Raw genomic sequence first — 50,110 nt, forward strand, 5'->3', positions numbered from 1 at the left:
GTGTCGTCCCACGAGGTCACATAGCTTGCCTTCGGCTCACCGGGGAAGTGCTGGTGCACCCCCGTGATCCAGGCCTCCCGGAACAGTCGTGCGCCTTCGGTCTGCGACATGCCAGCCCCTCTCATCACGGTGTCCTCAGCGCGGCGATCTCCGCGCCCAGCTCCGCCACACGGTGGTCCCGGCCGAGGGGACCCAACTCGTCGCCCAGGGTTTGGAGTCTACGGACGACGTACCCGGACGAGGATGCGCGGGCCAGGTCCAGCGCTTCACGGGCGTGCGCCACCACCTGGTCCGGATCACGATGCCTGGCCCCGATCACGGCCAGGTCGACCAGCACCGCGGCCCGTCGGCGGTACGAGTGTCCGGAGGCCAGCTCACTCTGATCCAACGCCCGTTCGAGGGTCTTTTCCGCCAGGTCAAGACGGCCGAGCCGCACGTAGCGCGCACCGCGTTCCTCAGCCAGCCGTGTGCCGTCTACGCGGACGCCCACCAGCTGCTCGCCTCCGTCATCGCCGACCACCCGCAGGCCATGGTCGCGACGAAGACCGGGTTCTTCACCAGGGCGGAGGGCGAAGCGGCGGCAGAAGCCGGCTTCCTGACTCCGGACGAGGTGGCCGTCGGCCACAGCCTCCATTCCCCCTTCATCCACTGGCAGACGGACCGCTCACTGTCCGCACTCGGCCGGGCGGACCTCGTGTTCGTCCACAACCCCGAGCGCTCGCGCCTCGACCGCGCGGACCTGCATGGGCGGCTCCGTGAGGTGTTCGCCGCACTGGAGGAGTTCGCCGCGGCGGGCAGGATCAGCGGATACGGCGTGGCCACCTGGTCGGGATTCCAGCACGGGGCCTTCACCGTCCCCGAACTGCTGGACCTGGCGAAGGAGGCCGCCGGATCGGGTGAAGTCGGCCGGATCGGCGAGCAGATCGCCCTGGCCGAGATGCTCCAGGCGGTCGGCCGGGGCTGGTACACGGAGCTGGCCCCGCTGCTGCGCCGGCGCGCGGAAGAACTGACCGGGGTTCGCCCACCCTCCCCGGTGCACTCCGACGTCAGAGCCTGAGGGCACCCCTGTGTGCGTCCGCCTCGGACGCCCGCTTCATGGTCGGTCGGCGTCGAGGGCGGGCACATGCACGTCGAATCAGAGCCTTCTGCTCCGAGGGGTGCTGAGGCGGCGTCAGGCATCTGCCTCAGCGACGGCCGAGACCTGGTCGGGTGAGGTCCACGTACCAGCGAGGGCGACGCTCACGAATCGCGCGCAGGGGCGGACTCGTCCCCCTCGGATGCGTCGGCGGGCTGGGTCGTGTCGGGTTTCGCGATGACGAACACGCCTTTGCCCTGGACTCCCCGAACAATCCCTTCTGCTTGGAGAACTTCGATAGCGGACTTGATGGTGCGACGACTGACCACACCACCCGTCTCCTGCTCCAGCTCATAGTGGGAGGGGATACGGCGGCCCACCGGAATCTCTCCGCGCTGGATACGCTCGCGCAGTACGGATGCGAGCTGCACGTACATCGGAGTGATGCTCTCCCGGTCAATATCGATCATGGCTTGGAGCGTAAAAGGCCGACCTGGAGCAGCATAGGCCGAGATGTCACGTGCAAGGACGTACCAGGACGTACCACGTTGAGATACGGTCAGCCGACAGGAGAAGACCCCCGCGACCGTGCTGCCGGTCCGGGGGCGTGGCCACCAGCAAGACAAAGAGGAACTGATGACGATGGGCATTATCCACGCGTTGATGCGCCAGGTGCTGAGCGTGTTGGTACCCGGCACCGGCAGGCGCCGAGCAAGCACGCGCCCGCCTGTTTCCGCTCTCGACCCGGGTCCGGCGCTGCCCCGCGAGGACACACCCCGGCTTCCGACCCACCGCTCCCCGTACGGGCCGAACACACCGCCCTTCGACGGCGCCGCAACCGTCACGGTCCGACCCTACGTGCTCGCCACCGAGCAGGAATGCGCCCGGCAGGCCCGGCGTCGTTTCACCTTGGTACTCGCCGCGGACTTCGGCATCGACCTCGACCAGTATGTGATCGGCGCCGGGGCGGTGGCGTGATGGAGGAGGCCCAAGAACCTGGGGAGGAGTCCGACAGTGGTCTGTGCGGCAGGCGGCGCCCCGTACGGATGTGCGTGCACTGCCAGACGGTCACCGATGCTCCGGTGACCGTGGCCGAGGTGCAGGGGGCCACCTGAGCTTCGACTGCCCAAACACCGGCTCGACAGCCACGAAGTAGCGCAGGAAACACATACTCGGTGACGCGCCCCAGGTGGGACCGGCCGCCGAAACGCGACGACGCCGAGCCCTCCCCCGGGCTCGGCGTCGTCGCGTTTCGGAACCGGTGTCGTCGCGTCACCGGGCCGGTGTGCTCACGGGGCCGGCGTCCTCGCCCAACGGACCTGGTGTCACCGCATCACGGCCCCACCGCGGAAACCACTCCTGTCACACCCGTTGACTTCCACCTCTGGCGGCTCTATTTTCGGCCAGCCGATACGTTCGGCGAGCCGATCCTTGTTCGAGATATCGACCCCCGGTGTCCATCGAAGGAGAGCCGCATGTCCGCCCCTCCCCGCGCCAACCACGAAGGCTTCAGACGCGGTCGCAGAACCGCCGCCGTACGCGCCCTCGCCCTGGCGACCGCCGCGACAGCCGCACTGCTCTTCGCGCAGCCGAACCAGGCGCCGGCGCCCGTCACCGCACTCGACGCGGCCCCCGTAGCCGTGACGGACCGCCAGATAGCCGTCCCCGAAGCCCCCATGGGCTGGGCCTCCTGGAACGCCTTCGCCGCGAAGGTGGACTACAACGTGATCAAGCAGCAGGTCGACGCGTTCGTCGCGGCCGGGCTGCCCCAGGCCGGCTACGACTACATCAACATCGACGAGGGCTGGTGGCAGGGCACCCGCGACAGCGCGGGCAACATCACGATCGACGAGGCCGAGTGGCCCGGCGGCATGAAGGCCATCGCCGACTACATCCACAGCAAGGGCCTGAAGGCGGGCATCTACACCGACGCCGGCAAGGACGGCTGCGGCTACTACTTCCCCACCGGCCGCCCCGCCGCGCCCGGCAGTGGCAGCGAGGGCCACTACGACCAGGACATGCTCCAGTTCTCCCAGTGGGGCTTCGACTTCGTGAAGGTCGACTGGTGCGGCGGTGACGCCGAGGGCCTCGACCCGAAGACGACGTACCAGGCGATCAGCGACGCCACGGCGAAGGCCACCGCGACGACCGGCCGCCCGCTCGCCCTCTCCCTGTGCAACTGGGGCAAGTCCAACCCGTGGAACTGGGCCCCGGGCATGGGCCCGATGTGGCGGACGAACACGGACATCTTCTTCCACGGCGGCACCCCGTCGTACAGCAACGTCCTCACGGCCTTCGACCGCAACATCCACCCCACGGCCCAGCACACCGGCTACTACAACGACCCCGACATGATGGTCGCCGGGATGAACGGCCTGACCGCGGCCCAGACCCGCAGCCACATGAACCTGTGGGCGATCTCCGGCGCCCCGCTGCTCACCGGCCTCGACCTCACCACTCTCACCACGGAGACGACGAACACCCTCACCAATCCCGAGGTCATCGCCGTCGACCAGGACCCGCGCGGCCTCCAGGGCGTCAAGGTCGCCGAGGACACCTCCGGCCTCCAGGTGTACGGCAAGGTCCTCTCCGGCAGCGGTAACCGCGCGGTCGTCCTCCTCAACCGCACGTCCACCACGCAGAACATGACCGTCCGCTGGTCCGACCTCGGTCTGACGAACGCCGCCGCGACGGTCCGTGACCTGTGGACGCTGTCGAACGTCGGTACGCCCGGCACGAGTTACACCACCAGCGTCCCGGCGGGCGGCTCGGTGATGCTCACGGTCAAGGGCGGCACCGAGCAGGCCGCGAGCACGTACACCGGCACGGCGAGCTTCTCCGGCGTGGTCGCCGACAGCAGCGGCCTGAAGACGGTCGACGTCTCCTACACCAACAACACGTCCACCGCCCGCGTCGGCACCCTCACGGTCAACGGCCAGACCTCCACCAAGGTCTCCTTCCCGCCGACCGGCTCGTCCCCCGGCAACATCTCCGTCGCCATGTCCCTCAAGCAGGGCAGCGCCAACACGATCTCCTTCTCCGGCGCCCCCACCCTCGAAGGCATCGTCGTACGACCGCTGGCCGGCAAGAACGGCACGGTCATCACGGGTACCGCCTCCGGCCGGTGCGCGGACATCAACAACAACACCATCGGCAACGGCACCGACGCCCAGCTGTGGGCCTGCTCCGGCGGCCAGAACCAGGTCTGGCAGTACAACAGCACCCGCAAGGAACTGGTCATCTACGGCAACAAGTGCCTCGACGCCTACGGACAGGGCACCGTCAACGGCACCCGGGTCGTCATCTGGGACTGCAACGGCCAGAACAACCAGAAGTGGAACGTCAACAGCGACGGCACGATCACCAACGTCAACGCCGGGCTCTGCCTGGACGCGTACGGAGCGGCCACCGCCAACGGCACGAAGCTCGTCCTGTGGGCCTGCAACGGCCAGAACAACCAGAAGTGGAGCCTGACGTGACCGACGGTCCCCTCCCCGCCGGTCCCTCCCGCCGCCTCTTCCTCGGCATGGCGGCGACCGCACCCCTGGCCGCGACCGGCGTACTGACCCTCGGCGCCGGCACCGCCCACGCCGCCGACTCGGCGTACGCGATGGTCTACTTCACCGAGTCCAACACCATGCTGGAGGCCAACTACGGCCTGCACCTGGCCGTCAGCCAGGACGGGCTGAACTGGACCCCACTGAACCAGAACGCCCCCGTGGTCACCCCGACCCTCGGCGCCGGCGGCCTGCGCGACCCCTTCGTGATGCGCAAGCAGGACGGCACCTTCGTCGTCCTGGCCACGGACCTCAGCGGCACCGACTGGACCCGCACCAGCGTCAACATCCACGTCTGGGACTCCACCGACCTGCGCACCTTCACCGGCTACCGCCTGCTGAAGCTGCACGACATGACCACCACGCACAGCTGGGCGCCGGAGGCCTACTGGGACGCCGCGCGCGGCCAGTACGGCATCCTCTACTCCTCGGTGAACAGCAGCGGCCACAACGTCATCATGGTCAGCTACACGACCGACTTCGTCACGACGTCGAACCCCCAGGTCTTCTTCGACCCCGGCTACGACGTCATCGACGGCAACCTCACGATCGGTGTGAACGGCGTCAACTACCTCTACTACAAGAGGGACCAGACCCTGGTCGGCGCCCGCTCCACCACCCTGACGCCGGGCAGCTTCACACCGTTCAGCACGGCGGCCGCGCACGGCGGCACAGAGGCCCCGACGGTGGTGAAGTCCCTGACGGCCGGCAACTGGTACCTCTGGGGCGACACCTACACCCCCAACGGCGTCTTCTACGTCTGGCAGTCCAGCGACCTCGCCTCCGGCACCTGGACGGCCCTGGACCAGAAGCTCTACACCCAGCCGCTCAACTCCAAGCACTGCGGCATCCACCCGATCACCTCGACCGAGTACAGCAACCTCCTCACCAAGTGGGGCGCCCCCACCTGGAACCGCCTCAAGTCCTACAACTACCCGGCCCGTTACGTCCGGCACAGCGGCTTCGCGGGCCGGATCGACGAGTACCCCTTCGACCCGTTCCCCGACTCCCAGTGGAAGCTGGTCCCGGGCCTCGCGGACTCGTCGGCCGTCTCCTTCCAGTCGGTCAACTACCCGACCCGCTATCTCCGCCACTACAGCTACAACCTCCGCCTCGACGAGAACGACGGCACCTCGGCCTTCGCCGCCGACGCCACCTTCGTCCGCACTGCCGGCCTCGCCGACTCCACGTGGTCGTCGTTCCGCTCGTACAACAACTCGACCCGCTACATCAGACACAGCGGGTACGCGCTGCGGATCGACCCGATCTCGACGGCGACGGAGCGCGCGGACGCGACGTTCAGAGTGGGGTACTGAGGTTCCCGGCCGCACTGGCCCGGAGGACCGCCTCCGGGCCGGTGCGGCCGCCGCCCCCGAACGTTTCCGCCCTCTCCCGCGTCGAAGTACCGATCGGGGCCGTGCAGAGCCATGCAGGGCCTGAGCGATGGGACGGGGTGGGGCACATGCGCAAGGGCGTACGAGCCAGGGCGGGCACAGGCGCGGCCGTGGTGGGCATCGTCGTGGCGCTCGGCGGGATCCAGGGATCGACGGCCGACGCGCAGACCGTGGGGGACGTGTCGACCCCCACGCGGACCTGCCACGGCGAACAGCCGAAGGGCAGCCTCGCCGGGTACGGCGCCCCGGAGGACACCCCGCTGGAACGAACCCTCGGATACGTCGACAAGCTGGCTTACGGCCGCTACTCCGACGTCTTCACCGGCCTGGTCGTCGACGAGGACGCGGCGGCCACGGACATCTACCGCATCCCCTCCGAGGCCTTCGACACCGCCGTCTGCGACACCGCCGAGAAGGGCGTGACCGTTCGTCTCCACGACCGCGACATCAACGAGAAGGACCTCGGCGCCCTCGTCGACCGCATCAGCGACGACATGAACCGCTGGGACGGCACCTTCAGCCTGCGCGAGGTCGGCCTCGACGGCAGCGGCCACGTCCACATCGGCGTCGACGACCCCGGCACCGCCGAACCGATCCTGCGGAAGGCCTACGGCGAGCGCAACGCCAAGTACCTCAGGGTGGATTACGCGCCCCAGGCGGAGTTGCTGTGAGCCGAACCCCCGAAAATCCGGTATAGTTGATCACGAGCCGCTCACCGGAAATCCGGTCAGCCCTCAATGCGTTGGTGGTCCAAGGAAAGACGCCCCGCTTCCTGCGGGGAAATGCAGGTGCAAGGCCTGCCCGGCGCTCCAGTTCATGAACCCCACTCCATGCTTCACGGAGTGGGGTTCATGCGTTGTACGGGGGCCGGCCTCCTCCCGTCAGATGACGGCGAACGTCGCTGCCCCGTCGCGCGTCTCAGTGGTAGCCGTCTCAGAAGGGAGCCACTGTGCTGACAACAGCTGCCGTACGGGTCCGCCGAGCCGCTCCGCTCCGCGTTGCGCTGCTCGGGTCGTTGGCGTGGATGATCTCCGGGTGCGCAGAGGAGTCGACGACCGCGGAGGCGTCGCCGACGACCGACTGGTGGGAACCCTCCGCCTACACCTACACACTCGAATCGAGCGAGGGCGAACGCGCCCTGATCGGCACCTTCGAAGTGACCGTCGAGGACGGCAAGGTGACGAAGGCCGTCGGCCTCGACGGGAGCGGGCGGCGTGTCGTGAAGCAGTTCCCCGACGAAGTGCCCACGATCGGCGACCTGTTGGCGGAGGCGCGGGACGCCCGGAACGACGACGCCGACACGGTGGACGTCGACTACGCGGCCGACGGCCACCCGACCCGCGTATCCCTGGACTGGGAGGAGAACGCGATCGACGACGAGGCGATGTACGTGATCACCGACTACGAGGCGGCAACAGCGGGGCGGCCGCAATGAGTTGAAGGGCGGTCGGGTCAGAGCGGGGCGCCGCCGAACCCGATCTCGTTCCCGTCCGGATCGCGGTACGTCACCTTGCGTACGCCGTTGGAGTAGGTCTCCCGAACCGCGGGTTTCAGGCCCCGGTCGGCGATCCCGGCGACGCGGGTGTCCAGGTCGTCGACGAAGAGGGTGTGCAGGGCGTGGCCCGCGCGCTCCGGCAGATGCTCGACGTAGACGTACCGGTGCTCCGCGAGTTCCCACACGGCTTCCGTGTCGTTCGGGAAGAACGCCGGCAGGGAACCGAACAGCCGCTCGTACCAGACCAGTGCCGCCGCGTAATCGGCGACGGGAATGCCTGCGAAGAGTTCGAGGGCCATGGCTCCATGGTAGGTCCGGGGACTCCGCGCATGCCTGCGGGCAAGAACACCCGAGGTCACGCGCCACCGGGTTCACTTGTAGACGCTGACGTCCTGGATCGTCCCGCCGACCTTGACCCGCAGCGGTTCGAGCACCTTGGGCTTGGCTGAGATGGCCCAGCGGGGGCCGACCAGGTACTTGCCCCCATAGACGGCGGCGGCCTCCAGCCAGACCTCCTTCAGCTCGTCCTCGGGGAAGGTGGTGATCAGGTAGTCACCTTCGGCGGTCTGGCAGACGCCCTCGCGAAGCTCCTCGGCCTCGGTCCGGATCTTCACCTCGCAGCCCGTGAGCTGCGCGATCACCTCGACCTTGGCCGGCGCCACGACCGCCGCCACGGGGCTGGACTCATCCGTCGCCCTCTCCGCGGCCTTGTCGTCCTCACCACCGCCGCACGCCGCCACCAGCGGCAGAACAGCCAGAGTCACGGCCAGCGCGGCACCACGCGACAGCTTCCTCACCACGTCCCGCTCTCCGTTCGCCTTCTTCGCATTTCGTCGTACCGAGCGCACTCGACAAGGGGTACGTACCAAGGCCGTCGGATGCTCAGTCGTCGGCACGGTGATGTCGTCGTCCATCCGGCTGTCGTAGTTTCGCGAGCTTCTTGTAGCAGGTCGGGGCGGCGGCCACGGCCCAGGCCTCGGCTCTGCCAGTCGTTGGGGACCAGGTACGGGATCTTGAGGCCACGAGCAGCCCATGGCAGGCTCATGCCGCATGATCGACGAATTCGCGAAAGACGACCTGCACGGGAGACTGCGGCGGAACCGCAAGGCGCTGCTCTGGAAACTCGACGGCTTGTCCGAATACGACGCCCGCCGACCTTTGACAGCGACCGGGACCAACCTCCTCGGCCTGGTCAAACACGTGGCCGGCGTCGAGGCCAGGTACTTCGGCGAGGTCTTCGACCGCCCTTCCCCAGAACCGCTGCCCCGGTGGCAGGACCACTCCAACGGCAGCGATCTGTGGGCGACCGAGGACGAGACCCGCGATCAGATCATCGGGTTCTACCGGCGCACGTGGGAACACTCGGACACGACGATCAACGAGCTTGCCCTCGACGCCCCCGGCCACGTGCCGTGGTGGCCGGAGCCTTATCCCAACACGAACCTGTTCGCCGTCATGGTCCATGTCCTCGGCGAGTCCATCCGGCATGCCGGACACGCCGACATCCTGCGCGAGGGCCTCGACGGCCGGACCGGGTTGCGCGCCGAACACGAGAAGCAGATCGACGAGGAAGCCCGCGCGGCCTACTGCGCGAAGATCGAACAGGCCGCCAGGTCGGCCGCACCCATCAAGGCCTAGAGGTCGTCTCACGTGACGTGACGTTCGTGCGGCATGACGGCGGCCGTGGGTGCTGATCTATCGAAGCGCCTGGTTCCTGATGAACTCTGCGATCCGGCCGCCCCGTTGCTGCCGCCGTTCGCTGCTCGTCCGCAAGGTGGTGGGACCGCTCCGCGTGACGAGCGGGCCGTGTTCACGGCAGTGGCGCACGCGCTGACCAGCGCCTGTGCCTGGCGGCATCTGCCACCGACGTTCGCGCCCAGGGCATCCCGCTCGCCGTCGCCGTGTCCGGCGCGAACGTGCACGGCAGCCTCGCCCTCAAGCCGCTCATCCGGGCATACCCGCCGTCCGGCCCCGCCGAAAACCACGGCGGCGCCGCCCCGTCAAACTCCGCGCGGACAAGGCGTACTTCTCACGAAAGGGGTGACGCTGGACGGACTGGCAGTCGGCGCCTCGTCCCAGCTCGACCGAGAGCACAAGCAGCGCATAACAGCCGGGGATCTGACCCGGGATCGACACTACATCTGGGGTAAAAATGGCCCTGTCTCCGGCAAGCCCGGTGTTTTCCATTCCTGGTAGGTTCGCCACTTTCGTGATAGCTGCGCTCCTCGCTACAGCATGTTCTTTCCAGGAGCGGCAGCGCCCCCAAGGAACCGCACTGGAAGGCGGCACCCAGGAAAACGGGATTGTTGGAAGCGAAAATGTGAAGGTCGGGGAGACGTGGTGGTTCGCACTTCCTGTTCCCGCCAACAAGTCCGCCAAGCCGATCGAAATCACCGAGGCATCAATCGTGGAAGTTCCCCAGGGGATGAAGGTCCTGGAATACGGTGCATACAGCCTTGAAGACACCGAAGGACTGGCTCTCTTGGTGAAGGAGGGCAGCAAGTTTACTCCGCGATTTGAGGAGCTTCGAGACTACTCCGACAAACCCGTGAAGGTGGCTCCGCACAAATCGAGCGACATCTACTACCTAGCGAGACTAAAGATCACGGGTCTCCCGAGTAAAAGCGCTCGCTACTGCCGGTTCGATTACCGACAGGGTGGTCGCGAGTTCACCCAGACACTGGATTGTGAAGTAGAACTGACAGGCAAGTAGGGCGACACCGGCTCCGGGGCAACGTAGGCCCGGAGCCAGGGCCCCGGCGTTTGCCTCGGATGTCCGGTTGATCATGTGATGCCGTAGAGGGCGAGGACGCGGTGGCGTTCGGTGTGGGCTCTGCGTCCGGCGGCGGTGTTGACGTATCCGGCCAGGTGGAGTGTGCTGCGGATCAGGTCGCGGACGGCGGCCAGTACGGCGGGCGCACTGTGGGTCCTGGCCTGGGATTTGTCCTCGCCGAAGACGACATCGCGCACCCAGTGGACGGTGTTTTCGATGCGTCAAGCAGGCTGCGCCTATGAGTTGTCTTCGTCGAGGAGTTCGGCGAAGCGGGGGTGGATGCGGGTGCGTCGCCCGCGCGTCTTGGCGAGGCGTTCTTCGAGTTCGGTGATCTTGTCTGGTGAGGCGTTCATGATCCATCGGTAGGGGTGCCGTGTCTCCTGTCGTCCGGTGAGGTGCCCGTCTGTGATCCATTTGCGGACGGTGCCGAGGGTGCAGCCGAGGTGGGCGGCGAGGTCGCCCAGCCACCACTCGTGTTCCCGGGGCGCTTCGGCCGGGTCGGCCGGCCATGGCCCCGTCTGGGGCGGCAGTGGTCTGCCGTTGCGCTGAAGGATCTGTGCCACGACGCGTCGGCGGATGGGGTCGTCACCGCGTGCCGAGCGGAAGCCGTCGCGGTTGAGCTGATCGGCGATCTTCACGGCGCTGAGGCCGGTATCGGCGAGTTGCAGGATGCGCTGTTCGAGGCGGGGGTAGTAGCTGAGGTGCTCGAAGTACTGGATCGGGCGGCGGACGACGGCTGTGGTGGTCGAGCCGCCGGCCCAGTGCAGGGTGAGGTCGACGAGTTCGCTGTGACCGCGGACGGTGACGGTGATCTCGTCGAGGACGGCACGGACGACTTCCTTGCGGTCGGCGTGGGTGACGCCGGGTGCCTCCCAGAGGCGGGGCAGGTCCACGGCGGCCTGCCGGACGGTGTCCTGTTCCTCGCCGGTGAAGCGTTCGGGGGTCTGGCGCTGGAAGCGGCGCCACTGCTCCTCGAGATCGCGCTGGGCGGTCAGTGCCACTTCCCATTCGTGTTCCAGATGCCGTGTGACCAGGCGGTTCTCGGGTTCGGCGAGGCGGTAGGAGCGCCTGGCGCGGTCCACGTCCTGCTGGGCGCGTTCCCGGCGCTGCTGCCAGACCTTCTCCACGGCGGCGCGGTCGGCCAGGGCCTGGGTCACGGCCTGGACATGGACCTCGAGCGCGTCCGGCGCGAGGAGAGCTAGGACCTGCTCGGTGACGTAGGGGTCCAGACTGCGTCCGACGACGTGCTGGCAGTGCGGTCCGCCCCACTCCGAGCGGGCGCCGGTGCAGTTGTAGCTGATCCTCGGCTTCCCGGCGTCGACGTGATAGCCGACGGTCATGCGCCTCCCGCAGCGGCCGCAGCGCAACAGTCCGGCCAGCAGGGCTGGACCGTAACGGACCGAGCCGGGCACATCCCCGTGCGGGCGGTTCGCCTTCAGCCGCGCGAGGTTGGCCTCGTACTGGGCCAGCGTGATGTAGGCGGGCAGGGCGTCCTCGATCCACGCCAGGTAGTCCTCCCGGCGGGCGGTCCGTCGCCGGGCGCCGCCCCGCGCATCACGCGGGACGGTGTGGTCCAGCGGACGGCGGCCATAGACATAGACCCCGGCATAGATCGGACTGTTGAGCATGCAGGTCACCGTCGCCCGCGCCGGGCGCTTCCACGCGATCTCGCCCCGGTCCGGGCCACTGCGCTGCCGCACCCCCATCTCGATGCCGTTCTCGACCAGGAACCGCACCACCCCCTGGATCGAACCGATCTCCGCGAACTTACTGAAGACCAGCCGCACCACATGCCGGAGCTGTTCATCCGGATCGAGCACGGCCTCACCCGACGGGCGCCGCCAGTAGCCGATCGGCAGGGAGATCGCCAGCTCGCCCCGGCGGGCCTTGTTCACCCGGCCGGCCCGCATCCGCTGGTTGATCAAATAGAGTTCGGCCTCGGACATCGTTCCCTTCAGCCCCAACAGCAGACGGTCGTTGTACTCACTCGGGTCGTAGACGCCGTCGGTGTCGGCCAGCAGCGCGCCGCCGAGCGCCGACAGTTCCAGAAGCTGATACCAGTCCTTCCCCGAGCGTGCCAGACGCGACATCTCGGTGCCCAGCACCAGACCGACATGACCGAGAGAGATCTCCGCGACCAGGCGCTGAAAGCCCGCCCGATGCTCCGAACGGGCCCCGGACTTCCCCAGATCGTCATCAATGACCAGCACGCGGGACGCCTCCCAGCCCAGCGTCACCGCCCGGTCGACCAGCGCGTACTGCAACCGCGTGGACTCCTGATGACCTTCCACCTGCTGCCGCGTCGACTGACGGACATAGACCACGGCCAGCCGCTCACGGTGCCGCACTGTGATCTTGCTCCCGGTGTGTTCCCAGGGCATCACCGCGGCCACGGGTCACCGCCCGTTTCCACGAGCGGCACCACCGGGTCCGCGCCCTGGCCCTCGACGGACTCGCTGCGACGCAGCATCACCGCCAGCCAGTACACCGCCGTCCGCCGACGGGCCCCGGGAAGACTCGCCCGCACCGCGTCCAGCTCCCGGCTCTGGGGCCGTCGTCGACGCCGCCGTCGCGCATGCCGCCTCACCTCCCCCAGCCCGGACCGACGCCTCCCGCAGCCGCTGCACCGCAGCGGCCAACCGCAGCAAGCCCGCCCGATCCACCAACGGTCCCTGATTTACGCGCTGTTGACTACCCATGGGCGCAGTCTGCTCGGCGCATCTCCACCGTCCAGTGACCGCGGGCCCAGGCGGCGATCTCGGCCGCGTCGGCCTGCTCGGCGGGCAGGTCGGTGATGGCGTAGACGGTCTCGGTGGACCATTTCTTCGCTCCGTACAGGCGGCGTCTGCGCTGGATGCGCAGGACCTGGCAGGCGTGTGGGAAGAGCAGGCCGTTCACGGTGACGACCTGCACGTGACGCTGCTCGTGGCGGCCGTGGCCGCGGGTGTCGTCACGGTGGATCACGGGGACCTCTTTCCAGGGCAGCCGGTGGAGTTGGCGGGCCTGACCGCGCTGGTTGTTCTTGATCGTGAGGAGGTAGTTGGCGCCGCGTTCGTGCAGGTAGGCGGCGTGGGAGTGCTGGGCGTGGAGGGCATCGGCGGTGATGACCGCCCCGGCGAGGTCGGCGTCGTCGATCTGGTCGAGCAGGGGTGCGAACTCGGGGATTTCGTTCGTCTTCGCGCCGATCTCACGTGAGGCGAGAGTGATGCCGTCGCCGTGGCGGACCGCGGAGAGTACGAAGACCTGACGGCCGTCGGGGCGTTTCGCACCGCGTAGGCACTTGCCGTCCACCGCGATCGCCCTGCGGCGTCGGCGTGCCGGTTCGGCCTGGGCGGCGGCCCGGTGGGCACGGCGCTGTTCGCGCTCTGGGCCGCCATCGGGCATCAGCGGCGCCGGGCCACCGGGTTGCGGGGAAAGAAGCGGCCGGAGGTAGTCGTAACCGGCCGCGCTGATCTCGCCTGGATCAAGGCGCCCCAGGATGCTGCGCAGGGTCTTCTCGCTCGGCACCCGGTAGCGGCCCAGGAGCGGGTGGTAGGGCAGGCCGAAGGCGGCCAGTTCCTCGGGAGCCGCACGCCGGCACCACTCCGCCGCCGCGGTGATCGAGTCATGGCCTGCCGGTGTCATCGCGCAGACGACCAGGGCCAGCAGCGAAGCGAGCCGGTAGCGCACCCCACACGCACCGCGGGGATCGGTAACCGACTCGAACTCGGCGATCAGACTGTGGACTTGGTCTCGTGCGCCACTCCCACCCAGGCTTCCAGCCGGGGTGCATGGAGGGCGGGTACGGCGGTGAGTGATGATGGCGGGACGAACACGGCACCCTCGTGGATCTTGAAGCGTAGAGAACTCCATGATCTACAGGGGCCGTGTTCGCCTGCTTCCCGGGGTCACCACCAGCATCAACCAACTCAAGATCGGATGAGCCGGGCAAACGCCGGGGCCCTGGCCCCTCAGGCACCCGGCTGACTCAGGAACCGGACCTGCGACAGACCGGCTCGCTTTCGAAGGGTCCTCAGTGTCGCGGCCAAGTCAGCTTTCGATTGCCCCAGCCGCTCGGGGTCAAGCGTCAAGGCCCTTCACGACTCCTCGAAGGGCACAGACACGGCCTCCGGGATCTCCACGAGCCCTTCACCCTGGGCGGGATGAAGGCGTTCGACATGTCCCCCTGAACCACGAACGCCCCTGAGGCCGTTCGATGGACGTAGGGACAGTCGCCCCCCCGCACTCACCGTTCCCGTCAGGGACCTTTCAAAGACCTTTGATCTTGGTGTAGTTGCTGGTCACGGGGTCACGCCCAGGAGAAGGCATGCCTGAACAGCGTCGGCCTGCTTAGCTACAGCGGCGGCACCTACCAGACGCCGGCCGCCCACTGCTGACGTTCCCAATAAGCCACCGGCGCCCCCACTGGAGAGGGGCGCCGGTGGCAACGACGTGAAAGACGGCCATGTTCACAGCCATATTCAACGGCCACTACGGATTCCTGGCCGCCCTCGCAATCGTGGGCCTTGCCCTGGGCGGCCTGGCCTGGTGGGCGGTGTTCCGGAAGGAGGCCCCTCACGGTCTATGGTGGTTCGCTCTGACCACGACCGTAGTTGGCGTGCTCGGCGTCACCTCTTTCGGCGGCGGCCAAGCGAGCAGGCAATGCATCATCAACCATGATTTTGCAGAGCCCTTTCACACCGCCCAAGGCCTGTTGAACCTGGCCATGTTCATCCCCGTCGGCTGCTTCGCCCTGCTGGCTCTGCGCCGACCAGTCCCGGCGTTCTTCGGTGTGATGGCGCTTCCCTGCGTCATCGAGCTCTCTCAGGCAGCTCTCCCGTTCATCGGCCGGGGCTGTGACAGCGCCGACGTGGAGATGAACATGCTGGGCGGCCTGGCTGGTCTGCTGGCCGCAGGTGCTTTCCTGGCCTGGCGGCGTCAAGTCGACTGGAGCGGCTGGGCCAAGCCGGCCTTCATCACCGGCGTTTCCCTCGCCGTCGCCGGAACTGTGGTCTTCCGCACCCTGGTCATCACGGTCCACTACGACGGCACCGGCCTCAGCACTCCCGGCGAAGACCAGAACAAGGCCGTCACCCAAGCCGTCCGGCAGGCATTCGGCAACCGGTTCCCCGTCACCAACGTCTACGTACAGCCCTGCCTCGACGTCCAGTGCGCCAACCTCATCTTCACCGTGGGAGACGACGGCATGGGCAGCCTCGCGTGGCCCGACCGCAGTCACCTGAACATCCTGCTCGAATCGAACAGTGTCCCTGGCGCCAACAGCTTCCCCGTCGCCGACGCAGCAGCACCCCGCGACCGCGACGACGCCTACCGGATCGCCGAAACCTACATGCGCGGCCACTACGACTGGGCCGCGGGCGCCACCTTGCACAGGACCGAACCCGTCGGGAAGGAAGCCGAGTCCGGCTGGATCACCAGTTGGCGGTTCATGGAAGACGACATTCTCATGCCCCGCATGCTCGACATCCAGGTGAACCGCGCCGGACGCATCTCGCAGCTCGACGTCACCATGGGGCCCACCAGACTTGACCTCCCTACCCCCGAGATCAGCAAGGAGAAGGCAGAGCGCCTGGTTGTTGACCATCTTCGGAAAGAGGCCGACGCCGGTGGGAGTGTGTCTGCAGATCCGACTGTCGATGCTTTTACCCTGAAAGCGAACAATCGGGGCGACGGATGGCGGCCCGAGTGGATTGTGAACAGCCAGCCACCCAGCGGCGGGGAAGGCGAAACCGTTGCAACAACCCTCTGGGTAGACGCGCTCGATGGCACCGTCCACGTCAGCGCCCACCCTCCCCTGTAGCCAGGGCTGTCGCAAGGCTCTTGGGCAGGTGAAGGTGCTGGTGAGTCGGGTCAACTCCTCGCGCACCATCGTGGCCCCTTTACGCCGACAGAGCCGCCCCCTGTCACGGCAACGACGCTAGAGCGGCCGGTCAGAGCATGCCTATGACGCCCTCGGGGATACTCCCGTAGTGGGGTACTTGATCCTGTGGCGCCCGACGTGGGCCGACTCAGTCGTCAGTACGTTCGGCGACGAAGGAGCCCATGCCCGGGGTCGTGGTGATGAGCCCTTCCTCCCTCAGCGCGCGCGTGACCTTCCGGATGGTCGTGCGCGCGACATAGAACTCCTGCTCCATGCGTACTTCGGAGATCAGTGTTCGAGGCGGATACTCACCGCTCTCGATCCTCGCTCGGATCACGTCGGCAATTTGCACCCATTTGGGCCTGGTGGGATCGAACTCCATCACGAGCGTGACTGTAGACATCGAAAGACATTCGAACATAGCGGGCTGCCCGTGCACCTAGGTGTGGACAGGTGCACTGAGCATCGCTACTGTCGGCTCCAAGAGAAGACCCCGGCGAGGTGGCTAGACCTCCCGGGGCATGGCCAACGCTTAACAGGAGCGTCGACATGCTCGACCTTATCCGCCGCATCCCCCTATGCCTGCGGCTCCTCTTCACCCCCGGTACGGGCAGGCGGCGGGCCGATGCCCGCCTCACCCTCGTACCGGCGCTGTCCCCGGCACCGGCTTCGGCCGAGTGGGCGGAGCCTTCTCCACTCCCCGCACACCGCTCCCCGTACGGCCTCGCCGAGCACTTCGACGGTGCCACCGCCGTCGCCGTACGCCCCTACCTGGCCGCCCATGAACAGCGGCAGCGGCGCCGGGAGTTGGCCATGGCCACGCTGGGGCTGGACATGCCCGGTCCCTACTGGATCCACGGGATGGAGGTCGCCTGATGGGGACGGAAGGCGAAGTGCGGCTGCTGCCCTGGACCGGGGCCGAAGGCAAGCCCTGTTACCTCATCACCGACGAGGAAGGCGGGCCCCTGTCCCGCCTCGCCGACGCCACCGAGTCCATTCAACTCGGCATGGGGGCCGAACTCCTCGCCCACGCCCGCGAGATCCTGCCGGAGGCTCCGCGTGGGGAACTCCGCTTCCTCGCCGAGCGCTTGACCGAGGCCCTGGCAGACGCGTCACGCGTGGCCGAAAGCCGAGGTCAACGCCTCATTCGCCACCTCAACTGACGGGCGGACGGGCGGACGGGCGGACGGGCGGACGGGCGGACGGGCGGACGGCGGCGATTGGAGCGAATGTTTTGGCGACACGCCGTCCGCGCGCCGTTCTTCCGGAACATTCGCTCCAATCAGCTCCCCGCCGCGCATGCGGCCCAGGTCAGGTCAGGTCAGGTCAGGTCTGCGTACGGCCCGTGGCCCGGCGGCGCGTGACCATGAAGATCGCGCCGCCCGCGGCCATCAGGCCGGCGGCGCCGATCGCGATCGGGATCGCGTTGCCGCCGCCCGTCTCGGCGAGGTCGCCGTTGCCGCCGTTGGGGGAAGGGGCGACCGGGGTGGACGGTGAGGGGGAGTCCGTCTCCGGAGTGTCGTCGGCCGGGGGGTTCTCGTCCGCCGGCGGGTTCTCGTCGGCCGGGGGCTGCTCCTCGGCGGGGGGCTGCTCCTCCGCCGGGGGGTTCTCCTCGGCCGGGGGGTTCTCCTCGGCCGGAGGCTGCTCCTCCGTCGGCGGCTCCTCCTGGGCGGGCGGGCAGTCCTTCGTGCCGCCGTTCCAGGCGGCGATCAGCTTGTCCTTGATGACGGGGCGGTCGGGCCCCTTGGGGACGTCGCCGTGCTCGAAGCCGTCCTTCGCGTCGAGCTTGCCGTCGAACTTCACGGCGCCGCGGTACAGGTCGATCTGGGCGTAGCAGCCGGCGTCCGGGACGGCGATGTCGAGGGAGTCGGTCGCGCCCTGCTTCACCGTGACCGTGTCGAAGTCGACGAAGATCTGCTCGCCGGAGGTGCCGAAGGTCGGGCCGTGGGCCAGGTACGACGCCAGCGAGACCGTGCAGGTCGTGGCGTCGGAGGCGGCGCGGACCTTGACGTGGACCTTGCCGTCCTCGGTGGGCCTGAGATTCTGGTCGTCGAGCTTGACCCAGTCGGCGAACTTCACGCCGTCCAGCGAGAACTCGCAGCGGTCGGTCTCGGTGGGCGTGCCCGCGCCCTGGCCGGGGGTGTAGCTCTTCTTGCCCCAGCCGTCGCCGCCGGGCGTACCGGTGGCCCAGGCGGAACCGGAGGCGGTGGCGGTCAGGGCCAGTGCGGCCACGCCGGTCCCCAGCAGGCGGCGCACGAGGACACGTCTCGCTATGGACATGCAGATCCCATTCTCGAACTCGGAACGTCGGAACGTACGAGACCCGGGGCGCGGTGGCAGCACGGCAGCACGAAGCCGTGCCGGGGCCGCGCCAGGGTGTGTGAGTGGTCGAAGAACACTGGGCCCATTGGTCACTTGGGCCACAGAGTCTGCACATCGTTTACCAAGGGGTTTGGGCTGTCAACCTCGGGAAACGCCCGTCGGGACCGCGCGTTCCGGGCAACTCGCCCGCACCCGTCCACACCCGTGCGCACACATGGGGCACAAAAGGAGGCGATTCCTCCGGAAGCCCCATGAGCACCTCGGCGCCGAGTCGCCGATCGGCAAAGGGTTCACCAACTCACCCTTTACCCATGGCAGTTGGTGCGGCGGTCGAAATGGGGCGGATTTGACAAGCCATCCCGCGCTCCCGAATCTACGTTCATGACTTCCATTTTCATTATCGGCGTCAAGGGTGCCGCCGGCATCGAGTGGGGTGAGCGTCCATGCGCGTGGCCTTCGTAGGGAAGGGCGGGAGCGGCAAGACGACCCTCTCCGCGCTCTTCGCCCGGCACCTCGCCCGGTCGGGCGCGCCGCTCGTGGCGATCGACGGGGACATCAACCAGCACCTCGCGCACGCGCTCGGCCTCCCCGAGGACGACGACTTCGGGGCGCCGCCGCTCAGTTCGCGCACCGGCGAGATCAAGGACCAGTTGCGGGGCACCAACCCGCGGATCGTCTCCCGCGAGGCCATGGTCAAGACGACGCCGCCGGGCCGCGGTTCACGTCTGCTGCGGCTGCTCGGCGACGACGACCTGCACACCACGCACGTCCGGGACGTCGACGGTGTGCCGCTCATGGTCACCGGCGCCTTCGCCGAGAGCGACCTCGGCGTCGCCTGCTACCACGCCAAGCTCGGCGCGGTGGAGCTCTACCTCAACCATCTCGTCGACGGGCCCGGCGAGTACGTCGTCGTCGACATGACGGCGGGGGCGGACGCCTTCGCCTCGGGGCTGTTCACCCGGTTCGACATGACCTTCCTGGTCGTCGAGCCGACCCGGAAGAGTGTGTCCGTGTACCGGCAGTACCGGGAGCACGCCGCCGAGTTCGCCATCCCGATCGCCGTCGTCGGCAACAAGGTCACCGGCGAGGACGACCTGCTCTTCCTCAAGGAGCACGTCGGCGACGACCTGTTGGCGTACTGCGTGCAGTCGTCCTTCGTCCGCGCCCAGGAACAGGGGCGTGAGCACGGCGGGTTGGAGTCGCACAACCGGCATGCGCTGGCGCAGCTGAAGGCCGCCGTCGACGCCCGTACGAAGGACTGGGCCACCTTCCAGCGCCACGCCGTCGAGTTCCATCTCCGCAATGCCACCGCCTGGGCCGACGCCGCCACCGGGCACGACCTGGCCGCCCAGGTCGACCCCGGTTTCCGGCACGGACCGGAGGCCCTCGCCGCGGTCGAGCCCACGACCGCGTCGGCGACCCACTCCGCCGATGAGTCCACCGAGTCCGCCGCCTCCATCGTCGCCTTCTGATCGGCTTCCGCCCCCTCCGCGCCTCTCCCGCGGAGGGGGCGGTCGTTTCGACACGCCGGGGCTCGGGGGGGCGTACGGGGGCGTGCGACCGGCGTACCGCCGCTTGGTGGTCGGGGGTGGAGGCGTGCGCGTGTACGGGTGCGCGGGGATTCGTGCGGTGGGCTTCGTCCTGTTCCGGGCCGTTCCGGAACCGTTCGCGCCCGGTGCCGGCTGTTCGCGCGGGCCGGTTCCGAGGGGCGGGCGATGCCGGTTCGTGCCGTTCGGCGTGGGGACGTCTGATTCTCGCCGTCACGAGTTGGCCTACTTGCGATCACACAAGGTGAATAATGGGGCCGCAGGGCGTCTCAGCGACAGAGAGGGCCGCCGTGGGGACCGACAGGGACAGTGCCGTCACCCGTCAGCGCTTCGACGTGGCCGACGCCGCGCCGTTGCTGATCGACGTGGACGGGCTCGTGACGAGCTGGACCCGGGACGCCGAGCGTCTCTTCGGGTATCCGGCGGCCGAGATCCTCGGCCGCAGCGTCCGTACGCTCCTCGTCACCGAGGACGGCGAACGCATCGGTCGGCTGGCCGAAACCCATCGCTCCCTCGGCGGCTGGTCGGGCATCCTCACCGGCCGCCACCGCGACGGCCACCACATCAGGGTGATGGTCCGGCTCGTCCCGACCCGGGAGACGCCCACCGGGACAACCGTGAACGCCCCGGCCGCACCCACCCCCGCCGAGACCGACGCGGTCACCGCGCCCCCGGCCCGGCCGGCCTCCTCCGCCTGGCCCGCCCCACGCCCCGGCTACCCCGACTCGCCCCGCGCCACCACCCCACCCCGGCCTCCGTCCCCGTCCCCATCGACGGCCCCCTCCCCCGACCCCCTCCCCAGCCCCGCCCACTGGATCGCCCTCGTCTCCGACGCCACCGAGGCGCCGGGGTGGGACATGAGCCGTTCGGTGCTGGAGCGGATGACGGCGCGGTCGCCGATCGGGATGGCGATCGTGGACACGGAGCTGCGGTTCGTGTGGTCGAACGCGGCGTTGGAGCGGTTCGGGGGCGGGCGGGCGTACGAGCGGGTGGGGCTAAGGCTGGCGGAGGTGCAGCCGGGGCTGGACGCCGAGCGTCTTGAGGCGCAGATGCGGCAGGTGCTGGAGACCGGTGTGCCGGTGCTCGACCACGAGCACATCGGGCGGGTGCGGTCGACGCCGTACCGCGAGACCGCGCACACGATGTCGTTCACCCGGCTGGAGGACGACCAGGGCCGGCCCGTCGGCGTGTACTACACGGTGATGGACGTGTCGGACCAGCACCGCGCCCGCACCCGGCTGGCCCTGCTGGACCGGGCCGGGGAGCACATCGGCCGGACCCTCGACGTGCGGCGCACCGCGCAGGAGCTGGCGGACACGGTTGTCCCGGCGCTCGCCGACTTCGTGACCGTGGACCTGCTCGACTCGGTGCTGCGCGGGGCCGAGCCGGGGCCGCTGGACGAGCCGGGCGCGGGCTCGCTGTCGCTGCGGCGGACCGCCCAGCAGTCGGTGCGCCCCGGCGTGCCGGAGGCCGTCCTGGAGGTCGGTGCGATCGCCTCGTACGCGGCCGGATCGCCCCCGGCGCGGACGCTGGTCGGCGGACGGTCGTGGTCGCAGCCGAGGCTGGACCCGCTGTCAGCGGAGTGGGCCGAGGCGATCCCGGACGGCCGGGCGGCGCACGCCGAGGCGCTCGAGCTGCACAGCGTGATGATCGTGCCGGTACGGGCGCGCGGCATCACCCTCGGGATCACCACGTTCTTCCGGCGCGACCGGCAGGACCCCTTCGACGCGGTCGACCTGGGCCTCGCCGAGGAGCTGGTCGGCCGGGCCGCCGTCTGTGTCGACAACGCCCGCCGGTACACACGTGAACGCGACGCCGCCCTCGCCCTCCAGCGCAGCCTCCTGCCGCACCGGCTGCCCGAGCAGAGCGCGGCGGAGGTCGCCGTCCGCTACCGGCCCGCCGACGAACTGACCGGGCTCGGCGGCGACTGGTACGACGTCATCCCGCTCGCCGGCGCCCGCGTCGCGCTCGTCGTCGGCGAGGTCGCGGGCCACGGCATCGACGGCGCCGCCGCCATGGGCCGCCTCCGTACCGCCGTACGCACCCTCGCCGACCTCGATCTGCCGCCGGACGAGGTGCTCGCGCACCTCGACGACATGGTCGCCAAGTCGGCGCGGCAGGAGGGCCCCGAGCCGGGCGCGGGCAGCGTCCAGACGGTCGGGGCGCGCTGTCTGTACGTCGTCCACGACCCGGTGTCCGGCAGCTGCGCCATGGCCGCGGCGGGCCCGTTCACGCCGGCCCTGGTCGCCCCCGACGGCACGGTCACCTTCCCCGGACTGCCCGAGGGACCGGCGCTCGGCGTCGACGGGCAGCCCTTCGAGGCGCTGGAGGTCGACCTGCCCGAGGGCACGGTGATCGCCCTGCACACCGACGGACTGTTCGCGGAGGCCTCCCGCGACACGCTCTGCCGTGCCCTGGCCCGGCCCGAGCCCTCCCTCGACCTCCACGCCGAGCGCGTCCTCGACGCCCTCGCCCCGGCCCGCCCCACCGACGACGTCGCCCTCCTCCTGGCCCGCACCCGGCGGCTGCCCGCCCACCGGGTCGCCTCGTGGGAGCTGCCGGCCGACCCGGCGCTGGTCTCCGACGCCCGCAAGACCACCACCCGGCAGCTCGGCATCTGGGGGCTCGACGAGCTGGCGTTCACCACCGAACTGGTCGTCAGCGAGCTGGTCACCAACGCGATCCGGCACTCGGCGGGGCCCATCCAGCTGCGGCTCATCCTCGAACGCACCCTGATCTGCGAGGTGTTCGACGGCGGCGCCACCGCGCCCCATCTGCGCCACCCGCGCACCACCGACGAGGGCGGCCGCGGCCTCTTCCTCATCTCCCAGTTCACCCAGCGCTGGGGCACCCGCTTCCTGCCCGAGGGAAAGGTCATCTGGGCGGAACAGTCACTGGCGGAGCAGTCGCCGACCGAACAGTCACCGACGGACCCGGATCCGCTGGTCTGAGCCCTGACCCGAGAGGGTGACTTGGGGTGGGCCGCCCACCGGTCGACACCGGTGGGCGGCCCGTCCGCGTGTAGAGACGGTCCATGAGACAGGTTCCGATTCCGATTCCGATTCCCCTTTCAGATGTGGACGCGATGGGTGTGGGTCGGTGTGGTCGCCGTGACCGTCGTCGGTGTGGTGGCCGCCCTGCTGCTGGGCGGCGGTGACGACGAGTCCGCCCCGCGTGCCGTCTCCGCCGACGAGGCCCGGCGGATGGCACTGGCCCGCTTCCGTACGTACGAGGCGAGTCCCTCGGAGCCTGCCGCTGGGCGGCACCGGCGCTGACGGCGACCTGTGCTCATGTCCACCCCGGCGCGCCGAGGTCGAACCACACGGCCTTGCCGTCCGGGTAGGGCGGGCCGTGGGGTACGGCCGGGGCGGTGCCCCAGCGCCCCTCGGTGAGCGTGTGCACGAGGTGCAGCCCCCGGCCGCCCTCGTCCCACGCGTCGGCGGCCGACTCCCTTGCCACCGGCGGCTTCTCGTCCTCGTCGAACACGAGCACCCGTACGCTCCGCGCCCCCACGGCCAGCCACAGCGCCGAGTTCCCGCCCTTCGCGTGCACGCAGGCGTTGGTGACGAGCTCGGAGGTGCAGAGGGCCGCCGCGTCGACCAGGGCGTCGAGTCTCCGCGCCCGGAGGACGGTGGCGACGAAGTCGCGGGCGATGGCGGGGGAGGTGTCGTGGGGTGGGCAGAAGAGGGTGTACGTGGTGGGCGAGGGGGCGGGGACGGGTACGCGGGCGTATTCAGGCATGGGGTATCCACTCCGTTGTGGGGTACGGGGGCTGGGTTGGTCGTTCGCTGGGGCCGCTGCCGCGTTGCTGTCCTTCGCCCCGGGTTCGAGGGACCGGGGTGGCGCTGCCAACGGGCTTTGGGCAGGGAGGAATTGACGGATGGGTGACCGGTTGGGCACCCTCCGTAGTGACGTAACGACCGTAGCGTCTCACGCTGCTACGGTTCAACCCGTCTCGATAATTGCCCGGAACGATGTGCACGTTGCCCTCGCGACCGGCAAACTCAACAGTGATCGCCAGGAGGGACGACATGCCACCGAGGCCCAACCCGACCGCACGTCAGGTGCGCCTGGGCGCGGAGTTGCGCAGGCTGCGCGATGCCTCGGGTATCGAGTCCCGCGACGCCGCCGCGTTCCTCGGTACGAACCAGACCCAGATCAGCCACATTGAGGCCGGCCGGTTCGGCATCAGCGAGGAGCGGCTGCGCCGCCTCACCGGGTTCTACGCCTGCCGTGACGCCCAACTCGTGGACGCGCTGGTCGAGATGGCGAACCCATCACGCAGGAGCTGGTGGGTGAAGTTCCGCGGTCTCGTGCCACCTCGGGCACTCGACATCGCCGACTTGGAGCACCACGCCTCGTACATCCGCGCGTTCGAGGCCGTCCACATCCCCGGGCTGCTTCAGACCGCAGAGTACGTACGAGCGACCTCACTCTTCCTGGATCCGGACCGACCCGAGAGCGAGTGCGAGACTCATGTCGAGTTCCGGATGCGACGGCAGCATGTTCTCGCGTCCGGGACGCCGTACGACGTGATCATCCACGAGGCCGCACTGCGTATGCGTGTCGGCGGCCCCAAGATCACTCGCTCCCAACTCGAACACCTCCTGTGCACCTCGGAACAGGAGAACGTCACCATCCGGGTGATCCCGTTCACCGCCGACGGCTTCGCTGGGGCCGGTCTGTCCATGCAGTACGTCGGCGGTGTCATCCCCCCGTTGGACACCGTGCAGACCGACACTCCCCAGGGCGCCGTGTTCACCGACGCTCCGGCTCAACTACAACGCTGCCGGACCCGCTTCGAACGCATCGACAACGCCGCTCTGTCGCAGGATGCTTCGCTCGACCTCATCCGTCGTATCTCCCAGGAACTATGAAAGGGCTCCCGTGTCCCCGACCCTCCACTGGCAGAAATCCTCGTTCTCCGCAGCCGACGACGACAACGCCTGCGTCGAAATAGCCACCTCCCCCGCCACGCTCCATCTACGCGAAAGCGACCACCCCGTCACGGTCATCACCCCCGCCCCAGCCGCCCTCCACGCCCTGCTCACCGCGCTGAGGGGCACTCGGTAGCGGCGCTATCCGAGGGCTTCGATGGCCTTCAAGATCAGGGCGCGCGCCTCGGCGCCGTAGACGGCCATGGTGCGTAGCTCCTCGAACGCCTTCAGGTAGAGGGGGACCTCGGTGGGCTGGGTGATTCTTACGCCGCCCGAGATGAGCTCCACCTTCACGAGCTTGTCGTCAAAGATGTGGAAGGTCTCCTCGGGCCATCGCGTCCGCTCAGGTGTCGCCATCGGGATGATGCCCAGCGAGACCGCTGGCAGTGCGCCCGCAGTGAGCAAATAGCCCAGCTGGGCGGCCATCACGTCCGTGTCGCCCAGCTGGTAGCGGAGGACGGCCTCCTCGATGAGGAAGACGAACCGGTGTCCTGGCTCGTGGATGACGCGGGACCGCTCCACTCGGGCCCGCGCTGCTTCTGAACTGTCGTCGACGGCAAGGTCGCCCACGCGAGCCGCGATGCCGAGCACAGCGCTCGCGTAACCCTCGGTCTGAAGCAGTCCAGGAACAAGGGTGGACGAGTACACACGGAAGAGCCGGGTTTCGCGGTAGAGCTGCACCCGGCTGTCCTGGAAGTCCTTGAGCCCGTTGCGGATCTGGAGACGCCACTCCCTGTACATCAATTCCGCGTTGAGGGACTGGGTGATGAGGTCCTGAGCCTGGTCTTCAGAGTGGGTGGCTCGGCACCACTGACGTATGTCCTTCGCGGAGGGCCCAGTGACAGCGTTCTCGATGCGAGAGGTCTTCGAGTAGTGCCAGCTGCACGCGGCGGCCAACTCAACGACCGTAAGCCCCGCTTCCTTCCGCAGGTCATGCAGGCGTCTGGCGACAGCCTCCCGCGCGGCCTGGGCGGAGGAAGACGGGGAAACGGGCATGAACTTGCCTACCGGTGCCGTTGGTCAGCGGATCTCGTACTGGTCGTGCGGAATGGCCCGAGCCCATACGGCCTCGAACGCCTCCGCACACAGTTTCGCAGCCGCCGGGTCGTCGGACGTCTCATGCAGAGCTGAGGCACCGTCCCCTGTGAAGTGGTTCCAGCGGATCAGCCGGTCATCGAACAACCAGAAGTCGTTTCCTGGCAGCGCGATGTCCGAGGCTTGGCGACGGGGCAGCCAGCGCACCTGTTCTCCGGCCGCGATGTTGGTGAAGGTGCCCGAGTGCTCGAAGCGGATGTAGTCGGTGACCGGTTCGGACACGATTCGGGCCCGGCATACAACCACGCCGCGCGCCACGGTCTCCTGCATCAGGTCCAGCCATGGTCGCCACCAGGCCTCGCGATCAGCTGGATCGAGACGGAACCCGTTGCGCCAGGCCGCGAACTCCTCCTTCTCCTGGTCCACCCCGTAGACGTCACGCATCTCCAGGTGCACAGCCGAGCGAGTGCAGCCTGCGATCAACTCATCGAACGGTGGGGCACTCGACGGCATCGCACGCCTTCCTGATCATGTCGACCATCCTGGCCGGAACGCGGATCACTGCTTCATGGCCGGGAATCCCCTTCGCATGTCCCGGCACCTCGAACGCGGCGCACTCCGCCGCCAGTTCGGGATCCGGTTTCCAGCCCTGAAAGACAAGCTCCTTCCTCTCTTGATCGACCCACACTGTTGGACTGTCGTCATTGCCGGTATCGGGATCAATACCGATGAACAGGATTGGCATGCCAGCCCCCTTCGACGAGATGTGCAGACTTTTGCAGAACAGTGACGGGCGATCAGAAGCCAAGTCAAGGACAGAAAATCGCCATCACCTGGCCTGAAGACATAGTCCGCAAATTTCTGCACATCACTTGAGCCCTCGGCATCCCCCGCCCCACCCTCATCCCCATGCAGCAGACGACCCCGTCCCCACCCGTCCATCTCCCCCTCCCACCCCCACCCCCGAAACCGGCCCCCGGCTGCGACATCTGCGCCGCCCTCGTCCGGCAGCGCCAGGACGCCCGGGACCGTGGTGACCTCTCCGCCGCGACGGACGCCGACGTCGAGATCCGGAACCATCCGCACCGGGCGAGAGAGGGGCGGCGGTGACCCGGTCCGTGCTGCGGTACGTGACGCACCGGATCGAACAGCAGCCGGGCACCGCCGTGACGTTCGAGGCCGAATGCCTGACGCTGACGTGCGATTGGACGGCGACCCCCTCGACGGACGGCGCGGCCGTGGACGTCGACTGCATGAGGCACACCGGCAGGACGGAGCACGGCGGTTTCCGGCGGGTGTGCGTCTCGTTCGCTCTGGTGGAGCGGGCGGAATAGGCCGCCCTGTACCCCTGACAGCAGCCCGAAGGAGGAGCGATGCACCCGGAGTTCAGGAACGTCGGTGGCGGCGAGGGTGGCGACAGTGGTGACCCGCTGCCCGGTGAGCCCTGGCCCGTGCCGCCCGAGCCGCCGTCTCCCGATGGTGGGCCTCGGGTGATCGGCTGGTGACGTGCCCCCCAACAAGACATCGGCCTCGGACTGGGCGCCCGCCTTCGCCGCCGTACCCCGGTCCGCGTTCCTGCCCGACGTGATGTGGCCGTTCGACATGGACACCGGGCGGAGTGTCACCGTGGGCAAGGCGGACGATCCAGAGGCGTGGCGGGCGTACGCGGACGCCGATGTGCCGATCGTGACGCAGTGGGACGACGGCGAGGGCGACGGGCTCGACCCCGGGCGTCTGGCGACCAGTTCGGCGAGTATGCCGAGCGTCGTGTTCTCCATGCTCCGGGACCTGGACGTACGGCCGGGTCATCGCGTGCTGGAGATCGGCACCGGGACCGGCTACAACGCGGCCCTGCTCGCCCACCGGCTCGGGGTGGCCGATGTGGTCAGCATGGAGGTCGACGGTGGCGTGGCGGCCACGGCCCGCGCGGCGCTGCGGCGGTTCGGGATGCCGGTGGAGGTGGTCACGGGGGACGGGTTCCTCGGGCACGTGGCCGGGGCCCCGTACGACCGGATCATCGCCACCTGTGGGCTGCGGGCGATTCCGTACGCGTGGGTGGAGCAGGCGCGGCCGGGTGGCGTGATCGTCGTTCCTTGGGGGACCGATTACGTCCGGCAGGACGCCGTGGTCCGGCTCGTCGTCGACGACGACGGGGCGCGCGCGTCCGGCCGCTTCACCGGGCCCGTGGAGTTCATGAAGCTCCGCGCGCAGCGGCGGGCCTGGCCACGGCACGGCGACTACGTCCCCGCAGAGGGCGTCGCCGGCGCGGGTGTTTCGTCGACGACCACTCTCGCCGAAGGCGACTTCGTACGGGACAGGTTCGACGTGTTGCGCTTCGCTCTCGGGCTGCGGGTTCCCGCGTGTCTGTGCGCGGTGGCGGACAAGCGCGACGGGGTTCGGCCGGTGTGGCTGTACGGGCTGTCCGACCGCTCCTGGGCCTGTGTGCTCTTCCGCGAGGGGAGGTCCACGGCGACCGTCCATCAGGGGGGACCGCGCCGGTTGTGGGACGAGACGGAGGCTGCCCATGCCTGGTGGAAGGAGCGGGGCGAGCCCGGCTTCGAGCGGTTCGGCCTCACTGTCGGCGCCGACGGCACACGTGCGTGGGTCGACGAGCCGTCGGCGTCCTGGCCGGTCCGGGGCGGCTGACCGGTGGCCCCCTGAACCACGGAACGCACCGGCGCGGCACCCCCCGGCTGGGGTCGGCCCTGACCAGGGTCCGGAGGGATGCCGCGCCGTCCCCGGGAGGGACGGGCTCCCGCCGGGGGAGGGCGGGGAGCCGCTGCCCGGGGGAGGAGGCTCAGCCGTGGATGAGGTGGGCGGTCCAGGTGTTGACGTGGCCGGTGACGGCCTGGTCCTTGACCACGGCCTTGCCGACGGCCTGGACCTTCGGGGTGGCCTTCCAGGTGACGTCGGCGCGGGCTATGCCCTTGACGGTGGCCTTGACCGGGCCGCCCTTGATGGCGACGGCGGCGTTGACGTTGGTCACCTTGGCGACGGCGCGGGCGCTGCGCTGGACCTTGCCGTTGACGATCTTGTAGCTGAGGGTCAGCTTCTCGGTGGTGACCGGGATGCCGTAGATCGTCTCGGTCGCGCTGTAGGAGACCGCGGTGGCGCCCTTCGCGTTCTTCGTGGCGGAGACCGCGTGGACGAACTTGACGTCCTTGTTGAACGGCGTGACGGTCTTCACCGGGCGGTTGAGGCTGCCCTTGAGCTGCTTGAAGAGGGACGCGTAGATCTTGCCGTTCTGCAGGTAGCCGACGAACTTGGCCTGCTTGGCGGCCGGCAGCGCGGTGAAGCTCTTGAGGGTCTGCTTCGCCTCGGGCGTCTTCTGCGCCTTCAGATAGGCGACGTAGCTCTTGACCGTCAGCTTCGCCGGCAGCTTCGCGGCGGCCTGCGCGGCGACCGTCCGGGTGGCCTGGTGCGAGTCGGCCTCGTTGGCGGACGCGGCCGGGGCCAGTACGGCGAGTGCCGCCGCTCCCGCTACGGCGGCGGTGGCGAGACGGCGCGTGGTGACGCTGTGCACAGTGTTCTCCCTGCGGTTGAAGTGCCTTGGAGTGCCTTGGAGTGCCTTGGAGTGCCCTGAAGCGATCTGAAGTGGCCTGGAGTGCCTGGGGGTTCTGCCGGTGCGCACCAACGAGGCTAGGGATTCTCTGTGTTGACCGAAATTGTCCCTTGGGGCAGTGACCTCCAGGGATCCCCCTCTGTGACGTGGCCGTGTCATTTCAGGGGTGCTCTTGTCAGTAGCGGACGCTAAGTTGGGGGGTAGATCGCCGCCGCACCCGGGGCACGGGGCTCTGTCGGGAAAGCGGCATCGGGAAGGGCCGACCAATGAGCAAGAGGTCTGACGTAGGAGACACGGCTTGCGCCTACCGGCGCACGGGCGCCGATCCGGTTCGGGACATCAGCAGGCTGAAAACGCTGACGGACCGGGAGAAGGAAGTCCTCCTTCTGCTGGGCACGGGGCTCGGCAACCGCCAGCTCGCACGCGAACTGGGCATCGCGGAGCGGACGGTGAAGGCGCACGTCGCGCGCATAGTGGAGAAGCTGGAGCAGCAGACACGGCTGCAGGTCGCCGTGCTCTCCGTCCTCGCCCACGAGCTGCTCTGCGCCGATCCGCGGTGCGCGTGCGGTTCGGCGGCGCCCATGTCCCGTCTCGTCGGGGCGCCCGCGGGCTGAGCGCCGGCTGCCGGACGCCCTTCCAAGGGGGTCTCGCAGCGCAGGATTTGATGTTCACTTGTGGAAATCTTGACCATTCGCAGAAGTGCGGGTCCGGTCGGGTCCACCGCCAAATCCTTCGTCGGTTCAGCGAAAATTCGTCAACGATCCAAGCGGTTCGAGCGACTTACGGGGTGAATGTGAACATGAGTGGAGCCTTTCGATAGACGGTGAGGGAGGGGCCCGTCGTACGGCGGGCCCCTCCCCACGCCGGCGATACGCCCGCGATACGCCCGCAATCCAGGACGGCGCCGGGCGGTCTCGCGACGTCTCATGGGGAGGTGTTCCCCAGGGCACTGCCCCAAAGGTCAGCGGCCGGCACGGGTCCCCCCGGACGGTGAGGCCTCCGAGGGCGGCCTCTTTTCCGGCTCCCTCTTCCCCGGCTCCCTCTTCCCCGGCTCCTTGTCGAGGAGGGCCTTCAGGCGTTGCGCACCCGCTCGCGCCGCCTCCCTGGTGGCGGCGTCGTCGATGCCGTAGAGGCCGCCGTGGGTGAGGAGGGCGGCGGTGTCGCCCACGCGTACGGTGGCGAGGTCGAGGGTGAGGGCGCCGTCCTCGCCGTCGACGTCATGGCTGACGGTCAGCCGCAGCCCCTGCCGTGCGTCGCCGATGCCGCCGGGGAGCTCGACGGGGACGACCTCGGCCGCGTGCTCCTCTCCCTGGACGCCGGTGATCGTGAACTCCCGGCATTTGTCGGCGAGTTGACCGAAGTGGTCGAAGCGGGCGTCGACGTCGGCCTTGTCGTACACGCCGACCTGGTAGCGCAGCTGGGCGCCGTACTCGTCGTCGTCGAAGCCGGTGACGGCCGTGCCGCCCTTGGGTTCGCCGAGCAGGTCCTCGGCGTACACCGCGTCGAGGAGTTCCTGACACTCGGGGAGGTCGGTGCGGCCCTTGAGGAGGCCGTCCCGCCAGGTCGCCGCGCCCTGCGTGCCGGACCAGGCGCCGCCGAGGTCCCCCTGACGGAGCAGCGCGCTCCTGGCCCGGGCGTCGGTGAGGGCGGGCGTGGGCGAGGCGTGGGCCGTGGTCTCCTCCACGACGGCGGCCTCGGGGAAGCCGCGCGGGCGCCCGGGATCCTCCACCGCACAGGCCGCCGCCGCCCCCGCGAGCAGCCCGACGCCCACGACCCGAGCGAGAACACGGTACGGACGACACATGGTGGAGCCTCCCGAGAGCACGACGTTTCCGCTCCTACGCCAGCACAACCCGGGGCCGGCCACCAGCGCACACGGGCGTACGGGCGACCGGCTCCCCCATACGGCGCCGCCCGCGCCCCACGCCGGTGCACCTCGCACCCCCTCCACCCCGGTCGCCCCTTTCACCACCCCTTGCGCACTTTCGGCGGGAATATGCGCCATGGTCGGCTGTCGCCATGGAGATCGAACTGGAACCGACCGAGTCGGAACGAACCCGTCCGGAACGAACCGAGCCGCAGCGGACCAGGGAAGCCCGGGAATGTGTCGTCGTCCGCGCCGGGGGCTACGACGGGCGTCAGGGCGGTGCCTTCGCGGCGGGGATCAGCATGCAGACGGCGGGGGCGCGCGCACTGTGCCTGCACCGGCTGCGGCTGCCGCCCGGCACCCGGGGACGGCCGCACATCCACCGCGGCCATGAGTCCGCGACCTACATCGCCGCCGGAGCGGTCGAGGTCTGGCACGGGCCCGGCCTGGCCTTCCACCTGGTCCTGACCGCCGGTGACTACATCTACATCCCGCCGGACACGCCCCACCTGCCCGTCAACTCCGGCCCCGACGAGCAGGAGGGCGTCCATCTCATCGAGCTGCCGGCCCACCTGACCGACTCGGTCGGCCCCATCCCGGTGGCCGCACCGGCCTGAACGCGCCGTGATCGCAAGGGACTTGGCGGACTTGGCGGACTTGGCGGCTATCCGGCCGAGGTCGGGGTCGGGGTCGGGGTCGGGGTCGGGGTCGGGGTCTCCGCCGGCGTCGGTGCCGAGCCCGTGATCTCCACGACCGCGCCCTTCGCCAGCCGCTCGTACAGCCACCGGGCGTCGGCGACCCGCAGGCCGATCCAGCCGGAGGTGGAGTCGTAGGCGCCGGGGGCCTCCTCGGAGAAGGTCTGGGCGGCGATGAAGGTCGAGCCCGGGGCCACACTCTCCGCCACGCTCGGCCTCGGGCTCACCGTCGTCGGCTGCCGCGCATCGCTGTCCGTCGTACGCGAACCGCTCACGTCACTCGGATCGTCCGCACCATCCGCCGTTTCACTCACCCCGCCGGTCTCGCCGGCCTCGCTCGCCTCGCCCGTCTCACCCCCCTCGTCCGCACGGGCAGGAGTCAGCCGCAGGACCCACGTCACCTTCAGCTTGTAACCGTCACCGAAACCCACCGTCGTACCGGACACCACCATCGCCTCGGCCTTGGCCGTGACGGTCATCCGGCCCGTCGGCGTCGGGGACTTGAGCGTGCCGGAGGTGAGGGACAGTTCGCGGCCGTCGACGCTGAGGATCCGGCGGGTCAGGTCCACCGTGGCCACGGGCGCGGCCTCCGTGGCGCTGGGGGTGGAGCTCGCGGCCGGGGACGTGCGCCGATCGGTGCCGTGGGCGGCGAGGTTCAGCGTGAGGAAGGCGGCCAGCGCGGTGGCCACGCAGCCTCCGGCGACGGCGGCGGTCGTACGGCGACGGTGCCGGCGGCGTCCGGCGGTGGCGCGGACGTCGGCGCCAGACACGGGCGCGGGCGTCTCGGCGGTCTCGGCCAACTCGCGTAGCCGGACGGTGAGTTCATCGGACACGGCCGCCCTCCCTCTCACCCTCGCCGGGGGCCAGTTCGCGCGCCAGCGCCGCCCGGCCACGGGACAGCCGGGCCTTGACGGTACCCACGGGCGCACCGGTCTCGGAGGCTACCTGCTCGACACTCAAGTCGCACAGATGGTGCAGAACCACCGCCATGCGCTGTGGCTCCGGGAGCCTGCGCAACGCGTCGACGAGCATCGCGCGCTGCGGATCGGGTCCCGGCGTGTGCTCCGGGGGCGGGGTGCGGCGCACCAGCTCCAGCCAGCGGCGCGCCCGGCGCCAGCGGCTCACCGCGAGCCGCATCGCCACGGTCCGGATCCAGGCCTCCGGCGCCCCCTCCGCGAGGAAGTCCCGCCGCCGGTCCCAGGCCCGTACGAAGGCCTCCTGCACCACGTCCTGCGCCTCGCCGTGGTCCCCCGTGAAGGCGTAGAGCTGGCCGGTGAGCCGGGGGAAAGCGGCGGCGTAGAACGCGTCGAACTCTTCCTCCGTCATGCCCCTGCCGTTGTCCGAATTCCCTTGTACCGCCATGCAACCCGGTCGCCCCCGTCGTGCGTACAGGTCCCGTACGTACGTCGGACATCGAAACACATCGCTGGGGGAAGACCATGAACGCGAGGAGAAGAACCACAAGAACGAGGGCCGGGGGGCTCGTCCGGGTGCTCGCCGCCGCGGCCGCGTGCACGTTCACGCTCGCGCTCGCGCTCGCCGGCTGTTCGGGGAGCGGGGAAGGGGTGCGGGTCGAGGGGCCGAGCGGGATTCCGCGCGCTCAGGCCGAGGCCGACGCCAAGACAGAGGCCGATGTCGACGCCGACGCCGCCGCCGACGCCGTGGACGTGGACGTGAAGCCGCGCCCCACGCCGCTGAAGACCCTGGCCGGGGCCCGCGTCAACATCGCCGAAGGGCAGACCGTGGGGGTCGGCATGCCCATATCCGTGACCCTGGAGCGGCCCGTCCCGGTGGCCGACCGAGCTGAGTTCGAGCGGCAGTTGAAGGTCGGCACGGACCCCGGGACCGAGGGCTCCTGGAGCTGGGTCAAGGACCGCGCCCTCGCCGACGGACAGCGCGTCGACTTCCGTCCGCGCGCCTACTGGAAGCCCGGTACGAAGGTCACCGTCCAGGCCGGCGCGGGCATCACCCGGCACTTCACGATCGGCCGCTCGCTGATCGCCACGGTCGACGTGCGCGAGCACACCATGACCGTGGTGAAGGACGGCTCGACCCAGCGCGTCCCGATCACCGCCGGCGCGCCCGGCATGGACACCTGGAACGGCACGATGGTCGTCTCCGACAAGCAGCCCAGGGTGTTCATGGACTCCCGCTCGGTCGGCTACGGCGACTCGTACGCCGACTGGTACTCGTACGCCGTCCATCTGACCGCCTCCGGCACCTACCTCCACCAGAACCCCAAGGCCAACACGTACGCGGGCCGACAGAACGTCACCCATGGGTGCGTCGGCCTCGCGGACGACGGGACGGCGAAACGGTTCTACGACCAGGTCATCGCAGGGGACGTGGTGAAGGTCGTCGGGTCCGAGGAGACCGTGGCCGTGGGGAACGGGTACGGCGACTGGAACCTCGGCTGGAAGCGGTGGGTGGCGGGCAGCGCGCTGCGGTGATCACCCACGAGGAAGCCGGAAAAAGTCGGCGGCCGGTGTCATCCATCCGGTACGCCGCCCGCGTTCTCAGGAGTGTCAGACCAACACACCTACGGGGGTAGTCCGTTCATGAACAACGCACGGATACACAAGTACGTCGCCGTCGCAGCGCTGACCACGCTGCTGGCGGGGGTGCCGACGATGTCGTACGCCGTCTCGCGGGGGGAGACGGCGCACGGCGTCAAGGCAGCGGCGGTGGGGGCTGAGGCAGAGGTGGCGGCAGCAGAGGTGGCGGCTGTGGCCAGGAAGGCGCCGACGCCGCGCATCGTCGCGCCCGGTCAGCACGTCGTCGCCGCGCCCGGCTTCGAGCTGTGGCTCACGGCCGAGGGCAAGCACTGGGTGGATCCGGACCTGCCCGGCGACGAGCAGTTCCGGAGCGTGGTCGACGGCAACATCGACCCGACCCGGCCGGGGGTGTCGCTCCAGGCGAGCGGCTTCGAGGGGCGCTACTACCTCTCCGGCCTCTACTACGGCGGCAAGGGCACCGCCTCCCGCGTGGAGATCCGCACCAGCACGGGCACGGTCCGCGGCAAGCTCATCGAGCTGGCCGGGAAGCCGGGCTGGGGCGTCTGGTACGCCACCACGCCGCTGCCCGCGGGGGACACCGGCGAGGACTTCCTCCGCGAGGTCACCGTCCACGACACCAAGGGCCGCGTCTACGCCGAGCTGCCGTTGCGATGAAGTGCTCGTGCGGGTGGGGGAGTTGATCACTCCCCCACCCGCACGGCACGCTCCCCCGTTCCCGTTCCCGTTCCCGAGCCCGAGGACCGTCGTCCGTGCCGCACGAGAATCCCGGATCACCAGAGGCCGGCGACTTCGCCGCGTACGCCACCGCGGCCTGGCCCCGCCTGGTGCGGACCGCGCACATGCTGACCGGGGACTTCCACGAGGCCGAGGACCTCGTACAGACCACGCTGGCGAAGGTGTACGCCCGCTGGCGGCGCATACCGCGCGACGACGTCGACTTCTACGTACGGCGCTCGCTGGTCAACAACAACATCAGCCGCGTACGGAAGAGACGCGTGGCCCATCTGCTGACGCCGTTCCTGCCGGAGCGGGTGCACGAGCGGCAGGCCGGGCACGCCGGGTCCGTCGCCCAACGGGCCGCCGTCACCCAGGCGTTGGCCGCGCTGTCGGCGCGGCAGCGGTCCGTGCTGGTGCTCCGTTTCTGGGAGGACCTGAGCGAGAGCGAGATCGCCGATCTGCTCGGCTGCTCGCTAGGCACCGTCAAGACCCATGTCCGGCGCGGCCTGACGGCCCTGCGCGCACACCCCGTGTTCGACCACGGTTCTCCCTCTCGCCCGTTCACCCCGGCGCCCCCCTCGCCCGTCCCCGGAGCCCGCCCATGAACCACCCGACCGGAACCGGTGAACAGGACATCGCGGGGCAGCGGCTGCGCGAGGTGTTCGCCGACGCCGCGTACGACTTCGCGCCGCCGCCGGTACCGCTGGAGGCGATCGAGCGCGACGGCCGCAGGCGCAGGGCGCGCCGCCGGGCCGCCGTGCTGAGCACCGGCTGCGGACTGCTGCTGCTGCCGCTCGTGGTGCTGGCCTTCCGCCCCGACGGGCCCTCCTCGTCCGTCCGGCCGATGGCACCGCCGAGCCCGAGCGGCACCCCCTCCTCCACCCCGTCCCCGTCCCCGCCCGCCGGGAAGGTGCGGGTCCTCTCGCCGGGCGAGCGGGTGAGTGTCGAGGGCGGGACGGAGCTGTGGCTGACGACGGAGGGCAAGCACTGGCAGGATCCGCCCCCGGAGCCGGGCGTGGCCGGCATGCAGGAGTTCCGCAGCGTGGTCGACGGCAACCTCGACACCGGCGAACCGGGCATCACGATGCAGGGCTCGGGCTCCGCCGCCGACGGCTACGTCCTCCACGGTCTCTTCTACGGCGTCCACTCCGCCGCCACCCGGGTCGAGGCGACGACCTTCGACGGCGAGACCGTCAACGGCACGGTCCTGCGTCTGAAGGGCAACACCAGCTGGGGTGTCTACTCCGTCTTCGTGAAGGTCCCCGAGGAACTCGCGCGCTCCCTCGACTTCAGGGACCCCGTTCACCAGGTCACGGTCTACGACGCCGCCGACAGGGTGATCGCGGAGATGGACTTCAGCCTGTGACGCCCTCACCTCTTCTCGTACGGGTTCTCCGGCTGGGCCACCCGCTTCACCGACCCGGCGTCCAGTACGGGGGGCCAGGCCTTCTCCGAGCCCAATGCGCCCTCGGGGTGCCAGGTGCCGGTGACGGTGATCCAGGCGTCGGCGGTCGGGGCGTCGGCGTCCCTGATCTCGACCTTGTACGGGCTGGCGTCGGCCGCGCAGCAGGAGACGAGGAGGCGGGTGAGGTACCAGGTGCCGTCGTCCCCGTGCGTGACGAAGCCGGTCATCCGGACCGTACGGCCCTTCAGTGACCGCTTGCTGTCGTAGATCGCGCGGGACGAGAACTCGCCGAGGGTCAGCTCGACCGGGTCCCCCTTCGCCAGCGCGGGGAACGTGCCGACGCCGCGCGCCGCGTACTCGGCGGCCTCCCGGTCCGCGCTGTACGAGCCGAGCGCCGGGGGCGGGAAGAGCAGCAGGACGAGCGCGGGCACGGCGAGCAGCCAGGCGACGCGGGGGCCGCCGGGGCCGTGCGCGTGGTCCTCGTCGGCTTCGTCGGCTTCGTCGGCCTCGTCGGCCTCGTCGGCCCGGAGTGTCCGCACCCCGGCGACCACCCCCAGCACCACCAGCACCACACCGGACACGATCAGGAACGGCCTGAGCCCCGGCTGCACGTACCGCAGATACAGCTCGCTGAAGAGGGAGATGCGCAGGACGGCGGCGCCGGAGAGGAGCAGGAGGACGGTGGGGCCGTACGCCCGCGACGGCTTCGTGGGCCTCACAGCAGCCACCACCCCACGAGCGCACTGCTCGTCACGGCCACCACCCAGGTCACGGCGGAGAAGCGGATCGCGAACGCGCGTCCGAAGGTCCCCGCCTGGAGTGCGATGAGTTTCAGGTCGACCATCGGGCCCACCACCATGAACGCCAGTCGCGCGGTCGGCGAGAAGCCGCTGAGCGACGCGGCGACGAACGCGTCGGCCTCGCTGCACACGCACAGGACGACGGCGAGGGCGGCGAGGAGGAGGACGGACAGCCAGACGGAGCCGGTGAAGACGTCCAGGAGGGAGCGCGGTACGACGATGTTGAACGTGGCCGCCGCGGCCGCGCCGACGACGAGGAAGCCGCCCGCGTGCAGGAAGTCGTGCTGGAGGCCGGCGGCGAAAGGCGCCCCAGCCGCCTTTCGCCTCGCTCGCCCCCGTACCCCGCTTCGGCAGCCGCAGCCACTCGTCCCGCCCGAACCGCACCCACAGCCAGCCCATCACCACGGCCGTGGTGAGGGAGGCGACGAGCCGGCCGAGGACCATCAGCGGCTGGCCGGGGAAGGCGACGGAGGTGGCGACCAGGACCACCGGGTTGATCGCGGGGGCGGACAGGAGGAAGGCGAGGGCGGCGGCCGGGGCGACTCCGCGCCGCATCAGGCTCCCGGCCACCGGCACGGACGCGCACTCGCAGCCGGGCAGTACGACACCGGCCGCGCCCGCGACGGGGACGGCGAGCGCCGGGTTGCGCGGCAGCAGCCGGCTGAAGACCCGCGCCGGTACGAAGGCGCCGATCGCCGCCGACACGAGCGTGCCGAGGAGCAGGAAGGGTACGCCCTGGACGACGACCGCCGTGAAGACGGTCCACCAGGCGGCCATGGCGGGCGTCGCGAGGTCGAGCGCGAGCACCGGGCCGAGGACGGAGGCGACGGTCGCGATGGCGATGAGGGCGGTCCCGCCGAGGACGGCGTGGAGGAGCACGCGCACGACGAGCCGTACGCCGTCGACGACGCTCCTGGCTCTGCCCTTCCGCGCGCTCTCCACGTGCGGGAGGCTGGCCAGCGGGGCTGTGCGCGGCCCCGGAACCGTCAAAGAGGCGGCTGTGCGGGCGCCGGTCCGAGTGTGGTGGTACCGGGGGCGGTGCGGTGGCCGAGGCCGGTGCGGTACGCGTCGAGCGCGGCCTCCACGCGGCCGCCCCTGCGGTACAGGTCCCCCAGCAGCCGGCACAGATCGGCCAGGTCACCGGCGGCCCCCGCCCGCTCCAGCAGACTCAGCGCCCGTACATAGTGTTCCTCGGCGGCGTCCGGGTCGCGGGCGTCCTCGGCGATGATGCCGAGGAGGCGGTGGGCGGCGGCGGAGTGCAGGGCACCGCGTTCGGAGTTGAGGTCGCTGAGGACCTCGCGGAGCAGCTCGGCGGCCTCGTCGGACTTGCCCCGGCGGTGCAGGACGTCGGCGAGTTCGACGGCGACCTGGCTGGTGTAGAGGACGGCGCGCTTGGCGGAGAGCATGCGGCGGGCCTCGCGCAGCTCCTCCTCGGCGCGTTCGTAGTCGCCGTTCTGGGCGTGGAGGTAGCCGCGCATCCAGTGGCAGTTGGCCAGCTCGGTACGGATCTGGAGCTGCCGGTACAGCTCGGAGGCCTTGGCGAGGGAGGCGTCGGCCTCGGCTGTCCGCCCCTCGGCGATCATCGTGCGGGCGACGGAGCGGTGCATACGGGCGACGAGGGCCGGGTCGCCGGACTGCGGGGCGAGGGCGAGGGCCAGCTCGGCGGCCTGCGCGGCGCGGGCATGGGCGCCCATGTCCATGTAGGGGGCGATGACCCCGGTGTAGAGGAGGAGCAGCGCGTCCGGGTCGTGCATGCCGGTGCGGTTCAGCTCGTCGAGCGTGGACTCGTAGAGGTAGCAGGAGTAGCGGAGTTCACCGGCGAGGTAGTGGGCGACCGCGCGGCCGCGCAGGGCGGGTACCCGGGCCGGCAGCGGGGCGTCCCCGAGCCGCTGTTCGGCCTGCTCGAAGCGGAGCTGGGCGTTCTCCAGATCCCCGGTCTCCAGGGCGCATTCGCCGAGCCCGAGCAGCGCGTCGGCCTGCTCGGCGATGAGCCCGTACTCCTCGGCCTCGGCCAGCACGACCGCGAACCCCTCGGCGGCGGCCTCCGTGGCGCCGATGGCGAGGGTGCGCTGCGCACCGGTCAGCCGCAGCCGCAGCTCGGTGGCCAAGCCGGCGGGGCGGCCGGTCGCCAGCTCCTCGTACCCGACGCCCAGCCGCTCGGCGATATGCCGCAGCGCGGGTTCGGAGGCCCGCACCCGCCCGGCCTCCAGGGTCGAGATGTACGCCGGGGTGTACACCGGTTCCGCCAACTGCCGCTGCGTGAGGCCCTGTTCCGCCCGCAGTCGCTGCACCCTGCGCCCGATGACTACGGGGTCGTCACGCTCGGCCATACCTGCCATGACGTAAGCATGCCAGTAAGCCCGCTTATGCCAGCCGCTTTACCCCAACTCCCCAACGCACTCTTGCCGTTGGCAGGCCAAAGTCTTACGTTGAGCGACGCGTCAAGCACACTTGATGAGCCGATTCAGCCACTGTCGGCAGCCGCCCCCGCTGTCGCCGTAGCCGCTGCGAGGTCCCCATGATCCGAGACCTGCTCACCCGCCACGCCCGCTCCGTCACGGCCGCGCTCCTCGCGATCGCCGCGCTGATGACCGTGGCCAACGCCCTCCCCCGCTGACCCGGCCCGCTTCACTCCGCTCAGAACTCGGCGGTGTCCAGCTCGAACCCGAGGGGGGCGGGCAGGGGCACGGCCAGCCCCATCTTGTGCTTGGCACCCTTGGCGTACTCGTCACCGGACGGCTCCGAGTACACGGTCACCTGGCCCTCCTCCCGGTCGATGAGGAGGTAGACGGGGATACCCGCCCGGGCGTAGCCGCAGATCTTCTTCTCACGGTCGCGGTCGGCCGTGCTGTCGGAGGTGACCTCGGCGACGAGGAGGACGGGGGAGGGGTCGTGCCACTCCTCCTGGTCGCCGAAGCTTCCCTTGGGGGCGATGACCAGGTCAGGGACGACGTGGCCTGTCGCGGAGGAGCCGGGGACGGTCAGGCCGATGCCGGTGTAGTTACGCAGAGACCGGTCGCTGCGCCGCTCGGTGACCTGGTCAGCGACCTCGGACACAATCTCCTCATGTTCCCCGTTGGCCGGAGGTGTCACGCAGATCTCCCCTTCGATCAGCTCCACGCGCCAGCCCTCGGGGGCCGCCGCACTGAACAACTCGAAGGCCTGCTCCACGCTTACGCCGCCCATGGCCAAGGGCTCCTCGTACTCGCCGTCAGGATCGTCGTAGGGACCGTAAATGTACTCGCCCTGGTACCCCGGCATGATGATCGGCTCCGCCGTCGCCATGTCAGACCTCCGTTCGCTCAGCGCGACGTTCTCAGACTAGACCGGAAGCCCGCACAAGGAATCCGGAGCCGTTCACTCGAACGAGCGTGCTGTTACGTTTCTGTGCGGGTCACTGAGCGAGCGCGTCGGCGGTGGCGCGTACGAAGGCCTCCGGGTTGTCCCGCATGACGTTGTGGCCGCAGGCCGGGATCGAGTTCTCCACCACCCCCTGTGACCCTCTTGTCAGTTGCATGACCTAGTCTTCGCACACGCGTCACACGCGCCCCACAGGTCGAACACACCGGCCCCGCGCGACGACGCCCCACATTTCTTTCGTTCCGGGGGGTTCGAAAACCGTGCGTATCCGCACTCTTCCGGCTGCCACCGCGCTGGCAGTCCTCTTCAGCTCGGCGGCGCTCGCCGTCGCACCGGCGGCCTCCGCCGACAGCACCACGCTCCTGCCGGTCGCGTCGACCGGCGACATCGTGGTGGACGGCGTCCACCAGCGGGTCTTCGTCAGCGACCCGCACAACGGCAAGATCGTCGTGACCGACTTCAGCGGCACGGTCGTCAAGCAGCTGACGGACCTGCCGGGCGTCCAGAGCCTGGAGCTGTCGGCCGACTCGGGCACGCTCTACGCGGCCGTGCGGGACGCCGACGCGATCGCGGTCGTCGACACGGCGACCGAGACCGAGTCCGCCCGCCACCCGGTCGGCGACGCCCCGGTGGGCGTCGCCGTCGCCGGCGGCAAGGTCTGGTTCGGCTACGGCGCGTCGGCCGCGGGCAACCTCGGCTCGCTGGACCTGTCCGGCGAACAGCCCGTGGTCACCCTCGACCAGGACACCACCCGCCTCTGGTACAACGCGCCGGCCCTGCACACGGTCCCCGGCACGGACACCCTGGTGGCGGGCGAGAACGGCGGCAGCAACGTGGCCGTCTACGACGTCTCGTCGGGCACCGCGAGCCGTACGGCGACCGCGGCCACCGGCGGCTCGAACATGCAGGACTTCGCGGTCACCCCGGACGGACAGCGCGTCGTGGTGGCCGGCGGAGCCCCGTACCACCACCAGGTGTTCAAGACCTCCGACCTGACGCCGGACGGCACCTACGCCAGCGACGCCTACCCGAACTCGGTCGCCATCGCGTCCGACGGCACGGTCGCGGCGGGCATCGACGGCATCTACGAGCCGGACGTCTACGTCTACAAGCCGGGCGGCACCACCTCGGTCCGGGAGTACGACTTCCCGAACACCGGCGGCAGCGGCGGCGGCGACGAGCTGCCCGACGCCGGCCTGGCCTGGGCGCCGGACGCCTCCCGGCTCTTCGCGCTGACGTACAACGACGAGGGCGTGTACTCGCTGCGCGTGCTGGACGCCCCCACCAAGGCGGCCACCGAGATCACGGTGAACGCCCCGGCCACGGCCACCCGCGCCAAGCAGCTCACGGTCAAGGGCGAGGTCACCTCGAAGGCGGCCCTCCCGGCCGGCACGAAGCTGACGGTCACCCGCACCGACGTGGAGTCCCCGTCCGGCAAGGCCCTCGCCCCGGTGACGGTCGCCGCCGACGGCACCTACTCCTTCGCCGACACCCCGCCGGCCGGCGGCAAGGTCACGTACACGGTGCGCTACGCGGGCGACGCGGAGCACCACGCCGCGTCCGCCGCCGACACCGTCGAGGTCTCCCGCGCCACGACCACGCTGACGCTGGACAAGAACCGCAAGGTGTACGCGTACGGCGCCGACGTGAAGTTCACCGCGCACCTCGGCAAGACGTACAAGAACCGCAAGGTCGAGATCTGGGCCGACCCGTACGGCTCGGACAAGCCGAACAGACTGGTGAAGTCGGGGACGGTGAACTCCTCGGGCAATCTGTCGGTCACCATCGACCTCAAGCGCGACACCAAGCTCTCGGCGAAGTTCACGGGCGACGCCCGCTACAAGGCGAAGACGGTCACCAACACCGTCTACACCAAGGTCAGGGTCTCCACGACGATCAAGGGTCACTACACGACCAAGTCGGCCTGGAATCAGAAGTACCACTACATCCGCAAGTCCAAGGACCCGGTCTTCACGACCACGATGACGTACTACCCGAAGCGCGAGCAGCGTCTCCAGCTCCAGGCGTACTACCAGGGCGCCTGGCGGGACGCCGGCTCCCAGTACTTCCCGCTCGGCTCGGCCGGCGTGTCCCAGATCACCCTGACGGGCACCCCCACCACGGGCATCCGCTTCCGGGTGCGCTCCGAGTACCACGACACGACCTCCGGCGACAACGTCAACGCCACGACGTACGGCGGCTGGAAGTACTTCATCTTCACCGAGTAGCGCGGCGGACCGGATCGGACGCCGCGGCTGGACGAACGCTGCCGGGCGCGGCCCTCTTGGGGCCGCGCCCGGCGGCGTTCATCCATGTCCGGGGGAGGAACGAGTGATTCCGAATGATTTCGAAACCGCTCTCCCCTACCTGCCGGTACGTGTGACGATACGGCTGCCGATACTTGAGACCTCAATCGAGGTCACGGTCACAAAGGAACAGGACATGACCACCCCTGTGCCCGCAGCCCCTTCATCCCCCTCAGCTGTCCCGTCGGCCGGCACCACCGGGCGCCTCCTCGTCGTCGACGACGAGGAGGGCATCCGCTCCATGCTCACCATGGCGCTGGAGTTCCTCGGCTACCGGGTGACGTCCGCGAGCACCGGCCGTCAGGCGCTGCAGGCCGTCACCCGGTACGACCCCGAGCTGATCCTCCTCGACGTCAACCTCCCCGACCTGAGCGGCTTCGAGGTCTGCCGCACCCTGCGCGACCGGGGCAACGCGGTGCCGGTGCTGTTCCTCACCGGGCTCGGCGGGGTCGACGACCGGGTGCGCGGGCTCGACATGGGCGGGGACGACTTCGTCAGCAAGCCCTTCGAGTTGAAGGAGATCGCCGCCCGGGTCCGCGCCCTGCTGCGCCGGTCCGGCGGCGGCCACCCCGCGCCCGACCGCAACCGCCTGCGCGCCGGCGCGGTCCAACTGGACACCGACGCCCACCAGGTCTGGGCCGCCGGCCGCCCCGTCGACCTCACCACCACCGAGTTCGCCCTCCTGCGCTACCTCATGGAGAACCCCGGCCGCGTGCTGTCCCGGGGCCAGATCCAGGAACGCGTGTGGAACCACCGCGACGAGGGGTCCGGCGTCGTCGACACGTACATCTACTACGTGCGGCGCAAGCTGGGTGAGCCTGGGCAGTCCCTCATACGAACCGTGCGGGGAGTTGGCTACCAACTGTGCGCGAACTGAGCGATCACGGCCGGGCGCCGGGCCGGATACGGGGCCGAGCACGAGGTCGAGTACGGGGCCGGGTCCCCGGCCAAGTGGACGGGCCGGTCGGATGAGCGGGTTCACCGGGCTGAGCGACAGCATCAAGGCCGCCGGGCTGCTCGCACCGGGTGACACGAGTGCGCCGCCCCGGCGCCCCCTCCCGCCGCCCGTCGAGCAGCCGATCCGCCCCCACCACACCGGCCAACGCACCGTCGGCTTCTGGCTGATCGCCACCCTCGCCACCCTCGGCGCGGTCGCCGCCCTCTCCGCCCACACCCTCGCCCAGCACCTCGCGGCCCGCACCGACCAGGAGATAGCGGCCTTCAGCGGCCTCGGTCTCGCCGGCCCGCCCACAGCCGCCGACTCCACGGCCACCTACTCCCCGACCACCGGCTCCGCCGCGTCCGCCCCGCCCCTCGACGAGAACTGCCTCGTCCTCGTCCTGGACGCCGACGGCAGGGTCATGGAGAGCCACCCGGGCTCCGACCGTCTGCCCGCCTTCCCCGCGCTCGCGCCCGACCGGCTGAAGGCGTACGCGGCGCGGACGAGCCCCTCGGCGTTCGGGGAGAGCTACCGCGCGCAGGTGGTGCGCACGGCGCGGGCGGGCCGGAGCCGGGAGGGCAGCTATGTCGTCACGGCGCGGTCGACGGCCGCCGACCGGCGGGCGGTCGAGCGGCTCCTGAAGGTGGAGACCGCCGCCGCGCTCCCGCTCCTCGCCACGGTCCTCGTCGGCGCCCGCAGGCTCGGCCGCCGCGAACTCCGGGAGCGTGCGGCCGCCGAGCGGCGACTGCGTGAGTTCATGGCGGCCGCCGGGCACGAACTGCGCAACCCGCTGACCACGATCTCCGGTTACGCCGAACTCGCCCGGGTCGGCGACCCCGCGTACGAGCCGATGCGGCAGGAGGCGCTCGGCCGGATCACCACCGAGGTCGGCCGGATGACCACGATGATCGACGAACTCGTGCTGCTGACCCGCCTCGATCTCGGCCAGCCCCTGCAACTGACCTGTGTGGACCTGGCCCAGCTGTGCCGGGACGCCGCCACCGCGGCCCGCGACTGCCATCCCGAGCACCCCGTACGGCTGCTCCTCGCCCCCGGCGACCACACGGTCACAGGCGACCCGCTGCGGCTGCACCAGCTGGTCGCCAACCTGCTGAACAACGCCCGTGTGCACACCCCGCCCGGCACCACCACGACGCTGGGCCTCGGCACGGAGGACGGCTACCGGGTGATCGAGATCATGGACGACGGCCCCGGAATCCCGCGCGAACTCCGCGCCCGCCTCTTCGACCCGTTCGTCCGCGGGGAGGAGACGAGGGCCGCCGGCAGCGGGCTCGGCCTCAGCATCGTCACGGCCATCGCGACGGCCCACGGCGGCATGGTCACGCTCGAACCGTCCCAGCCGTCCCACCAGGGCGCATGGTTCAGGGTGCGGATTCCGGCCCCCTCGTAGCCCGAGGGTTGGAGAAGGGGGCGGTTTTTGCCGTTGATTGGCGAGATTCTGATCATTCTCTGATCAAGCTCCGATCCATTCCGCAGCTACGCCCGCTTAAGTGATCAACGTGCGGTGTCCACCACATGTACCGACGGTGAGGCCCCGCACAACTCCCCTCCGAGGTCGGCCCGGCATTCGCCCTGATCGACGGCTCATCGATCTAAGACGAACGGAACGACGGCTCATCGGCCCGGCTCGACTAACCGGGCACGTGCTGGGCCGACCTCAACTCCCCGAACCCCGGCCGCAACTCGGCCAGCCGCTGCCGCACATGCTCCGGCGCCCCGGCCCGCCCCGGCACCCGGCCCCGCAACTCGGCCAGCACCGTGCCCAGTTCACGGGCCCGCCCCGCGTCCTCGACCAGCCCCCACTGATGGTGCGCCCGGTCGACCGCCGCTTCGACAGCCGGGTCCCGCACCGGCTGCCCCGCCGCCAGCCGCGCCTGCGCCACCCCCATCCAGGCCTCGCAACTGCGCGCCGCGTCCCCCGCGAACATCGCCAGATCCGCCCGCACCTCCCGCCAGTGCAGCACCTGCGCCGACCCGGCCCCGAACTCCCGCAACGCCCCCTGCTCCCACCGCGCGGCGAGCGCGGCGGCCTCGGAGTGCCGCCCGGCCTCGACGGCGGCGGTGATGGCGGTGTGGGGGTCGTGATCGGCGGCCGGGGGCGCCGCCACCCCAGGGCGGGGAGAGGCGGAGGCCGGACCCCCGAGAGGGCCGCCCGCGCGGGGCGGCGCCGCCGCGTCCCGGGCCAGCAGCAGATCGCCGTACCCGGAAGCCCCCGTGCGCGCGAGCACCTGCTCGTGCAGCGCGCCCGGTGCCGGCCGCTGCCCACTGCGCAGTATCGTCGCCAGCGCCTTCATGTACGCCGGCACGGCCACCCCCCGCCGGGCGCCCGCCGGCGGCGCGATCCGCCCGTACACGCTCACGCCGGGACCGAGCGTGGGCGGGCGCCCCGCCAACTGCCGCCAGACCTCGGCGTCGGCGTGCAGATCGACGAATATCGTCGTCGAGCCCGGCGTACGCAGGCGCAGTTCCTCCACGACCCAGTGCCAGGGGAACGCCGTGTAGCGGACGGTGGCCGGTGTCGTGCGCGCCAGCGCCAGATGCACGAGCCGCTGCTTGCGGTCGAGCTGGAGCTGCCCGGTCAGGTAGACGGTGAGCGGTCCGGGTGCGGTGGCCGCCGCGCGCAGCCGGGTCAGGACGGCCTGCGGCTCCAGCGGGTCGGCCAGCTCGACAACGTTCGCCGTGCCTGTGCCCGACAGCACCTCGGGCGTGACGGCCGCCAGGACGGGAAGCACGGAGGCCGCGTCCACCAGACACCCCTTGCCCATGGGTGAGGCCGCGAGCAGCAGCACTGTTCCGGACATCGTTCCCTCCCCATCGATCACGTACGCCAGTCAGCAGCACGGTAACCGCTGCGCGTGCAAAGGGGGAAAGGAGCGCTCACTTCGGGTCGGACGGGCGGCGGCGCGGGGGCGGCCGGCTCATGGCGGCGCGGGGGCTCGGACGTGCGGGGTGCGGCGTACGGCGAAGATCGTCGTGTCGTCGTCGAGGCCGCCCCCGGTGTGGGCGAGGACGCCGTCGCGGACGAGCCGGACCAGCGACGCGGGGTCGGTGGCGCGCGGATCGGCGGCGAGCGCGCGGGCGAGGTACTGGCGGAGCGGGAAGAAGACGCCGCCGCCGTCACGGGCCTCCGTCACCCCGTCGGTGACCAGGAGCAGGGTCTCGTCGAGGGCGAGCCGGACGGTGGCGGTCCGGTGTGCCTGCGGCGCCAACTCGTTGAGCCCCAGCGGGAGTCCGTCCCCCAGGGGCAGGGCCCGTACGCCGGTGGGGGAGACCACGAGCGGGGGTTCGTGACCGAAGTTGATGACGTCCACGGTGACCGCGCCGAGCCCGGTGAGGTCCGGCCCCCAGTCGGTCCGCTCGCTGCGCAGCTGGGGGAAGTCGAGCAGGACGGCGGTCGCGAAGCGTTCGGCGTCGTCGCGGCCGACGTGCGCGCAGTAGCGCAGGTGCCGCACCATCCGCGTCTCCAGCCGCTCCGCCACGGTGGCCGGCGCGGGCTCGTAGTAGGCGGCCTCGCGGAACGTGCCGAGCAGCACGGACGCCGCCTCCACCGCCGTGAGCCCCTTGCCCTGGACGTCGCCGATGAGGACGCGGGTGCCGTGCGGGCTCGGCTGGATGTCGTAGAAGTCGCCGCCCACCCGGGCCTCGCTGTCGGCGGCGAGATAGATCTCCGCGTGGTCGAGGCCGCCGACGTCCGGCGGCAGCTGGCGCAGCAGGATACGGCGGGTGGTGTCGACGACGGCCCGCATGTGCAGCATCCGCTCCTGCCCGCGCAGCCGCACCGCGCAGGCCGGCACCGACAGCACCCCGCCCAGCGCGACGAGGACGAAGTCGGGCAGCCCGGTGCGGTACTGGTGCGGCCAGGAGTTGTCGCCCACGACGTACAGGAGCATCGCGAGCGCCGCGAACACCGCCGTCGTGCGCACCCCGCAGAACGCCGCGGCCGTGCCCGGCACGAGCACCAGCCATGAGATGACCCGGAAGTCGCCGCTGGTGGCCCAGTCGAGCACCGGCACGGCGAGCAGCACCACCAGCGGCGGCAGCCAGGCGATGCCGCGCCCGCGGACCCGTAGCGGCTGCTGCCGCTCGACGGGGTCCGGCTCCCGGCGCGCACGCGGCATCGGCATCCGGATCCGCATGAGCCACAGCGAAACACGGCCGAACGCGGGCCGCATCCCGACTTGCCAGCGGCCCTCGCCAGGTGTGCCCTGGTAGTCGGGGCGGAAGGGAAGGAGTATTCCCATGGCTCAAGCGGCACCCACTCCGGGCAGGCCGGGGATTCCTGACAGGTCGGCCACGCGGGACGGGTCGGCCGCCACGCGCGACGGGTCGGCCGCCACGCGGGACGGGTCGGCCGCCACGCGCGACGGGTCGGCCGCCACGCGCGACGGGTCGGCCGCCACGCGCGACGGGTCGGCCGCCACGCGGGACGGGTCGGCCGCGACGCGGGACAGGCCGACGACCGTCGGCGGCAGGCCGGGAGGCCCGGCCGGGGGCGCGTCCGATGTCTTCGGCGAGCGCGCCCACACCCTCACGCACTGGGCCCTGCCCCCGGCCCTCGGCCTCGTCTACGGCTACTGGGCCGCGGCCATGGACCGCGACGCCGGCCCCATCACCGGCTGGAACCTCCTCTTCGGCTTCGTGACCGCGTTCGTGTTCGCGGCGCTCTTCCTCGCCGTACAGACCGTCGCGCCGCGTCTGCGCCGCGAACCGCACGCCCTGCTCTGGGCCGCGTTCGCGGGCTGCGCCTTCGGCTTCCTCTACAGCCAGGCGCCCCAGCACAGCGTGCTCCGCTCGGCGGTCATGTCCGCCGGCATCGCGGCGGCGGTGTTCGCGGTGGCGTTCTACCGGTACTACACGCATGAGGACGCTCAGGGGCACCGAGTGGGGTGATCCCTCCCCCGGCCCGTCCCCGTTCGGCTTGTGATGTGGGGCCATTCGCAGGCACCCACCGCGCGAGCGCGGCGGGCCGGGGGCTTGCCTGAAGGGGTGTCCCGACGCGTCCGCGGCCTCCTGTCGGCCGTGCTCACCGTGCTCGCCTGCCTGCTCGCGCCGGTGGGCGCGCTGGCCGCGTGGGCGACGTACGAGATCGGGGACCGGGCACGGTACGAGGCGGCCGTGGGGCCGCTGGCCGGCGACCCGGACGTACGGGAGGCGCTCGCGGACGCGGTCGCCGCCGGGGTACTGCGCGAGGTCCGGGTGGGGCCGCCGCTGCGGGAGCCGGTGCGGGACTTCACGCACGACGCGGCGCGCTCCTTCACACAGACGGAGGCGTTCCGCATGGCGTGGCGCGCGGCGAACCGGGCGGCGCACGACGCGGTGCTGCGCGCGCTGCGCGAGCGGGGCTCCGGCAGCGGCGAGGGCCGCCCCGTGCTGCTCGACCTCGCGCCGGTCGGCGAACGCGTCAAACGTCAACTCGCCCGTGACCATGTGCCGTTCGCCCATCGCATCCCGGTCGCCCGCACCGAGGTCACGGTGCTGACGGCCGAGGAACTGGTCCAGCTTCGGAAGGGGTACCACGTGCTCGAAGTCGCCGCGTTCTGGCTCCCGGTCGGCGCGCTCGCGCTGGCCGCCGTCGGCATCCTCGTCGCGAGCCGGCGCCGCCGCGCCGTCTGCGCGACCGGCCTCGGCACGGCCCTCAGCGGCGCCCTCCTGGGCCTCGCCGTGGCCCTGGGCCGCCACCTCACCCTGACCGACCTCCCCCCGGACGTCTCCCCGGCCGCCGCCGGCGCCGTCTACGACGCCCTCACCGCCACGCTGTACACCGTCACCTGGGTCCTGGTCTCCCTGGGCACGACCGTGGCCGCGGCCGCCTGGCTGGCCGGCCACCACGCGCGACGCCGCCGGGCATCGGCGCCGCCCACGCCGACGCCGACGGAGGAACCGACGCGGGTGCGCGCTTGAGGGGCCGGGGGGGGTGGTCCGTGAG

Annotated in this window: 54 protein-coding genes and 3 pseudogenes; 32 read left to right on the forward strand and 25 right to left on the reverse strand. The window is 70.3% G+C overall.

Going from position 1 to position 50,110, the window contains the following annotated elements; genetic code table 11:
• Positions 1-124 precede the first annotated feature (124 nt).
• Complete coding sequence (locus I8N67_RS29875; protein WP_200307397.1) at positions 125-388, reverse strand: tetratricopeptide repeat protein; 264 nt, start codon at positions 386-388, stop codon at positions 125-127.
• On the opposite strand from I8N67_RS29875, the gene I8N67_RS29880 reads away from it, so the two are divergent.
• The gene (locus I8N67_RS29880; RefSeq protein ID WP_307835411.1) at positions 359-1,057 is read left to right on the forward strand and encodes an aldo/keto reductase; all 699 of its coding nucleotides are present in this window, start codon (positions 359-361) and stop codon (positions 1,055-1,057) included. The genes I8N67_RS29875 and I8N67_RS29880 overlap by 30 nt on opposite strands.
• Before the next feature lie 182 nt (positions 1,058-1,239).
• On the opposite strand, the gene I8N67_RS29885 is transcribed toward I8N67_RS29880, so the two are convergent.
• Positions 1,240-1,545: a GntR family transcriptional regulator gene (locus tag I8N67_RS29885; RefSeq protein WP_200307348.1), complete on the reverse strand. Its 306-nt coding sequence runs from the start codon at positions 1,543-1,545 to the stop codon at positions 1,240-1,242.
• A 166-nt stretch (positions 1,546-1,711) separates the two neighbouring features.
• Here I8N67_RS29885 and I8N67_RS29890 point away from each other — a divergent pair, with 166 nt between their 5' ends.
• From I8N67_RS29890 to I8N67_RS29915, 6 genes are all read left to right on the forward strand, one after another.
• Complete coding sequence (locus I8N67_RS29890) at positions 1,712-2,053, forward strand: hypothetical protein (protein ID WP_307835412.1); 342 nt, start codon at positions 1,712-1,714, stop codon at positions 2,051-2,053.
• Entirely contained in the window at positions 2,053-2,190 is a 138-nt protein-coding gene (locus I8N67_RS29895) for a hypothetical protein (protein WP_200307349.1), read from the forward strand. The genes I8N67_RS29890 and I8N67_RS29895 overlap by 1 nt, the downstream gene beginning before the upstream one ends.
• A gap of 360 nt (positions 2,191-2,550) precedes the next feature.
• Positions 2,551-4,554 (forward strand): RICIN domain-containing protein, encoded by a 2,004-nt coding sequence (locus tag I8N67_RS29900; protein WP_200307350.1) that lies wholly within the window; start codon positions 2,551-2,553, stop codon positions 4,552-4,554.
• 47 nt (positions 4,555-4,601) lie between these two features.
• Positions 4,602-5,948 carry a glycoside hydrolase family 43 protein gene (locus tag I8N67_RS29905; protein ID WP_200307390.1) on the forward strand — a complete coding sequence of 449 codons (1,347 nt, stop codon included), beginning with the start codon at positions 4,602-4,604 and terminating at the stop codon, positions 5,946-5,948.
• Between the two features lie 146 nt (positions 5,949-6,094).
• Positions 6,095-6,697: a hypothetical protein gene (locus tag I8N67_RS29910; protein WP_200307351.1), complete on the forward strand. Its 603-nt coding sequence runs from the start codon at positions 6,095-6,097 to the stop codon at positions 6,695-6,697.
• Between the two features lie 278 nt (positions 6,698-6,975).
• On the forward strand, positions 6,976-7,461 hold the full coding sequence (locus I8N67_RS29915) for a DUF6174 domain-containing protein (RefSeq protein WP_307835413.1): 486 nt from the start codon (positions 6,976-6,978) through the stop codon (positions 7,459-7,461).
• 17 nt (positions 7,462-7,478) lie between these two features.
• On the opposite strand, the gene I8N67_RS29920 is transcribed toward I8N67_RS29915, so the two are convergent.
• Entirely contained in the window at positions 7,479-7,820 is a 342-nt protein-coding gene (locus I8N67_RS29920; protein ID WP_200307352.1) for a VOC family protein, read from the reverse strand.
• A gap of 72 nt (positions 7,821-7,892) precedes the next feature.
• Entirely contained in the window at positions 7,893-8,321 is a 429-nt protein-coding gene (locus I8N67_RS29925; RefSeq protein WP_200307353.1) for a hypothetical protein, read from the reverse strand.
• Between the two features lie 250 nt (positions 8,322-8,571).
• On the opposite strand from I8N67_RS29925, the gene I8N67_RS29930 reads away from it, so the two are divergent.
• Both I8N67_RS29930 and I8N67_RS29935 read left to right on the forward strand, forming a co-directional pair.
• Entirely contained in the window at positions 8,572-9,159 is a 588-nt protein-coding gene (locus I8N67_RS29930; RefSeq protein WP_200307354.1) for a DinB family protein, read from the forward strand.
• 514 nt (positions 9,160-9,673) lie between these two features.
• A complete protein-coding gene (locus I8N67_RS29935; RefSeq protein ID WP_200307355.1) occupies positions 9,674-10,234 on the forward strand; it encodes a hypothetical protein in 561 nt (186 codons plus the stop codon).
• 71 nt (positions 10,235-10,305) lie between these two features.
• Here the strand turns inward: I8N67_RS29935 and I8N67_RS29940 are convergent.
• The 4 genes and pseudogenes from I8N67_RS29940 to I8N67_RS29955 form a co-directional block, all read right to left on the reverse strand.
• A pseudogene (locus I8N67_RS29940) lies at positions 10,306-10,512 on the reverse strand (ISAs1 family transposase); the annotation flags it as partial.
• An 18-nt stretch (positions 10,513-10,530) separates the two neighbouring features.
• Positions 10,531-12,687 (reverse strand): recombinase family protein, encoded by a 2,157-nt coding sequence (locus I8N67_RS29945; protein WP_200307356.1) that lies wholly within the window; start codon positions 12,685-12,687, stop codon positions 10,531-10,533.
• Positions 12,675-12,821, reverse strand: a complete 147-nt coding sequence (locus I8N67_RS29950) for a hypothetical protein (RefSeq protein WP_200307357.1) — start codon at positions 12,819-12,821, stop codon at positions 12,675-12,677. Before I8N67_RS29950 ends, I8N67_RS29945 begins: the two co-directional genes overlap by 13 nt.
• A gap of 194 nt (positions 12,822-13,015) precedes the next feature.
• Positions 13,016-14,109, reverse strand: a pseudogene (locus tag I8N67_RS29955) (ISAs1 family transposase); the annotation flags it as partial.
• A 629-nt stretch (positions 14,110-14,738) separates the two neighbouring features.
• Here I8N67_RS29955 and I8N67_RS29960 point away from each other — a divergent pair.
• On the forward strand, positions 14,739-16,094 hold the full coding sequence (locus tag I8N67_RS29960) for a VanZ family protein (protein WP_200307358.1): 1,356 nt from the start codon (positions 14,739-14,741) through the stop codon (positions 16,092-16,094).
• Positions 16,095-16,302: 208 nt separating this feature from the next.
• On the opposite strand, the gene I8N67_RS29965 is transcribed toward I8N67_RS29960, so the two are convergent.
• Positions 16,303-16,539, reverse strand: a complete 237-nt coding sequence (locus tag I8N67_RS29965) for a GntR family transcriptional regulator (RefSeq protein WP_200307359.1) — start codon at positions 16,537-16,539, stop codon at positions 16,303-16,305.
• A 164-nt stretch (positions 16,540-16,703) separates the two neighbouring features.
• Here I8N67_RS29965 and I8N67_RS29970 point away from each other — a divergent pair, with 164 nt between their 5' ends.
• Together I8N67_RS29970 and I8N67_RS29975 are read left to right on the forward strand one after the other, a co-directional pair.
• Positions 16,704-17,030, forward strand: a complete 327-nt coding sequence (locus I8N67_RS29970; protein ID WP_200307360.1) for a hypothetical protein — start codon at positions 16,704-16,706, stop codon at positions 17,028-17,030.
• Positions 17,030-17,317, forward strand: coding sequence for a hypothetical protein (locus I8N67_RS29975; protein ID WP_200307361.1), 288 nt, complete (start codon positions 17,030-17,032; stop codon positions 17,315-17,317). The genes I8N67_RS29970 and I8N67_RS29975 overlap by 1 nt, the downstream gene beginning before the upstream one ends.
• A 163-nt stretch (positions 17,318-17,480) precedes the next feature.
• Here I8N67_RS29975 and I8N67_RS29980 read toward each other — a convergent pair whose 3' ends face one another.
• Positions 17,481-18,434, reverse strand: coding sequence for an LAVTG motif-containing sortase-dependent surface protein (locus I8N67_RS29980; protein WP_200307362.1), 954 nt, complete (start codon positions 18,432-18,434; stop codon positions 17,481-17,483).
• A gap of 485 nt (positions 18,435-18,919) precedes the next feature.
• Between I8N67_RS29980 and I8N67_RS29985 the strand changes: the two genes are divergently transcribed.
• The 3 genes from I8N67_RS29985 to I8N67_RS29995 all read left to right on the forward strand — a co-directional run bounded on the left by I8N67_RS29985 (position 18,920) and on the right by I8N67_RS29995 (position 23,298).
• Positions 18,920-19,948 carry an ATP-binding protein gene (locus I8N67_RS29985; protein WP_200307363.1) on the forward strand — a complete coding sequence of 343 codons (1,029 nt, stop codon included), beginning with the start codon at positions 18,920-18,922 and terminating at the stop codon, positions 19,946-19,948.
• A gap of 365 nt (positions 19,949-20,313) precedes the next feature.
• Positions 20,314-22,974: a SpoIIE family protein phosphatase gene (locus tag I8N67_RS29990; protein ID WP_200307364.1), complete on the forward strand. Its 2,661-nt coding sequence runs from the start codon at positions 20,314-20,316 to the stop codon at positions 22,972-22,974.
• Between the two features lie 123 nt (positions 22,975-23,097).
• Positions 23,098-23,298: a hypothetical protein gene (locus I8N67_RS29995; RefSeq protein ID WP_200307365.1), complete on the forward strand. Its 201-nt coding sequence runs from the start codon at positions 23,098-23,100 to the stop codon at positions 23,296-23,298.
• 13 nt (positions 23,299-23,311) lie between these two features.
• On the opposite strand, the gene I8N67_RS30000 is transcribed toward I8N67_RS29995, so the two are convergent.
• Entirely contained in the window at positions 23,312-23,764 is a 453-nt protein-coding gene (locus I8N67_RS30000) for an ATP-binding protein (protein WP_200307366.1), read from the reverse strand.
• Between the two features lie 290 nt (positions 23,765-24,054).
• On the opposite strand from I8N67_RS30000, the gene I8N67_RS30005 reads away from it, so the two are divergent.
• The gene (locus tag I8N67_RS30005) at positions 24,055-24,900 is read left to right on the forward strand and encodes a Scr1 family TA system antitoxin-like transcriptional regulator (RefSeq protein ID WP_200307367.1); all 846 of its coding nucleotides are present in this window, start codon (positions 24,055-24,057) and stop codon (positions 24,898-24,900) included.
• 10 nt (positions 24,901-24,910) lie between these two features.
• On the forward strand, positions 24,911-25,096 hold the full coding sequence (locus I8N67_RS30010; protein ID WP_200307368.1) for a DUF397 domain-containing protein: 186 nt from the start codon (positions 24,911-24,913) through the stop codon (positions 25,094-25,096).
• Between the two features lie 5 nt (positions 25,097-25,101).
• Here I8N67_RS30010 and I8N67_RS30015 read toward each other — a convergent pair whose 3' ends face one another.
• Genes I8N67_RS30015 through I8N67_RS30025 form a run of 3 tightly spaced genes read right to left on the reverse strand, consistent with a single transcriptional unit; the run spans position 25,102 to position 26,740 of the window.
• A complete protein-coding gene (locus tag I8N67_RS30015) occupies positions 25,102-25,956 on the reverse strand; it encodes a helix-turn-helix domain-containing protein (RefSeq protein WP_200307369.1) in 855 nt (284 codons plus the stop codon).
• A gap of 24 nt (positions 25,957-25,980) precedes the next feature.
• Entirely contained in the window at positions 25,981-26,508 is a 528-nt protein-coding gene (locus I8N67_RS30020; protein ID WP_200307370.1) for a DUF6879 family protein, read from the reverse strand.
• Entirely contained in the window at positions 26,480-26,740 is a 261-nt protein-coding gene (locus tag I8N67_RS30025) for a hypothetical protein (protein WP_200307371.1), read from the reverse strand. Before I8N67_RS30025 ends, I8N67_RS30020 begins: the two co-directional genes overlap by 29 nt.
• A 164-nt stretch (positions 26,741-26,904) precedes the next feature.
• Between I8N67_RS30025 and I8N67_RS30030 the strand changes: the two genes are divergently transcribed.
• From I8N67_RS30030 to I8N67_RS30040, 4 genes are read left to right on the forward strand one after another with little or no spacing between them, the layout of a single operon-like run.
• Entirely contained in the window at positions 26,905-27,105 is a 201-nt protein-coding gene (locus tag I8N67_RS30030) for a hypothetical protein (RefSeq protein WP_200307372.1), read from the forward strand.
• Positions 27,102-27,329, forward strand: a complete 228-nt coding sequence (locus I8N67_RS30035) for a DUF7848 domain-containing protein (RefSeq protein WP_200307373.1) — start codon at positions 27,102-27,104, stop codon at positions 27,327-27,329. Before I8N67_RS30030 ends, I8N67_RS30035 begins: the two co-directional genes overlap by 4 nt.
• 39 nt (positions 27,330-27,368) lie before the next feature.
• On the forward strand, positions 27,369-27,500 hold the full coding sequence (locus tag I8N67_RS44000) for a hypothetical protein (RefSeq protein WP_267912846.1): 132 nt from the start codon (positions 27,369-27,371) through the stop codon (positions 27,498-27,500).
• 1 nt (position 27,501) lies between these two features.
• Entirely contained in the window at positions 27,502-28,641 is a 1,140-nt protein-coding gene (locus I8N67_RS30040; protein WP_307835414.1) for a methyltransferase domain-containing protein, read from the forward strand.
• Positions 28,642-28,792: 151 nt separating this feature from the next.
• Here the strand turns inward: I8N67_RS30040 and I8N67_RS30045 are convergent, their stop codons facing one another.
• Positions 28,793-29,518: a hypothetical protein gene (locus I8N67_RS30045; RefSeq protein WP_200307374.1), complete on the reverse strand. Its 726-nt coding sequence runs from the start codon at positions 29,516-29,518 to the stop codon at positions 28,793-28,795.
• A gap of 305 nt (positions 29,519-29,823) precedes the next feature.
• Between I8N67_RS30045 and I8N67_RS30050 the strand changes: the two genes are divergently transcribed.
• Positions 29,824-30,171 carry a LuxR C-terminal-related transcriptional regulator gene (locus I8N67_RS30050; RefSeq protein ID WP_200307375.1) on the forward strand — a complete coding sequence of 116 codons (348 nt, stop codon included), beginning with the start codon at positions 29,824-29,826 and terminating at the stop codon, positions 30,169-30,171.
• A gap of 347 nt (positions 30,172-30,518) precedes the next feature.
• Here the strand turns inward: I8N67_RS30050 and I8N67_RS30055 are convergent, their stop codons facing one another.
• Entirely contained in the window at positions 30,519-31,361 is an 843-nt protein-coding gene (locus tag I8N67_RS30055; protein WP_234046519.1) for a hypothetical protein, read from the reverse strand.
• 215 nt (positions 31,362-31,576) lie between these two features.
• On the opposite strand from I8N67_RS30055, the gene I8N67_RS30060 reads away from it, so the two are divergent.
• Positions 31,577-32,041: a cupin domain-containing protein gene (locus tag I8N67_RS30060; protein WP_200307376.1), complete on the forward strand. Its 465-nt coding sequence runs from the start codon at positions 31,577-31,579 to the stop codon at positions 32,039-32,041.
• A 47-nt stretch (positions 32,042-32,088) separates the two neighbouring features.
• On the opposite strand, the gene I8N67_RS30065 is transcribed toward I8N67_RS30060, so the two are convergent.
• Together I8N67_RS30065 and I8N67_RS30070 are read right to left on the reverse strand one after the other, a co-directional pair.
• Entirely contained in the window at positions 32,089-32,952 is an 864-nt protein-coding gene (locus I8N67_RS30065) for a L,D-transpeptidase family protein (protein WP_200307377.1), read from the reverse strand.
• On the reverse strand, positions 32,942-33,445 hold the full coding sequence (locus I8N67_RS30070) for a SigE family RNA polymerase sigma factor (RefSeq protein WP_200307378.1): 504 nt from the start codon (positions 33,443-33,445) through the stop codon (positions 32,942-32,944). The genes I8N67_RS30065 and I8N67_RS30070 overlap by 11 nt, the downstream gene beginning before the upstream one ends.
• A 113-nt stretch (positions 33,446-33,558) precedes the next feature.
• On the opposite strand from I8N67_RS30070, the gene I8N67_RS30075 reads away from it, so the two are divergent.
• From I8N67_RS30075 to I8N67_RS30090, 4 genes are all read left to right on the forward strand, one after another.
• Positions 33,559-34,569 (forward strand): L,D-transpeptidase, encoded by a 1,011-nt coding sequence (locus tag I8N67_RS30075; protein WP_200307379.1) that lies wholly within the window; start codon positions 33,559-33,561, stop codon positions 34,567-34,569.
• A gap of 108 nt (positions 34,570-34,677) precedes the next feature.
• Positions 34,678-35,289 (forward strand): hypothetical protein, encoded by a 612-nt coding sequence (locus tag I8N67_RS30080; RefSeq protein ID WP_200307380.1) that lies wholly within the window; start codon positions 34,678-34,680, stop codon positions 35,287-35,289.
• Between the two features lie 95 nt (positions 35,290-35,384).
• On the forward strand, positions 35,385-35,957 hold the full coding sequence (locus I8N67_RS30085) for a SigE family RNA polymerase sigma factor (protein WP_200307381.1): 573 nt from the start codon (positions 35,385-35,387) through the stop codon (positions 35,955-35,957).
• A complete protein-coding gene (locus tag I8N67_RS30090) occupies positions 35,954-36,718 on the forward strand; it encodes a hypothetical protein (RefSeq protein ID WP_200307382.1) in 765 nt (254 codons plus the stop codon). Before I8N67_RS30085 ends, I8N67_RS30090 begins: the two co-directional genes overlap by 4 nt.
• 5 nt (positions 36,719-36,723) lie before the next feature.
• Here the strand turns inward: I8N67_RS30090 and I8N67_RS30095 are convergent, their stop codons facing one another.
• The 5 genes and pseudogenes from I8N67_RS30095 to I8N67_RS44005 all read right to left on the reverse strand — a co-directional run bounded on the left by I8N67_RS30095 (position 36,724) and on the right by I8N67_RS44005 (position 41,074).
• Positions 36,724-37,476 (reverse strand): TIGR03943 family putative permease subunit, encoded by a 753-nt coding sequence (locus tag I8N67_RS30095; RefSeq protein WP_307835415.1) that lies wholly within the window; start codon positions 37,474-37,476, stop codon positions 36,724-36,726.
• Positions 37,473-38,334, reverse strand: a pseudogene (locus I8N67_RS30100) (permease). Before I8N67_RS30100 ends, I8N67_RS30095 begins: the two are co-directional and overlap by 4 nt.
• A gap of 209 nt (positions 38,335-38,543) precedes the next feature.
• Positions 38,544-39,887, reverse strand: coding sequence for a helix-turn-helix domain-containing protein (locus tag I8N67_RS30105; protein ID WP_200307394.1), 1,344 nt, complete (start codon positions 39,885-39,887; stop codon positions 38,544-38,546).
• Positions 39,888-40,194: 307 nt separating this feature from the next.
• Positions 40,195-40,743: a Uma2 family endonuclease gene (locus I8N67_RS30110; protein ID WP_234046528.1), complete on the reverse strand. Its 549-nt coding sequence runs from the start codon at positions 40,741-40,743 to the stop codon at positions 40,195-40,197.
• A 208-nt stretch (positions 40,744-40,951) separates the two neighbouring features.
• Entirely contained in the window at positions 40,952-41,074 is a 123-nt protein-coding gene (locus tag I8N67_RS44005; RefSeq protein ID WP_267912847.1) for a hypothetical protein, read from the reverse strand.
• Positions 41,075-41,177: 103 nt separating this feature from the next.
• Here I8N67_RS44005 and I8N67_RS30120 point away from each other — a divergent pair, with 103 nt between their 5' ends.
• From I8N67_RS30120 to I8N67_RS30130, 3 genes are all read left to right on the forward strand, one after another.
• Entirely contained in the window at positions 41,178-43,145 is a 1,968-nt protein-coding gene (locus I8N67_RS30120) for a YncE family protein (RefSeq protein ID WP_200307384.1), read from the forward strand.
• A gap of 214 nt (positions 43,146-43,359) precedes the next feature.
• A complete protein-coding gene (locus I8N67_RS30125) occupies positions 43,360-44,100 on the forward strand; it encodes a response regulator transcription factor (RefSeq protein WP_200307385.1) in 741 nt (246 codons plus the stop codon).
• A gap of 91 nt (positions 44,101-44,191) precedes the next feature.
• Entirely contained in the window at positions 44,192-45,574 is a 1,383-nt protein-coding gene (locus I8N67_RS30130; protein ID WP_200307386.1) for a sensor histidine kinase, read from the forward strand.
• 241 nt (positions 45,575-45,815) lie between these two features.
• Here the strand turns inward: I8N67_RS30130 and I8N67_RS30135 are convergent, their stop codons facing one another.
• On the reverse strand, positions 45,816-46,985 hold the full coding sequence (locus tag I8N67_RS30135; RefSeq protein ID WP_200307387.1) for a hypothetical protein: 1,170 nt from the start codon (positions 46,983-46,985) through the stop codon (positions 45,816-45,818).
• Positions 46,986-47,102: 117 nt separating this feature from the next.
• Positions 47,103-48,320 carry a PP2C family protein-serine/threonine phosphatase gene (locus I8N67_RS30140; protein WP_200307395.1) on the reverse strand — a complete coding sequence of 406 codons (1,218 nt, stop codon included), beginning with the start codon at positions 48,318-48,320 and terminating at the stop codon, positions 47,103-47,105.
• Between the two features lie 451 nt (positions 48,321-48,771).
• On the opposite strand from I8N67_RS30140, the gene I8N67_RS30145 reads away from it, so the two are divergent.
• Positions 48,772-49,074 carry a hypothetical protein gene (locus I8N67_RS30145; protein WP_234046531.1) on the forward strand — a complete coding sequence of 101 codons (303 nt, stop codon included), beginning with the start codon at positions 48,772-48,774 and terminating at the stop codon, positions 49,072-49,074.
• A 96-nt stretch (positions 49,075-49,170) separates the two neighbouring features.
• The gene (locus tag I8N67_RS30150) at positions 49,171-50,085 is read left to right on the forward strand and encodes a hypothetical protein (RefSeq protein ID WP_200307388.1); all 915 of its coding nucleotides are present in this window, start codon (positions 49,171-49,173) and stop codon (positions 50,083-50,085) included.
• The last annotated feature ends 25 nt before the right edge of the window (positions 50,086-50,110 follow it).

The sequence above is a fragment of the Streptomyces adelaidensis genome, from assembly GCF_016598475.1.
GTDB lineage: Bacteria > Actinomycetota > Actinomycetes > Streptomycetales > Streptomycetaceae > Streptomyces > Streptomyces adelaidensis.

What these genes read in the sequence shown, in the direction of transcription:
- I8N67_RS29885 (WP_200307348.1), bottom strand. Translation starts at nt 1,545, where the DNA reads ATGATCGATATTGACCGGGAGAGCATCACTCCGATGTACGTGCAGCTC.
- I8N67_RS29890 (WP_307835412.1), top strand. Translation starts at nt 1,712, where the DNA reads ATGACGATGGGCATTATCCACGCGTTGATGCGCCAGGTGCTGAGCGTG.
- I8N67_RS29895 (WP_200307349.1), top strand. Translation starts at nt 2,053, where the DNA reads ATGGAGGAGGCCCAAGAACCTGGGGAGGAGTCCGACAGTGGTCTGTGC.
- I8N67_RS29900 (WP_200307350.1), top strand. Translation starts at nt 2,551, where the DNA reads ATGTCCGCCCCTCCCCGCGCCAACCACGAAGGCTTCAGACGCGGTCGC.
- I8N67_RS29905 (WP_200307390.1), top strand. Translation starts at nt 4,602, where the DNA reads ATGGCGGCGACCGCACCCCTGGCCGCGACCGGCGTACTGACCCTCGGC.
- I8N67_RS29910 (WP_200307351.1), top strand. Translation starts at nt 6,095, where the DNA reads ATGCGCAAGGGCGTACGAGCCAGGGCGGGCACAGGCGCGGCCGTGGTG.
- I8N67_RS29920 (WP_200307352.1), bottom strand. Translation starts at nt 7,820, where the DNA reads ATGGCCCTCGAACTCTTCGCAGGCATTCCCGTCGCCGATTACGCGGCG.
- I8N67_RS29930 (WP_200307354.1), top strand. Translation starts at nt 8,572, where the DNA reads ATGATCGACGAATTCGCGAAAGACGACCTGCACGGGAGACTGCGGCGG.
- I8N67_RS29935 (WP_200307355.1), top strand. Translation starts at nt 9,674, where the DNA reads ATGGCCCTGTCTCCGGCAAGCCCGGTGTTTTCCATTCCTGGTAGGTTC.
- I8N67_RS29960 (WP_200307358.1), top strand. Translation starts at nt 14,739, where the DNA reads ATGTTCACAGCCATATTCAACGGCCACTACGGATTCCTGGCCGCCCTC.
- I8N67_RS29970 (WP_200307360.1), top strand. Translation starts at nt 16,704, where the DNA reads ATGCTCGACCTTATCCGCCGCATCCCCCTATGCCTGCGGCTCCTCTTC.
- I8N67_RS29975 (WP_200307361.1), top strand. Translation starts at nt 17,030, where the DNA reads ATGGGGACGGAAGGCGAAGTGCGGCTGCTGCCCTGGACCGGGGCCGAA.
- I8N67_RS29980 (WP_200307362.1), bottom strand. Translation starts at nt 18,434, where the DNA reads ATGTCCATAGCGAGACGTGTCCTCGTGCGCCGCCTGCTGGGGACCGGC.
- I8N67_RS29985 (WP_200307363.1), top strand. Translation starts at nt 18,920, where the DNA reads ATGCGCGTGGCCTTCGTAGGGAAGGGCGGGAGCGGCAAGACGACCCTC.
- I8N67_RS29995 (WP_200307365.1), top strand. Translation starts at nt 23,098, where the DNA reads ATGTGGACGCGATGGGTGTGGGTCGGTGTGGTCGCCGTGACCGTCGTC.
- I8N67_RS30000 (WP_200307366.1), bottom strand. Translation starts at nt 23,764, where the DNA reads ATGCCTGAATACGCCCGCGTACCCGTCCCCGCCCCCTCGCCCACCACG.
- I8N67_RS30005 (WP_200307367.1), top strand. Translation starts at nt 24,055, where the DNA reads ATGCCACCGAGGCCCAACCCGACCGCACGTCAGGTGCGCCTGGGCGCG.
- I8N67_RS30015 (WP_200307369.1), bottom strand. Translation starts at nt 25,956, where the DNA reads ATGCCCGTTTCCCCGTCTTCCTCCGCCCAGGCCGCGCGGGAGGCTGTC.
- I8N67_RS30020 (WP_200307370.1), bottom strand. Translation starts at nt 26,508, where the DNA reads ATGCCGTCGAGTGCCCCACCGTTCGATGAGTTGATCGCAGGCTGCACT.
- I8N67_RS30025 (WP_200307371.1), bottom strand. Translation starts at nt 26,740, where the DNA reads ATGCCAATCCTGTTCATCGGTATTGATCCCGATACCGGCAATGACGAC.
- I8N67_RS30030 (WP_200307372.1), top strand. Translation starts at nt 26,905, where the DNA reads ATGCAGCAGACGACCCCGTCCCCACCCGTCCATCTCCCCCTCCCACCC.
- I8N67_RS44000 (WP_267912846.1), top strand. Translation starts at nt 27,369, where the DNA reads ATGCACCCGGAGTTCAGGAACGTCGGTGGCGGCGAGGGTGGCGACAGT.
- I8N67_RS30050 (WP_200307375.1), top strand. Translation starts at nt 29,824, where the DNA reads ATGAGCAAGAGGTCTGACGTAGGAGACACGGCTTGCGCCTACCGGCGC.
- I8N67_RS30055 (WP_234046519.1), bottom strand. Translation starts at nt 31,361, where the DNA reads ATGTGTCGTCCGTACCGTGTTCTCGCTCGGGTCGTGGGCGTCGGGCTG.
- I8N67_RS30060 (WP_200307376.1), top strand. Translation starts at nt 31,577, where the DNA reads ATGGAGATCGAACTGGAACCGACCGAGTCGGAACGAACCCGTCCGGAA.
- I8N67_RS30070 (WP_200307378.1), bottom strand. Translation starts at nt 33,445, where the DNA reads ATGACGGAGGAAGAGTTCGACGCGTTCTACGCCGCCGCTTTCCCCCGG.
- I8N67_RS30075 (WP_200307379.1), top strand. Translation starts at nt 33,559, where the DNA reads ATGAACGCGAGGAGAAGAACCACAAGAACGAGGGCCGGGGGGCTCGTC.
- I8N67_RS30080 (WP_200307380.1), top strand. Translation starts at nt 34,678, where the DNA reads ATGAACAACGCACGGATACACAAGTACGTCGCCGTCGCAGCGCTGACC.
- I8N67_RS30090 (WP_200307382.1), top strand. Translation starts at nt 35,954, where the DNA reads ATGAACCACCCGACCGGAACCGGTGAACAGGACATCGCGGGGCAGCGG.
- I8N67_RS30105 (WP_200307394.1), bottom strand. Translation starts at nt 39,887, where the DNA reads ATGGCCGAGCGTGACGACCCCGTAGTCATCGGGCGCAGGGTGCAGCGA.
- I8N67_RS30110 (WP_234046528.1), bottom strand. Translation starts at nt 40,743, where the DNA reads ATGGGCGGCGTAAGCGTGGAGCAGGCCTTCGAGTTGTTCAGTGCGGCG.
- I8N67_RS44005 (WP_267912847.1), bottom strand. Translation starts at nt 41,074, where the DNA reads ATGCAACTGACAAGAGGGTCACAGGGGGTGGTGGAGAACTCGATCCCG.
- I8N67_RS30125 (WP_200307385.1), top strand. Translation starts at nt 43,360, where the DNA reads ATGACCACCCCTGTGCCCGCAGCCCCTTCATCCCCCTCAGCTGTCCCG.
- I8N67_RS30130 (WP_200307386.1), top strand. Translation starts at nt 44,192, where the DNA reads ATGAGCGGGTTCACCGGGCTGAGCGACAGCATCAAGGCCGCCGGGCTG.
- I8N67_RS30135 (WP_200307387.1), bottom strand. Translation starts at nt 46,985, where the DNA reads ATGTCCGGAACAGTGCTGCTGCTCGCGGCCTCACCCATGGGCAAGGGG.
- I8N67_RS30140 (WP_200307395.1), bottom strand. Translation starts at nt 48,320, where the DNA reads ATGCGGATCCGGATGCCGATGCCGCGTGCGCGCCGGGAGCCGGACCCC.
- I8N67_RS30145 (WP_234046531.1), top strand. Translation starts at nt 48,772, where the DNA reads ATGGACCGCGACGCCGGCCCCATCACCGGCTGGAACCTCCTCTTCGGC.